Source organism: Pseudotabrizicola sp. 4114 (assembly GCF_031457365.1).
In the GTDB taxonomy this organism is placed as follows: domain Bacteria; phylum Pseudomonadota; class Alphaproteobacteria; order Rhodobacterales; family Rhodobacteraceae; genus Pseudotabrizicola.
Map to the genome: position 1 here is coordinate 1 of NZ_JAVDWP010000012.1, position 55,680 is coordinate 55,680.

General features: G+C 59.8%; 58 protein-coding genes and 4 pseudogenes (1 of these 62 only partly in view). 36 read left to right on the plus strand and 26 right to left on the minus strand.

Translation table 11 applies throughout. From position 1 onward, the window contains the following. Window positions 1-722 (minus strand): annotated as a pseudogene (locus J2X53_RS18845) (methylase); the annotation flags it as partial. Between the two features lie 176 nt (window positions 723-898). On the opposite strand from J2X53_RS18845, the gene J2X53_RS18850 reads away from it, so the two are divergent. Beyond that, on the plus strand, window positions 899-1,195 hold the full coding sequence (locus tag J2X53_RS18850; RefSeq protein WP_349039048.1) for a hypothetical protein: 297 nt from the start codon (window positions 899-901) through the stop codon (window positions 1,193-1,195). An 84-nt stretch (window positions 1,196-1,279) separates the two neighbouring features. Further along, complete coding sequence (locus J2X53_RS18855) at window positions 1,280-1,573, plus strand: hypothetical protein (protein WP_349039049.1); 294 nt, start codon at window positions 1,280-1,282, stop codon at window positions 1,571-1,573. On the opposite strand, the gene J2X53_RS18860 is transcribed toward J2X53_RS18855, so the two are convergent. The 11 genes from J2X53_RS18860 to J2X53_RS18910 all read right to left on the minus strand — a co-directional run bounded on the left by J2X53_RS18860 (window position 1,549) and on the right by J2X53_RS18910 (window position 8,385). Further along, complete coding sequence (locus J2X53_RS18860) at window positions 1,549-1,947, minus strand: DUF5615 family PIN-like protein (protein WP_349039050.1); 399 nt, start codon at window positions 1,945-1,947, stop codon at window positions 1,549-1,551. The genes J2X53_RS18855 and J2X53_RS18860 overlap by 25 nt on opposite strands. Window positions 1,948-1,950: 3 nt before the next feature. After that, the gene (locus J2X53_RS18865; protein WP_349039051.1) at window positions 1,951-2,556 is read right to left on the minus strand and encodes a DUF433 domain-containing protein; all 606 of its coding nucleotides are present in this window, start codon (window positions 2,554-2,556) and stop codon (window positions 1,951-1,953) included. 74 nt (window positions 2,557-2,630) lie between these two features. After that, complete coding sequence (locus tag J2X53_RS18870) at window positions 2,631-3,275, minus strand: hypothetical protein (protein WP_349039052.1); 645 nt, start codon at window positions 3,273-3,275, stop codon at window positions 2,631-2,633. Further along, window positions 3,268-3,687, minus strand: coding sequence for a hypothetical protein (locus tag J2X53_RS18875; RefSeq protein ID WP_349039053.1), 420 nt, complete (start codon window positions 3,685-3,687; stop codon window positions 3,268-3,270). Before J2X53_RS18875 ends, J2X53_RS18870 begins: the two co-directional genes overlap by 8 nt. Before the next feature lie 79 nt (window positions 3,688-3,766). Continuing rightward, window positions 3,767-3,961 carry a hypothetical protein gene (locus J2X53_RS18880; protein WP_349039054.1) on the minus strand — a complete coding sequence of 65 codons (195 nt, stop codon included), beginning with the start codon at window positions 3,959-3,961 and terminating at the stop codon, window positions 3,767-3,769. Window position 3,962: 1 nt separating this feature from the next. Then, window positions 3,963-4,340 carry a hypothetical protein gene (locus J2X53_RS18885; protein WP_349039055.1) on the minus strand — a complete coding sequence of 126 codons (378 nt, stop codon included), beginning with the start codon at window positions 4,338-4,340 and terminating at the stop codon, window positions 3,963-3,965. 10 nt (window positions 4,341-4,350) lie between these two features. Further along, the gene (locus J2X53_RS18890; protein WP_349039056.1) at window positions 4,351-4,842 is read right to left on the minus strand and encodes a DUF6878 family protein; all 492 of its coding nucleotides are present in this window, start codon (window positions 4,840-4,842) and stop codon (window positions 4,351-4,353) included. A 103-nt stretch (window positions 4,843-4,945) separates the two neighbouring features. Then, window positions 4,946-5,464, minus strand: a complete 519-nt coding sequence (locus J2X53_RS18895; RefSeq protein WP_349039117.1) for a DNA repair protein RadC — start codon at window positions 5,462-5,464, stop codon at window positions 4,946-4,948. A gap of 109 nt (window positions 5,465-5,573) precedes the next feature. After that, a complete protein-coding gene (radC, locus tag J2X53_RS18900) occupies window positions 5,574-6,014 on the minus strand; it encodes a DNA repair protein RadC (protein ID WP_349039057.1) in 441 nt (146 codons plus the stop codon). A gap of 128 nt (window positions 6,015-6,142) precedes the next feature. Continuing rightward, a complete protein-coding gene (locus tag J2X53_RS18905) occupies window positions 6,143-7,342 on the minus strand; it encodes a DUF932 domain-containing protein (RefSeq protein WP_349039058.1) in 1,200 nt (399 codons plus the stop codon). Between the two features lie 137 nt (window positions 7,343-7,479). After that, on the minus strand, window positions 7,480-8,385 hold the full coding sequence (locus J2X53_RS18910; RefSeq protein WP_349039059.1) for a hypothetical protein: 906 nt from the start codon (window positions 8,383-8,385) through the stop codon (window positions 7,480-7,482). Window positions 8,386-8,424: 39 nt separating this feature from the next. Here J2X53_RS18910 and J2X53_RS18915 point away from each other — a divergent pair, with 39 nt between their 5' ends. Then, complete coding sequence (locus J2X53_RS18915) at window positions 8,425-9,015, plus strand: hypothetical protein (protein ID WP_349039060.1); 591 nt, start codon at window positions 8,425-8,427, stop codon at window positions 9,013-9,015. Between the two features lie 9 nt (window positions 9,016-9,024). Here J2X53_RS18915 and J2X53_RS18920 read toward each other — a convergent pair whose 3' ends face one another. Next, the gene (locus J2X53_RS18920; protein ID WP_349039061.1) at window positions 9,025-9,483 is read right to left on the minus strand and encodes a single-stranded DNA-binding protein; all 459 of its coding nucleotides are present in this window, start codon (window positions 9,481-9,483) and stop codon (window positions 9,025-9,027) included. Window positions 9,484-9,927: 444 nt separating this feature from the next. Here J2X53_RS18920 and J2X53_RS18925 point away from each other — a divergent pair, with 444 nt between their 5' ends. Then, window positions 9,928-10,248 (plus strand): H-NS histone family protein, encoded by a 321-nt coding sequence (locus tag J2X53_RS18925; RefSeq protein ID WP_349039062.1) that lies wholly within the window; start codon window positions 9,928-9,930, stop codon window positions 10,246-10,248. 193 nt (window positions 10,249-10,441) lie between these two features. Here J2X53_RS18925 and J2X53_RS18930 read toward each other — a convergent pair whose 3' ends face one another. The 9 genes and pseudogenes from J2X53_RS18930 to J2X53_RS18970 all read right to left on the minus strand — a co-directional run. Then, the gene (locus tag J2X53_RS18930) at window positions 10,442-10,606 is read right to left on the minus strand and encodes a hypothetical protein (protein ID WP_165375273.1); all 165 of its coding nucleotides are present in this window, start codon (window positions 10,604-10,606) and stop codon (window positions 10,442-10,444) included. A gap of 391 nt (window positions 10,607-10,997) precedes the next feature. Next, on the minus strand, window positions 10,998-11,471 hold the full coding sequence (locus J2X53_RS18935) for a hypothetical protein (RefSeq protein ID WP_349039063.1): 474 nt from the start codon (window positions 11,469-11,471) through the stop codon (window positions 10,998-11,000). A gap of 99 nt (window positions 11,472-11,570) precedes the next feature. After that, a complete protein-coding gene (locus tag J2X53_RS18940; protein ID WP_349039064.1) occupies window positions 11,571-13,763 on the minus strand; it encodes a ParB N-terminal domain-containing protein in 2,193 nt (730 codons plus the stop codon). 186 nt (window positions 13,764-13,949) lie between these two features. Continuing rightward, a complete protein-coding gene (gene repC / locus J2X53_RS18945) occupies window positions 13,950-15,104 on the minus strand; it encodes a plasmid replication protein RepC (protein ID WP_349039065.1) in 1,155 nt (384 codons plus the stop codon). A 283-nt stretch (window positions 15,105-15,387) separates the two neighbouring features. Next, the gene (gene repB / locus J2X53_RS18950; RefSeq protein WP_349039066.1) at window positions 15,388-16,365 is read right to left on the minus strand and encodes a plasmid partitioning protein RepB; all 978 of its coding nucleotides are present in this window, start codon (window positions 16,363-16,365) and stop codon (window positions 15,388-15,390) included. A gap of 16 nt (window positions 16,366-16,381) precedes the next feature. After that, complete coding sequence (repA, locus tag J2X53_RS18955; RefSeq protein WP_349039067.1) at window positions 16,382-17,596, minus strand: plasmid partitioning protein RepA; 1,215 nt, start codon at window positions 17,594-17,596, stop codon at window positions 16,382-16,384. Between the two features lie 361 nt (window positions 17,597-17,957). After that, window positions 17,958-19,124 (minus strand): ATP-binding protein, encoded by a 1,167-nt coding sequence (locus tag J2X53_RS18960; protein WP_349039118.1) that lies wholly within the window; start codon window positions 19,122-19,124, stop codon window positions 17,958-17,960. A gap of 51 nt (window positions 19,125-19,175) precedes the next feature. Then, window positions 19,176-20,060 carry a recombinase family protein gene (locus tag J2X53_RS18965; protein WP_349039068.1) on the minus strand — a complete coding sequence of 295 codons (885 nt, stop codon included), beginning with the start codon at window positions 20,058-20,060 and terminating at the stop codon, window positions 19,176-19,178. Window positions 20,061-20,156: 96 nt separating this feature from the next. Further along, window positions 20,157-20,466 (minus strand): annotated as a pseudogene (locus J2X53_RS18970) (integrase core domain-containing protein); the annotation flags it as partial. A gap of 245 nt (window positions 20,467-20,711) precedes the next feature. On the opposite strand from J2X53_RS18970, the pseudogene J2X53_RS18975 reads away from it, so the two are divergent. Then, window positions 20,712-21,976 (plus strand): annotated as a pseudogene (locus J2X53_RS18975) (IS110 family transposase). Between the two features lie 216 nt (window positions 21,977-22,192). On the opposite strand, the pseudogene J2X53_RS18980 reads toward J2X53_RS18975, so the two are convergent. Beyond that, window positions 22,193-22,414 (minus strand): annotated as a pseudogene (locus J2X53_RS18980) (IS481 family transposase); the annotation flags it as partial. 21 nt (window positions 22,415-22,435) lie between these two features. On the opposite strand from J2X53_RS18980, the gene J2X53_RS18985 reads away from it, so the two are divergent. The 5 genes from J2X53_RS18985 to J2X53_RS19005 all read left to right on the plus strand — a co-directional run bounded on the left by J2X53_RS18985 (window position 22,436) and on the right by J2X53_RS19005 (window position 24,955). Then, window positions 22,436-22,666, plus strand: coding sequence for a hypothetical protein (locus J2X53_RS18985; protein WP_349039069.1), 231 nt, complete (start codon window positions 22,436-22,438; stop codon window positions 22,664-22,666). Then, a complete protein-coding gene (locus J2X53_RS18990) occupies window positions 22,659-22,943 on the plus strand; it encodes an ATP-binding cassette domain-containing protein (protein ID WP_349039070.1) in 285 nt (94 codons plus the stop codon). The genes J2X53_RS18985 and J2X53_RS18990 overlap by 8 nt, the downstream gene beginning before the upstream one ends. After that, window positions 22,852-23,349 carry an ATP-binding cassette domain-containing protein gene (locus tag J2X53_RS18995; protein ID WP_349039119.1) on the plus strand — a complete coding sequence of 166 codons (498 nt, stop codon included), beginning with the start codon at window positions 22,852-22,854 and terminating at the stop codon, window positions 23,347-23,349. Before J2X53_RS18990 ends, J2X53_RS18995 begins: the two co-directional genes overlap by 92 nt. A gap of 143 nt (window positions 23,350-23,492) precedes the next feature. Further along, entirely contained in the window at window positions 23,493-24,440 is a 948-nt protein-coding gene (locus J2X53_RS19000) for a helix-turn-helix domain-containing protein (protein WP_349039071.1), read from the plus strand. 107 nt (window positions 24,441-24,547) lie between these two features. Next, window positions 24,548-24,955, plus strand: a complete 408-nt coding sequence (locus J2X53_RS19005) for an amidase family protein (RefSeq protein ID WP_349039072.1) — start codon at window positions 24,548-24,550, stop codon at window positions 24,953-24,955. Window positions 24,956-25,011: 56 nt separating this feature from the next. Here J2X53_RS19005 and J2X53_RS19010 read toward each other — a convergent pair whose 3' ends face one another. Continuing rightward, window positions 25,012-25,965: an AEC family transporter gene (locus J2X53_RS19010; protein ID WP_349039073.1), complete on the minus strand. Its 954-nt coding sequence runs from the start codon at window positions 25,963-25,965 to the stop codon at window positions 25,012-25,014. A gap of 142 nt (window positions 25,966-26,107) precedes the next feature. Between J2X53_RS19010 and J2X53_RS19015 the strand changes: the two genes are divergently transcribed. After that, the gene (locus J2X53_RS19015) at window positions 26,108-27,004 is read left to right on the plus strand and encodes a LysR family transcriptional regulator (RefSeq protein ID WP_349039074.1); all 897 of its coding nucleotides are present in this window, start codon (window positions 26,108-26,110) and stop codon (window positions 27,002-27,004) included. Window positions 27,005-27,055: 51 nt separating this feature from the next. Beyond that, on the plus strand, window positions 27,056-28,375 hold the full coding sequence (locus tag J2X53_RS19020; protein ID WP_349039075.1) for a hypothetical protein: 1,320 nt from the start codon (window positions 27,056-27,058) through the stop codon (window positions 28,373-28,375). Between the two features lie 7 nt (window positions 28,376-28,382). On the opposite strand, the gene J2X53_RS19025 is transcribed toward J2X53_RS19020, so the two are convergent. Beyond that, window positions 28,383-29,801 carry a sigma 54-interacting transcriptional regulator gene (locus tag J2X53_RS19025; protein WP_349039076.1) on the minus strand — a complete coding sequence of 473 codons (1,419 nt, stop codon included), beginning with the start codon at window positions 29,799-29,801 and terminating at the stop codon, window positions 28,383-28,385. A gap of 242 nt (window positions 29,802-30,043) precedes the next feature. Between J2X53_RS19025 and J2X53_RS19030 the strand changes: the two genes are divergently transcribed. The 6 genes from J2X53_RS19030 to J2X53_RS19055 are packed head-to-tail and all read left to right on the plus strand — an operon-like array spanning window position 30,044 to window position 37,795. After that, window positions 30,044-31,651, plus strand: coding sequence for a carboxyl transferase domain-containing protein (locus J2X53_RS19030; RefSeq protein WP_349039077.1), 1,608 nt, complete (start codon window positions 30,044-30,046; stop codon window positions 31,649-31,651). 13 nt (window positions 31,652-31,664) lie between these two features. Then, window positions 31,665-33,665 carry an acetyl/propionyl/methylcrotonyl-CoA carboxylase subunit alpha gene (locus J2X53_RS19035; protein WP_349039078.1) on the plus strand — a complete coding sequence of 667 codons (2,001 nt, stop codon included), beginning with the start codon at window positions 31,665-31,667 and terminating at the stop codon, window positions 33,663-33,665. Between the two features lie 3 nt (window positions 33,666-33,668). Further along, entirely contained in the window at window positions 33,669-35,351 is a 1,683-nt protein-coding gene (locus J2X53_RS19040) for an AMP-binding protein (protein WP_349039079.1), read from the plus strand. Then, entirely contained in the window at window positions 35,344-36,201 is an 858-nt protein-coding gene (locus J2X53_RS19045) for a hydroxymethylglutaryl-CoA lyase (RefSeq protein WP_349039080.1), read from the plus strand. The genes J2X53_RS19040 and J2X53_RS19045 overlap by 8 nt, the downstream gene beginning before the upstream one ends. Further along, window positions 36,201-37,010, plus strand: a complete 810-nt coding sequence (locus J2X53_RS19050; protein ID WP_349039081.1) for a crotonase/enoyl-CoA hydratase family protein — start codon at window positions 36,201-36,203, stop codon at window positions 37,008-37,010. Before J2X53_RS19045 ends, J2X53_RS19050 begins: the two co-directional genes overlap by 1 nt. Then, the gene (locus J2X53_RS19055) at window positions 37,007-37,795 is read left to right on the plus strand and encodes a crotonase/enoyl-CoA hydratase family protein (RefSeq protein ID WP_349039082.1); all 789 of its coding nucleotides are present in this window, start codon (window positions 37,007-37,009) and stop codon (window positions 37,793-37,795) included. Before J2X53_RS19050 ends, J2X53_RS19055 begins: the two co-directional genes overlap by 4 nt. 83 nt (window positions 37,796-37,878) lie before the next feature. Here J2X53_RS19055 and J2X53_RS19060 read toward each other — a convergent pair whose 3' ends face one another. Next, window positions 37,879-39,285, minus strand: a complete 1,407-nt coding sequence (locus J2X53_RS19060; RefSeq protein WP_349039083.1) for an amidase — start codon at window positions 39,283-39,285, stop codon at window positions 37,879-37,881. A gap of 386 nt (window positions 39,286-39,671) precedes the next feature. On the opposite strand from J2X53_RS19060, the gene J2X53_RS19065 reads away from it, so the two are divergent. The 18 genes from J2X53_RS19065 to J2X53_RS19150 all read left to right on the plus strand — a co-directional run. Then, window positions 39,672-40,856: a substrate-binding domain-containing protein gene (locus J2X53_RS19065; protein ID WP_349039084.1), complete on the plus strand. Its 1,185-nt coding sequence runs from the start codon at window positions 39,672-39,674 to the stop codon at window positions 40,854-40,856. A gap of 10 nt (window positions 40,857-40,866) precedes the next feature. Next, the gene (locus J2X53_RS19070) at window positions 40,867-43,353 is read left to right on the plus strand and encodes an ATP-binding cassette domain-containing protein (protein WP_349039085.1); all 2,487 of its coding nucleotides are present in this window, start codon (window positions 40,867-40,869) and stop codon (window positions 43,351-43,353) included. Window positions 43,354-43,379: 26 nt separating this feature from the next. Then, a complete protein-coding gene (locus J2X53_RS19075; RefSeq protein WP_349039086.1) occupies window positions 43,380-44,348 on the plus strand; it encodes an ABC transporter permease in 969 nt (322 codons plus the stop codon). 60 nt (window positions 44,349-44,408) lie between these two features. Further along, on the plus strand, window positions 44,409-45,023 hold the full coding sequence (gene nthA / locus J2X53_RS19080; RefSeq protein ID WP_349039087.1) for a nitrile hydratase subunit alpha: 615 nt from the start codon (window positions 44,409-44,411) through the stop codon (window positions 45,021-45,023). Window positions 45,024-45,035: 12 nt separating this feature from the next. Next, window positions 45,036-45,347, plus strand: coding sequence for a hypothetical protein (locus J2X53_RS19085; RefSeq protein WP_349039088.1), 312 nt, complete (start codon window positions 45,036-45,038; stop codon window positions 45,345-45,347). Beyond that, window positions 45,347-45,703 (plus strand): SH3-like domain-containing protein, encoded by a 357-nt coding sequence (locus J2X53_RS19090; RefSeq protein ID WP_349039089.1) that lies wholly within the window; start codon window positions 45,347-45,349, stop codon window positions 45,701-45,703. The genes J2X53_RS19085 and J2X53_RS19090 overlap by 1 nt, the downstream gene beginning before the upstream one ends. Window positions 45,704-45,707: 4 nt before the next feature. After that, a complete protein-coding gene (locus tag J2X53_RS19095; RefSeq protein ID WP_349039090.1) occupies window positions 45,708-46,076 on the plus strand; it encodes a nitrile hydratase accessory protein in 369 nt (122 codons plus the stop codon). A 78-nt stretch (window positions 46,077-46,154) separates the two neighbouring features. Then, a complete protein-coding gene (locus tag J2X53_RS19100; RefSeq protein WP_349039091.1) occupies window positions 46,155-46,823 on the plus strand; it encodes an energy-coupling factor ABC transporter permease in 669 nt (222 codons plus the stop codon). A gap of 155 nt (window positions 46,824-46,978) precedes the next feature. Then, window positions 46,979-47,155 (plus strand): hypothetical protein, encoded by a 177-nt coding sequence (locus J2X53_RS19105; RefSeq protein ID WP_349039092.1) that lies wholly within the window; start codon window positions 46,979-46,981, stop codon window positions 47,153-47,155. A gap of 163 nt (window positions 47,156-47,318) precedes the next feature. After that, on the plus strand, window positions 47,319-48,197 hold the full coding sequence (locus J2X53_RS19110; RefSeq protein ID WP_349039093.1) for an NAD(P)-dependent oxidoreductase: 879 nt from the start codon (window positions 47,319-47,321) through the stop codon (window positions 48,195-48,197). 39 nt (window positions 48,198-48,236) lie between these two features. Further along, on the plus strand, window positions 48,237-48,644 hold the full coding sequence (locus J2X53_RS19115) for a carboxymuconolactone decarboxylase family protein (RefSeq protein ID WP_349039094.1): 408 nt from the start codon (window positions 48,237-48,239) through the stop codon (window positions 48,642-48,644). A 25-nt stretch (window positions 48,645-48,669) separates the two neighbouring features. After that, window positions 48,670-49,053 (plus strand): hypothetical protein, encoded by a 384-nt coding sequence (locus J2X53_RS19120; RefSeq protein WP_349039095.1) that lies wholly within the window; start codon window positions 48,670-48,672, stop codon window positions 49,051-49,053. A gap of 3 nt (window positions 49,054-49,056) precedes the next feature. Continuing rightward, the gene (locus J2X53_RS19125) at window positions 49,057-49,932 is read left to right on the plus strand and encodes an alpha/beta hydrolase (RefSeq protein ID WP_349039096.1); all 876 of its coding nucleotides are present in this window, start codon (window positions 49,057-49,059) and stop codon (window positions 49,930-49,932) included. A gap of 28 nt (window positions 49,933-49,960) precedes the next feature. Continuing rightward, the gene (locus J2X53_RS19130; RefSeq protein ID WP_349039097.1) at window positions 49,961-51,106 is read left to right on the plus strand and encodes an ABC transporter substrate-binding protein; all 1,146 of its coding nucleotides are present in this window, start codon (window positions 49,961-49,963) and stop codon (window positions 51,104-51,106) included. A gap of 74 nt (window positions 51,107-51,180) precedes the next feature. Further along, on the plus strand, window positions 51,181-52,719 hold the full coding sequence (locus J2X53_RS19135; RefSeq protein WP_349039098.1) for a sugar ABC transporter ATP-binding protein: 1,539 nt from the start codon (window positions 51,181-51,183) through the stop codon (window positions 52,717-52,719). A 14-nt stretch (window positions 52,720-52,733) separates the two neighbouring features. Further along, the gene (locus tag J2X53_RS19140; protein WP_349039099.1) at window positions 52,734-53,705 is read left to right on the plus strand and encodes an ABC transporter permease; all 972 of its coding nucleotides are present in this window, start codon (window positions 52,734-52,736) and stop codon (window positions 53,703-53,705) included. A 16-nt stretch (window positions 53,706-53,721) separates the two neighbouring features. After that, a complete protein-coding gene (locus J2X53_RS19145) occupies window positions 53,722-54,729 on the plus strand; it encodes an ABC transporter permease (RefSeq protein WP_349039100.1) in 1,008 nt (335 codons plus the stop codon). Window positions 54,730-54,741: 12 nt separating this feature from the next. Then, on the plus strand, window positions 54,742-55,680 hold the 5' portion of the coding sequence (locus J2X53_RS19150; RefSeq protein ID WP_349039101.1) for an NAD-dependent succinate-semialdehyde dehydrogenase. The gene runs 540 nt beyond the window's last position; 939 of the gene's 1,479 nt are visible here — the first part of the coding sequence; the start codon lies at window positions 54,742-54,744; its stop codon lies beyond the right edge, outside the window.

Sequence of the window (55,680 nt, forward strand, 5' to 3'; positions counted from 1 at the left end):
ACAAGCGCCGAGCGCAAGTGCCGCGCTGTCGCCTCAGACGTCCGACCATCGACATTGGCTACCACCGAGAAGGGCGGGTTCATCAGGATGACGCTCGGGCGAAAGCCCGCGTCCAGATAATCGTCGATCTGCGCGGCATCGAAGGTGGTGACGGGATGACCCGGAAAGAGAAGGCGCAGAAGATCGGCGCGGGTGTCGGCCAGCTCGTTTAGCGCGAGGCTGCCGCCCGCGATCTCGGCGAGGATCGCCAGCAGCCCGGTCCCGGCCGAAGGCTCCAGCACAAGATCGCGGCGCGTGATCTGCGCGGCGGCGAGCGCCGCGAGTCCCATGGGCAGGGGTGTCGAGAATTGCTGGAACCGCTCCATTTCTTCCGAGCGACGGGTGTGCGTGGGCAAAAGGCCCGCCACCTTGGCGAGGATGGGCAAGAGTGCTGCAGGCGAGCCGGCACGTGCCAAGAGCGCGCGGCCGAACTTCCGCAGGAAGAGGACAAGTGCCACCTCGCCTGCCTCATAGGCGAGCTTCCAGTTCCAGACACCATTGGTATCGGAGCCGCCAAAGGCGCGCTCCATCTCAACGCGCAGGCGCAAGGCGTCAATCTGAAAACCCTGCGCCAGATCCGGCTGCAGGGATTGCGCCACGATCACAATAGCGGCGGCGGTGTCGGGGCATTGCAGCGGGGCTACCAGCGGCAGCGCGGTTGCAACAGAAGTCTGAAACGTCATCGGGGATCTCCGGATTGGGACAAGGACAAACCGGCGGGGCACTCTCTCTGTCCCCCTTCGGCTTAGCCTTTTCCCACTCCCCTCTGCCTCTCAAACCCCGGAACTACGGATGCGCGGCTTGATTTTGTTCCTGTAACGTTCTATATGCAAACTCAACGCCACAAGGGAGATATCCCATGGAAGCCACGACCTTTGCTCTGCCCGCAACCCCGCGCCAGATCGCCTATGCGCGGTCCCTCGCCCTGCGGAACCAGACCCTCCTGCCTTGGGAAGTTCAACAAGACCGACGCAGCTTAAGCGCCTGGATAGACGCGCAGGCGCAGATGAAACCCCTCTCCGCGCTCGACAGCCTGCCGTCATCCAGGCAGGTCGCTTTTGCCGAGCGTCTCGCTCGCATCAAGCGCCGCGCTGTCCCGGATGAGTGCTTCCGCGACAAGGGCCTGATGTCGAAGTGGATCGACGGGAACAGGTGAAAACCAGTGAAAATGGGGCTTTATTGCTTGGTTGAGGGACATCGACTACATTAATGGAATAGAAATCCGCACAGAGTTGATGCCATGGCCTCGGTTGCCGCAAAGGTGATGTCGACAGTCAGCGCGCCCTACGGCGTGCCGGTGACGGCTGCGCAGCTTGCCGAGAAAATTGCCGATATCAAAAGTGCCGATTCCTACGATTGCAGTGTCTTCGCTTTCCTGTCCGAAGTGTCGACCAAACTGCAGCAATCGTTCATCGACGAGATGGGGGTCAGCAAGGACGCGGTCGCGGAAGTTGCAAGGAAGTTCTCCGATCTCGCCGGATACAAGCTATCGGTCGGGCAACGGCCCCTTCAATCAATTTCCGGCAGGCGATAGATCCGGCATTGGCCTGCAGAATCGACTTCTATAACCCGGTTGATCATGTGATCGGCCGGGGTCTCACTGGCACCTGCGGCCACGGTCTCCAAGAATGCTATTGCTGTCTGAAGCAGTTGCAAGCAACGATCCCGGGAAACACATGGCAGGATCAGAAGACCTGGATGAAGGTCTTCTCGACCGACCAGTCCACGGAAATCCCGGGCATTTTCGGTGACGATGATCCGGTCCTCTGCAATGGCGTTGCGGAGGACCACATGGTCAGGATCGCCACGCCTGCCGATATCGCGGGGATGTACGGCGGCATGTTGCCCTGTTTCGTTGAGCCGAGCCGCAACCTGTGGCGAGATGCATTCATCAATGAAGAACCGCATCACTCAGTGCCGGACAGGGGCATCCGGCACCCATGGCCGCCCCGACGGGCGCCCGCGCAGCGGGTGGGTTTTGGCGTAGGTCGAAGCGGCCAGGAAGGCCGCCTCCGGAATGTCGGGGTAGTCCTCGACGAGGTCCGCGACCGTATCGCCCCCTTCAAGGCGCCCAAGAACGGAATAGACCGTCAGGCGGGTGCCCCGAATGACTGGCGTTCCACCAAGAATATCGGCATCGGCAACAAGATGGGCATCACGCGCCGCGTGGTACGCCAGAGCGTTCCGGGTGCGTGTGCCTGCCATACCCTCAAGATTCAGGATTATGGTCTCGTTCAGACGCACTTCGGCGAGGCGAGCCTCGCCTACAAGACGACTACGGCTAACAATCGTCCAGATGCGCCGCTTTCGGGAGATGGGAAGATCCCGAAGCCATTCATCGTTGATCGCCGAGAGATAGGGAACAGCAGCCAGCGGCAATCTGCGAGTCAACCGACGCGTCAACACGTCAGTCACCTTTTCGGCATGCAGGATTCCCGACTCGACCGATTTCTCGATTAGCTTTGTCGACACGCCCGCAAGATGGGCTGCTTCGTTAATGGTGAGTTCTGCTGGCATAATGTTTCCCCGATCAGGAAAGATATATAGGCGACTTTGCTTGTCGACGCAAGGAGGGCGCTGCCGAGCGCCCGTCACCCAAAGCGCCGCCCTCCTTCGGTGAAGGTGTACTCATTGATAACAATCCCCTCCTCGACGACCTCGTCCGAGGTCAGATGGTCATATTCGGCCTCAAGCTGCCGATAGAGCCAGCGAGCAAGATCGCGCAGCGCCTCCACAACGGTCTCTTCACTGCCCGCAGTCGGTGGCTGACCCGTCGGGCTGTCGCGCGATACGTCGATGCTCATGCAATACTCGTGGTAGTACCGCCCGCGATGCGTCACATCGGCGCTGAGCTGATAGAAGTTCTGCCGCTGAGCGGCCTGCAGGCGGTCGGCAATGCCGTGCAGGGTCTGATCCTTCGGTGCGTAGGCGCGGATTTCGCGCGCGCAGCCATTGGCGTGTCCAACCGTCGCCTCGAAGGAAGCGCCGTCTCCCTGTGACGAAAACCCCGAAAACCAGATGCAGGGTTTCTGCCGGGTGCCGCCCCCCATCAGCCGAACAGAGCGGCGCTTCAGGCTGACCCCGAGGATGTCGCAGACGTGCTCGAAGTCATCATAGACCACATCCCACCAATCGTCGTGGAACGCAGCCCCGCGATACCATCTGCGGGCTTTCTCCTTGGCCGTATCTGAGAGTTCCGGGAACTGGAAGACGGTGGTGCAGATGATGTCAGGCATCTGGGTCCTCCCCGTTCAAAGCGTCGGCCAGCCATGTCTGGGTATTCACCCAGCAAATGACCTTTCGCGCTCCGAGGTCGATCAGATGTGCGCCACCGCCAAAGGCGTCCAACCGAGGACGAGAACATGTGTTGGAATGCTCGAAACCCCAGAGGCCAGACAGATCGAGCTCTTCCGCCAAGGGCAGGATGAACGCAGTCGCGGCCTCGACGTCGCCGCTTTCGTCGTCGTGGATCCACAGAACGCTGCTCTCCGGGCCGTCCTGAACCGACAAGTCAAAGCCGTGGAACTGCGGTTCCTCCGACTTATCATCTTCGTCGCGAAGGGCGACAAAGAAGTCGATCGCGCGCGCGGCCCTTTCGGGCGTGCCGACGTCGAGCAGACAGGAGAAGTGGGTAAAATAATCGGCCATTGGGCCCTCCAGATGCGAGGTCGTCCGGCCTCCGTGGCCGAGCGAGATGGGAATTTCGGATTGGTGGGTGAAGCGGGCGTCAGTCCGGCTGCACGCTCGGCTGGTCCTGAGCCGCCTGATGGGCGGTGAGGAGATCGCGGTAATATCGCTTGCGCGCCGCGCGCCAGCTGCGGACCGCCAGCGTGTCGGGATGCAATCGCCGGATTGCCGTGCGCAGAACCGTCAGGTTCGACGCGTCAGGCGGCACACATAGGTCTTGATAGGCCCGGCACATTTCAGCAGACCTCCACGACAGGCGGAGCCAGATGCGGATCGACGAGGGTTTCGATCCTCTCGGCGCGGCCCATCCACGGTTCAGGCCGAATAGGTTTCAACCACTCCGTGAAACTAGGGATGAACCCGAGGTCCTCCCGCACATGCTGCTCTCCGACCCAACGGATCGGAATGATCCGGCCGGTGGAGAGCGTGATCGTCGGGCCAAAGATTGCCTCCGAGAGCCAGATCCCAGCCGAATGATGAAACATCGCCCGGTGACGAAAATCTGCACAGTGGGCTTTTGAGCTATCAAACCAAGCGTGGATGGCCTGGTAATCATCAACGGTACCGCCCCATTTCTTCACCGAAGACAGGGCGTGGTGATATGGCTGTGCCATTGCTGCCCCCTCAAAATTCATGGGTGAAGAGTTCAGACGACGTGAATCGTTCGTTGAACTCGAGGTGGATGCTGCGCGCGGAAGCGTCGAAGCAGAATTCGCCATAGGCGCCGTCGTTGTTTTCCCAACCGCCGTGGGCATCGGCGAGAAAGTCATAGGCCAGCTGCTCGACAACATCCTCGAGCGACAGCTGGCGCATCTCGACCTCAGGATTGTCCCAGGTCAGCGCGGCGTAGGAGATTTCCACAGCGGGAAAGTCAACAGCCTTGTCGCCCGCCCATGCGCCAACGCTTTCAATCTGGCCGCTGTCCCCTTCGCCGTCGAAGGTCACGGTGACATGGGTGATCCCGGCGGCGCTCAAGCCGTCGAACAATCGGTCCCGGTTGGCGGGGCGCAGCGCGTCGATGCGTGCACTGCGCTCGGCCTCTTCGGCAAAGACCTGCGCGAAGTCGATGCTGGACGGCGGCATCGGGGCCGCAAGGGTGGGATCAACGTGCGTCATGGATATCTCCGGAAATGGGGGAAAGGGGCAAAGCCAGCGGGCGCGATTTCTCTCGCCCCGCACAGCTCGTAAGACCCCCCTTCCCTCCTCTCGCTCTGCGGCGTCATGCGGCGACCTGCAGCGCGCGGGCAGCAAAGGCGCGCCAAAGCGGATCAACCAGCCGCGCCTCCAGAAGGTCGGCACGCTGCCGCAGCCTTTGCGAAAGACCATGCTTTTTCCAGTCGGCGGCGCGGCTTACCTGCGCCCGCAACTGGCTGGCTTCAGTCACCACAGCCCGGGCCTCCGCGGCGCTGATCACCGGATGGCACCACGCCACAGCGCCGTCGGTTGCGGCGCCGGCCAAAACCAGACGGTCATCACGATCAAGGATGGCCAGCATTGGCGGCCGCGCATCGAAGGCAAACTGATCGGCAAAGACGATAGCACCTCGCATGGCCTCGGCGAGTGACGCGAAGCGGTCGAGCACCAGAGGTCGCGCGGTGCCAGACATCGCAGCCACCAGGCTGTGGTCGGGCGTGGTCAGGACAAAGGCCAAGCTGGTATCTGCAGCGGCGTTGACAAACATTGGCGGCAGCTGGTTCGGGAGTGCTGCAGTCGGTGCCGGAAACGAATGGTCAAACATGTCGGGATCTCCGACGGCGCGGGAAGCCATTCTCCCCACCTCAAACCGTCAAAGCCCAAACCGCCGCCCTCTTCCTCGAAAGGGCGGCAGGATTTGGTCATTGCAAGCGTCAGATCTTGCCCAAGGCCCGCAGGCTCACCTCGGACCCTGCCCCCACGATGATGTGGTCGTGCAGCGTCAGCCCGAGATACTTGCACCCCTTCTGGATCTCCCTGGTCATGCTGAGATCGGCCTCCGAGGGCGTCGGATCGCCCGAGGGGTGGTTGTGGATCAGGATCAAGGCGCTGGCGTTCAGCATCAGCGCTCGCTTGATCACCTCGCGCGGATAGACCGGGACATGGTCGACCGTGCCGGTCGAGAGAAGCTCATCGGAGATGATGCGGTTCTTGCGGTCGAGATAGAGGACGTGGAAGCGCTCGACCGGTCCGCGGACGCTGAACGCGCAATAGTCCATGAGCGCCTGCCAGCTGCCGATGACCGGGTTCTGGCTGAGGTAGCGGCCGAGGATGTCACGGGCCTCGAGGATGACGGTTTCTTCTTGGGGGGTCATGGGGGTCTCGCTGAATTGCGCACGCTGAAAGCACCTGCCCCTTCAGGGGCAAGGCCAGGGGCGAGCGAATAGAAGGGAAGGAAGACCGCCCGCCACGCGTGCGGGTGGTCGCTAGGTTGGGGTCCCCGTCAGCCGACCCGATCAAGGAGCTTCTTGGCCCGCCCTTCCATGTCGAGGCGGGCATCCTGCTGGGTTTTGTCCCGCGCCAAGCGCGTGATCCCCTGCACGAAGTCAAAGATGCTCTCAGGCGGCCGGCCCTCTTCCATCAGCACCTTTTCAATGATCTTGCCGGATTCAGCCTTGGAGAAGCCGCGCTTCCGCAGAAAGTCATCCCGATCCTCATCTGTGCGCGCGACGATCTGCTGCCGCGCGGCCTTGATGCCGTTCACGAACCCCTGCGGCGAGGAGTTGGCAAACCGTGTCAGTGCTGGTGCCGCTTCATGCGCAAAGCGCGAGGCGGCATATTTCGAGTGGCGGATCGTGATCTCCTGGAAATCCTCGACGCCCCAGAGGTTGCGGTTCTGACATACCGCCCGCAGGTAAAAGCTTGCCATGCCGAGGGTCTTGGCCCCCACCTCGGAGTTCCAGCAGTAAAAGCCCCGGAAGTAGAGATCGGGGGAGCCGTCGGGCAGCCGGCCCGCCTCGATCGGGTTGTGATCGTCGACCAGGAACAGGAAGACATCGCGGTCCGAGGCATAGAGCGTCGTCGTATCACGGTTGATCTCGACATCGGGGTTGTAGACCCCGGTCGACCAGTCGAGCACGCCCGGCACCTTCCAGCGCGTGTCGCCCGTGCCATTGCCCGCAATCCGTTGCACTGCCTCGACCAGCTCATGGTCATGGATGCGGCCATAGTCCGGGCCAGTCACCGCGCGCAATTCGGTGCGGCCGTCTTCGGTCTCGAAGGTCTTGACCTGCTCGCCCCGGTGGTTGGTCAGGCCGTATTGCAGGTTGATCCCCGCCAGCGGCGCGGGCAACTGCCGCAGGTAGGAGGCCGGAGCGCCAACGATGCTGGCAAGCTGGCCGAACGCCCAGTGCGTGGGTGCGACCGGTTCATGCGCTTTCGGCAGCATCAGGTGCAACCGCTCGGGGGTGTCGCGCGCCGCCTCGACCCGGATATCCGCCGTCTGCACCACCCGGCTGCGGCTGCGTTCCGACCGACCCTTCACATTGGCCCAGAGATCATCGAGCGACAGATACCGCTCGTCATCGGGCCGGTTGAACCATTCGGACGACACCCGCCCATTCCGCTCACCCCGGCTCACATCCACTTTCCAGCCACCAGTCCGCGTCGGTGCGACCGAATCCAGAACTTCCACAACACCCATCGGCTATCTCCCGTGACAGGCGCCGGGAGCCACTCTCCCAGCCCTCAACCCGTCACCGGAAAACCGGCACTCCTCTAACTCTTGGGTTCACAATGGCGAATTAGAGCAAAGCGGCAGTGTCCGAGGCCTGCGGGGGGTCATCGGTTTTGGCTGTACTGGACGTCGCCCAAGACACGTACGACGAGCAGGCTGGCCTTGTGCGCGGCGTAGGCCTGCTGGCGCGTGGATGGCGTCTTCGGGTCGTTATAGCGGACACCAGCGCCGCATTGGATGTCCGCAAGGAGGTGCTTGAGGTTCATGCCGGGGGCAGAGAAGGCAAGTGCGTCGTGCAACTCCATCAGGTCGTGAACCCGTTTGACCGGGACGTCCCCGACAAGCGTGATCAGGCCCTTCATGAACTTCTCGGTCATCTGAAGAGATGCCCATCTCGCGTGTCCCCAGTTCGGTGACTGACTGGTCATGTTCGCAACGGCGGCAGCCCAGTCATCCTCGGCGGCAGCGAACATAGGGTCAGCCTTGCGGAAACGGTCGAATGCCTTGCGAACGTCGAGGCCCACCACGAAAAGCCCATAGACCTCGTTCAGGTCATCATCCGAGAAATGCTGAAGGCGGGCCTCGGTGATGCCGGTAAGGGAGGCGCAAGCGTTGATGTCCAGAACCTTCGTCCCGATTCTGTTGCCAGTCTCCTTCGGCAACTCGCGCTTCACCCCAATAACCGCCATCCCGTAGATCAACGGAATTCTCATCTCCCAGATGTCCTCATCCGCGAGGACCGCGACCTTGGCCTTCTCAGAGAAATCGGTCTTGATCAGGTCGCCGTAGACCTCTTCGTACCAGCGGTGGATGCGGTCGGTGTATACGCTGCTGGCGACCAGTTCTTCAGGTGCACCGGGAGGGAGCTTCGCAATCGGAAGACTGATGCGGAACCTATTTCCGAACTCGATCACCGCCATGATGGGGCGCGAGTGTGGCGGTATTGCCTTCTCCTTGAGCGACTGGTCGATCTCGCGCAGGATGGGTGTAATGTCGTCAGGTATTTGCATGATGCGATGCTACCCACGGTGGTGGGAAAGGGAAACAGGATGCTGCCATTTTTCCGTCGAAAAGCCGAACCGAAACCGGGCGGTGACTGGTGGACTGACGCCTTCACGCACGAGCAACGCGCGACCATCGAAGGGGTCTTCGCGCCACTCGGCGGAGGCACGGCGGAAAGCCTTGCGCGGTCGACCAACCCCAACAGCCTCGGCACGCTGGCGGAATACCTGAAGAAGGAGCACCTGCGCCATCTGGGGTACAAGCTGCTAGATCGGGCGGACACGCTGGTGAACGAGAACGTCCCGGTTCTTGACCTGCACTTCTACTTTGCGGTCAGGGGTGGGTTCTATTACCGGTGGCGGGATCACGATCCATTCGCCTTGGACGAGGCAGTGACGAGTTTCCAGCGCCAGATCGGCCTCGGGGCTAATGTCGCCCGGTTCTTCCGCGACGACAAGAACTGGGGCTTCATCCCTGCCCACGCGGGCTACCGGCAGCTTCGCATCATCGAAGAGAAGCGCGGCAACTGGACCTTGGCGAGGGCGCTCTGCAAGCAAGCGAAAGCCGAGGGCTGGGCAGATGACTGGGACCACCACATCGGTAGGATCGACAAGAAACTGGCGGCGATTAAGACGTAAGGCTGAAGTTTAACAGACCCAGCGGGTTTCCCCGCCGGGCCCGAGGGAGAGACCCCGTTCTTTGCAGAACGGGATCTCGTCGTCGCGGTCGACCAGCTCGGGGTTTTCACTCTCGGCCGACTTCGGGCGGCTCAGGAAGTCGACCTTCTCGGCGATGATCTCGCAGCCGTAGCGATCGGTGCCGGTTGCGTCGGTCCACTTCGTGTAATGGATCCGACCGTGGACGAGGACCTTCATGCCTTTTTCGCAGTGCTCGGCGACCGTCTTGCCGAGACCATTGAAGCAGGTGATGCGGTGCCATTCAGTGTCCATGACCCGGTAGCCGTTCTCGTCGCGCATCACGCGACCTTCCGAGAGGCGGGGGCGCGAGGTGGCGAGGGTGAAGTTGGTGATCTTCGTGCCGCCCTGGGTGGTGCGGACTTCGGGGTTCTGACCGATGTTGCCGGCGAGGATGACGATGTTCTGCATTTTGTAGCTCCTGTTTTTCCTGTCCCTGGGACCGTCCCTTCGACAAGACCCGAAAGAAGCCTGTCGGCTGAGGCGTGCACGGCTGGGCCATCAGACCAGACGGAAACCCCCAAAGGTCCGGGGTGGAGCGGGCAGGCGCCGCGTTTCAAAAGAAACGCTAGCCAACACGGCCCGGACTGACGCGGGGTTGCGCGCCAGAGGCCGAACAGGCTTAGGGGATTGTCAGTCGAAGGGATGGCGCCGGGGATGGGAGCGACCTGGAGCCCTTGCAGAACGAAGACCTTCCTTGCCAATACAACAGGACTGAAGCCTTCGACCCGCACTGCAGCCCTGCGGTAGATCACCCAACCCCCCTGCCCTTCCACGCAGCCTTTGCCCGAAGGCGATTGCGATGCGTTGACGAGACGGCTATCCCGGATCGATCATTCAGGACACGAGGCACGCATGGCTGATTTCAATCTCGAGGCACTGTCGCTCAAAGAATTGCGGCAATTGCAAAAGGACCTCGCCAAAGCGATTTCCACTTATGAGGACCGTCATAAAGCCGAAGCCCGCGCCAAGCTGGACGTGATCGCCAAAGAGATGGGCTATTCCTTGGCTGACCTGATCGGCGGCGAGGTGAAACCCAGCCGTGCGCCCGCCGCCGCGAAATACCGCCATCCAGAAAACGCGGCCCTTACCTGGTCAGGCCGGGGGCGCAAACCGCTGTGGTTTGTCGCAGCCCTTGACGCAGGCAAATCGCCCGAGGACCTGGCAGTCAACTGATCGCCAGTACGTGGCACCCAGCATAGCACCGCGCTCAGGAGATAAGGCGCAGGCATGAGCGTTTCCATTTCTTGGATTTCGGGATGCCGACAGGACGTCGGTGCCTTGTGCTTGTTAGGCTCTTGAGGAGAGACAGGCGAAAGGCCCGGAGGCGCATCCGCGCCGTGCCCGGGCCTTCTTGACGACCGTGGGCTCATGCCCACGGGTCGATCTCAACAAGCACCTGAACCTCGTCGCCGTCGATTTCATCGGCGGGGACGGCACCAAAGGTCCCATCGCCTGCCTGGAAGACGACGATCGAAACCATGAGCGTGGCGGCGAGGGAGGCTGCGAAGGCGTGTGCATCTTTGCGGGACATCTGTTTTGGCTCCTGCTGGGAGGCGAGGGACCATCCCCCGCGCTGACAGGAACCCGCAGGACCAAAGACGGGCTGACATCACCGGGTGCGTTCGGGCTTGCCCGAATCCGGCCGGCGGCACGGGCTTGCCCCGTAGTCCGAGCCCTTGTGGCTTGATCTCGAAGACCGGCTTTGGGCCAAGGAAGGGACTGGCAAGCGGGGGTTGGTGCTTTGACGCTAAGGAGCCGAATTGTCCCGCTGATGCTCATCCCGCCAGCCTTGCAGACATGCTCGTGGTTGGCCGAGGCCTTACTGGGGATGGAGCCTTTGGTGCCCCGCGCAGATGCGCGGGACAGGTTGGTGCTGGATGAGAGGCCCGCGTACGGCGGGCCCCCTTGGTCTCTGGGAAGGCTCAGGCGGCGATATCCGCCTCCCCTGCCCCATCGTCGTCCTCGGAACCGACGGTCTCGATCCTCGCATTGCGATAGCCCTCCTTCGAGATCCAGAGCTCGGCCGCAGTGACCGATTCCGCCAGATGCAAAAGCTCAGTGTTGCCGCCAAAATCCAGAAGCACGCGGACCTGCCCCACCTTGGGTTCCTCGACCACCTCAAAGCTGAGCTGGCTGTCGGACGAATGACTGCGCATGATCGTGACGAGGATCACCCCGTCCGAGGAGAAGTTGCCTTCATGCAGCGTGAAGGACGCCGGAGCCGTCCAGGTCGGATAAGGCCGCGGCGGTTCCTTCTTCACCAGACGTCCAACACCGTTGGACCTTTCCCACGCCGCCAGCTTTTTGGTGAAGCGTGCAGGCGGTTTGGGACTGCCGTCGGTGTAACGAATGAGCGCGCCCAAGGGCGCTTGATCGATTATTGTGGTTGCGGACATGATTCCTCATCCTGAATGCGAGCATTCGCACCCATCATATTGATATTGTTGTGTTTTATGGTGAATGAGGGCGAGTTTCCCCGCCCTCGGGGGCTCAGATCACTCCGCAGCCATCATCGCGGTACTTTCCACGGGCAAATCGGCCATCAGGAAGGCGGGCAAGTCGATTTCCTCAATGATGTCCGAACCGCCCAAGGCTTCTTCGCTCAAAGCCTCCTGCCCTTCTGCGGCAACACTACCGTCCAGAGCGACAAGATCACTGCCCCGAAAAACCTCCGGCAGCCAACCGCTGCCCTTAAGCAGGCGCTCGGCTTCCGTGGCCATCTCGCCCTTCTTCAGATGGTCGAGCAGCTGCGCGGTGCCCTCCCCCTTCGCCTCACGCACGGCCTCAAGGATACGCGCCTTGGGAACCCGGCTCAGGTAGTTGTCCGCAGTCGGCTCCCAACCAGCAGCGACCATGTCGAGATCGACGGCTTGGGCCACGATCTCAGACTGCACCATCCGGCGGCTCAAGCCGCTGGCCGAGATGCCTGCGCCGTAAGGGTTGACCTTCTCATGGAGCGCGTTGATCCCGAAGCTCAGGCAATGCGCCAGCAGAGCCAATCGGCTGGCCTGATCGAGGGCCGAGAGATAGTCCCAAAGCACGGCATCGTCGCCAAGCGGCAGATCGGCCTCCCACGCAGAATGACGATCGTCCACGGCCTTGGCCACCGGACTTTCCTTCAGATCAGGCGCCTGAGCCGACATGTAGACGGGGCGCACAGAAGCCTCGAGGCAACTGCCCGAAGCCCCGGAACTGCGGAAGGTGTCATTAACGAGCTTCATCAGCAAAAGCGTCAGGGCGACGTCGGGCGAACGCCCAATCGCCTCGCGCAACGCAAGAGTGCGATGTGCGGTCAACTCCATCACCAGGCGCTCAGGCAAAGGCTTCAACGCACCATCATCCTCATCGTCCACGAGGCCCGAACTGAACGGCTGGCCCCCGGAAGTGATGACGGTGGCCGCAGATGAGCCCGCGGGAAGCTGATAGGCTGAGACACTGCCATCAGCCCCCTGCCCTTCCTTGTCCAGTTCATCGCCGCAGTTGGCCACGGTCTCTTCGCGAGGCTCATCCTCCGGCCGGACATAGCCGCGATAGACAGCAAGGTTGCCGTCCCGATCCAGCGACACGAATACGCCGGCGCGACCTACCTCGGCCGCATCGAAGATCAGCGGGCGCTGCTCAAAGGCTTCCATGGCAGCTTCCAACTCGCCAAATCGGGTGTCGATCTCCTCGGGGTATTCGTCTTGACCAGAGTATTCCTCTTCAAGTGCGCGATACTCGGCGAGCAACTTGGCGTGCTCTGCAGCTTCATCAGCGCTCAGCGGTGAGGGATCGCCAACCAGACGCCGCAGACCGTGGCTGTAGCCATAGGGCAGGTCGGTAGACACCTCGATCCACTTCCAACCCTCAGCAGCAATTGCCTGCGCCTCGGCTTGCAGCTTGTCCGCGACCAAACGGTCAAGCAGGGCAGGATCCTCCAACCAGCCGCCATCATCACCTTGAAAGAGATCGCGCAGAACAACTCCACCCGCTGCCTCATAGACATCAACACCTACAAACACCGCACGCCGATCCGAGGCCCGCACAGAGGTCTCAGTCAACATGCGCCGGATCGAGTAGGGCTCCTTGTTCCAGGAGTTCTTCACCGCATCCCAGACCTGCATCTGACGCACATAATCGGGGTTCACCGTGAAGGCCATCAGCTGTTCCAGCGTCATGCCATCCTCGGCGTAGACATCCAGAAGGGCAGGGGCCACGGATGCGAGCTTCAGCCGCTGCTTCACGATCTGCGGCGTCACAAAGAAGGCCGCCGCGATCGCCTCCTCACCCTGACCCTTCTCCCTCAAAGCAACAAAGGCGCGGAATTGATCGAGCGGGTGCAAGGCAACGCGCTGCATGTTTTCAGCCAAGGAGTCGTCCTCGGCCAGAATATCTGATGTCACATCACGCAACACACAAGGAACGGGCGCGGTCTTTGCGAGCCGTTTCTGTTTCACCAGCAATGTCAGGGCTTGGTACCGCCGACCGCCAGCCGGGATCTCGAACTTGCCGGTCTCAGTGCCATCGGCATCCAACACAGGCCGCACGCTCAGGCCTTGCAACAAACCACGGCGGGCGATGTCCTCGGCCAACTCCTCCACCGACACACCGGCCTTGATGCGCCGAACGTTGGACTGGCTCAGCACCAGTTTGTCAAAGGGGATGTCCCGTGAGGACGACAGGGTGATCTTCTGGGCAGCTTGGGCCATTAGCTTTTCTCCACGACGAGCGCCGGGAGCCACTCTCCCGATCTCACTTCCCGCCACCCTCAATCCAGCCATTCTCAAACTCTCCACTGCTCAACGCGTCAGCTTCATGTTTACCCCGGTATACATCGCGCACTTCTAGCCCTGCCATGCACGCACAACCAATGTTTACCCCGGTAAACATCCTAGTTAAGCGAAGGCTGCTGTTGGTTTGCCGGGCCGAACGAGGGAACGAAACATTCGGACGAGATCGAGGCCTTGTTTGAGGCGACGTTGAACAAGGGCAGTTAGATAGGCTTCTGGGTTGCGAATTCTGCCAAATGCTTCGACAAGACCAAGAACTGCCAACGCACAGCCGTGCTTCCCCAAATGTTTTTCCGCTTCCTGAAGTACCGCTCCTTGAAGGCCGATTGCAGGGGCAAGTCTTGTTGAAAGATCAATCAGTTCCTCCCAGCATCGGGGCTGTTTAAGGGCCATTTCTCTCGAGGTTTGGGCGAGGTCCATGCATTCATCGACTGTTATGTCAGTGCGATCTACGTTTTCGGACTTTTCTTCACGGGCAGGGTTGGTCACAGTTTCGCTCTCAGCCCTTTCAGATTCTAAATTATCTTTATACGAACTCTGAATATGCCGGTCATTTTGACCGTCGCTGACGGACAGGTGTGTTGTCGGTAAAGTTACGTTGCCCGCGAATTGAGGGATCATAACGGGGGCGGTTTCTTCAAGCTGAGACAGGATTTGCTGCAATTGATTGCTATCGAGCACTCTTCTAAGTGCGCGGTGTGCTTCTTGCTGAACGTCAGAAATATGATGTGGTGGGGTTTTGAACAAGGCATCTCTGATCAAGCAGCGAAGCACCTTAATCCTTACGGTCTCGTGGCGGCAGTCTTCTGCGAGGGCTTCTAGATGGCTCTGGATGTGGAACAAAGGTGCGAGATCGATGCCATAGGTTAGCAGCGCATCCTGGTGTTCGTTGCGAACTTGGTATCGCTTGCCGTTGGGACTTGTCCGGCGTTCAAGCAACCCGCAGTTTTGCAAGTGAGCAAGCCGACGACGAAGAGTGCGCTCGTCGATGCCATCGCAGCGATCAATCAAAACCCGGTTGGATGCAAAGACCACCATTTGGTCAGGTCGTGCTTGCGAGGGCAGGAGGGACAGCAAACCCCGCAAGACCGCAATGTCGCGATCACGAAGCTTCAGACGCTGGCGGCAGGTCTTTGCCAGATCTAGGATGTGCCAACGCTTGTCCTTGTCGGCTGCAAGGGTCGGCGCCTGAGGCTTTTGAGACGAAAAATTGGCGCGCCGTGCATGCCGAAGCATGGGCGTGGATTTGATCTGTTCCATGATTTATTCACGCGGAACGTCCAAGGCTGTCCGAATGAAAACCGTATTGCGCAGATTTCCGCAGGTGTTCTGGATCTTTTGTTCAGATAAAGGATAAAAGATATCAGATCACCGCGATGCGATGTTGCTTGCGATTCGGGCCTGCGCTAACTTGCTCTGGCTAGTGATGAGCATTCTCAGGGTTGGCGCCCTGTGTTTTGCGCGGGCCTTCCGGGTGGGTTCCATTCGGGAGGCCTATTCTTTTCCGACACTGCTCCTCTGTTGTTTTTGTTGCATCGCTTGCTCACTCCGGCTTGGCGGAAAGGGCGAGGAATTCTTCATGCAGCCGCGAGAACACAGTCTCGGCACTCCCATGCAGCCATGCAGTGAACGGGTCACCCTTAGAGGCGGCCTGAAAGCTCAGAGTGTCCTTCTGCAGAGCAACGGTGCCAATGGTCGAGCCATCCCGCGACTTGACCAACATGGAATTCCCCTGTTGGATTTTCCTACTTATGCTGTTCTTTCCAGCCTTCATCGCCATCTTCGACCATGCATCGAATCTCTGGTCAGACGACAGGCCCGCCGGAAATGGGGCAGGGTGCACGGCGATCGCATCGATTTTTTCATCGAGGAGGCGGGAAGCAAGTTCGTACCAGCGCTTCCACCCTATGGAGGGTGCCGCTCCGATGCGTTCGATTACTTCGCGTGGAATGGCCTCACGCACCTTGCGCATGTGAGACGTATGGCTTCGATTGACGTTCAGCGCGTCCTGCACAACCTTTGCATCATAGCCCGCTTCTTCGAGGTCTCCCGCAAAAAGAGCCTTTTCGATGAAGGAGGGATCCTTACGAAGATTGTTTTCCTGACCTTGAGCAAGGACGGCTTCCTCATCAGACAAGGTTCGGATGAGTGCTTTGACTGGTGTTCGTAACGCGCGAATGGCAGCAAGCCGCCGACGCCCGTAAACCACCTGATAGCGGCCGCTGAGCGTAGGATGGGGACGCAAGAGAATGGGAACCTGCTGTCCGTGCTTTGCAATGCTATCTCGCAACTCTGCTATATCGTCGTCGACATCGCCCAAACGATCCTTGAGGCCAGTGTCCTCGATCATCTCGGGGTCAATTTCTTGAACGGAGCGACTGCTTATGCTGCGCAGATCGTTACGAATTGCGGCAATCGGGCCCGCGCTTTGAAATACCTCGGGCATTTTCGCCGTACTACGGGGCAGGGCAGGGATCTCCGCGTCTTCAGGCCGTTGAGCCGGGGTAATACCTTCAAACATGTTCTTTCGGGCCATATCAGAGCCTCCCCCAAGCTTTGTGGATTTCTTGTTCCAGCTCACGCGCGACCGCGTTTACCGATTCCATTGATCGGTCGTAGGTGTTCCGGTTCATGCTGCCACGTCCGACCTCAAATAGGGTTTGATGTGTCAGGCCAGCATCCGAAACCGCGGTCGATTTCAGGAAGGTTTCGGTCATTACACGTTTGCCGAAATTCGCACGCAAGAGGCCGGCAACCTGTGCTTGGGGGCCATCGGAAGGCTCAAAGCGTGAGACTAGGTAGCGAAGGAAATCGTAGTCCAGGGTCATCCCCGCATCCCGGATAGTGTCGAGCAAGGATGATGTCATGGTCAGGAACTGCGCCAACGAGGCCACGTCGATGAAGTTGGGCACGACCGGGATGATGATCGAAGTAGACGCGACTAAAGAAGACAAAGTCAGAAAGCCGAGTTGTGGCGGACAATCAATGAAAACAAGGTCATAGTTCGCCTCGACCGACTGAATCGCCTCGCGCAGACGCAAGTAGAAAGGCGGCTCAGCACCACGGCGCAGCGCGTAGGGCGTTTCAGTTTCATACTCTGACAGAATTAGGCCGCCTGCAGCGATATCGAGGCCATGAAAGTAGGTTTTTCGGATGACCTCGCTCATCGGCAGCGGGTCGTCATAGCGGATTGCGTCGTAGATGGTCCCTTTGTGCGTGAAATCGATCTCTGGACGCAGGCCTGTCATCGAGGACAACGACGCTTGTGGGTCCATATCAACCACTAGGACACGGTAGCCATGAAGGGCATACCATTGGCTAAGATATGCCGCCGTTGTGGTCTTTGCGCTGCCGCCCTTAAACGAAACGCAGGAAATAATTTGAAGCGGTTCTTGTCCGACCCGTCCACGCAGGTAAAGCGACGGATCCCTCGTGTTGCGTGCGAGCGCAAGCCGGATCTGCCCTAAGTCCTCGGCGGAGTAGAACTTGCGGCCTCTCTCGTCCAAAGGGACGTCCGGGATCTTGTTTTCGGCATGCAGCTTTCGCAGGTGCCCGGGTGCGAGCCCCAAGAAGTCAGCGGCTTCGGTGGAGGAAAAGGTTCTAAGATGTTTCCTCGCGTCTGGCGAAAAATTTCGCTCGAGGTGCAAGCGAATAGACGCGTGCAGCGTAGATGCGTCGGTTTGAAGCTCGGCAAATACTCGCTCTGCTGACATACTGCCCTCATATTTTGTGCTGTCGCAACCGAGGTCCACGCAGCGCGCTCTTTTTGAGCTTTTTCTTTTGTAGCGCAGAAACCTGAAATTCTCACCCTTTCGCGCTACAGGTAGAAATGCGCCAAGTTTTTCCTTCGCGCAAGAAAATTCTACTGATAGACGCGGGTCAACTGCTGGGCGTGCAGCGTGATCGCGAGAACTGCAGTCTTAACCCACTGAAATAAATTAATTTAGCTTGAGGCGTCGATTTTTCGGGCCATCAATATCTTGTAGCCAGGTCTTTGGCGCCAAGGGTTGGGGGGAGATTTGTGAAAGTCTGTTTTCGGCCTGCTTTCGATTCGAAGTGCGTCGATGGCAAGGGTCAGTAACTTCGATTGCACCTCCGCTCCATGACCTGGGCTCAAGTTTGTCGGCATAGCTGCTCGACCGCTACATCAAGCGGCATGGCGCGCAAGCCGTCTCCGAGGGGAACCTCACGGTCTCCGGCAAAGACCAAGATGTGCCGATCAGCGTTGATGTCTTCGATGGCAAGGTGAAAGCCGCGCGAGACTTTGGGGGCAGTTGTGCGCTTGATCTCGATTGCCCAAATTTCCCCGCCGGGAAGGCGAAGTACAAGGTCAAGTTCTGCCCCAGCCGATGTCCTGTAGAAGAAGGTTTCCGTGCCAGCGGGTGCTGCGGCGATCAGGGTTTCTAGGCAAAACCCCTCCCAGCTGCCGCCGACCACCGGATGACCCAGCAAGCTTTCCAGCGAACCAAGGCCTAGCAGCGCATGCAGCAGGCCGGAGTCGCGGACATAGATCTTGGGTGATTTGACAAGGCGTTTGCCAACATTTTCATGCCAAGGCATCAGCCGCCTCACCAGCATGAGATCGACAAGCAGATCCAAGTATCGCCCAATCGTCTGGCCTGACACGCCCAACCCCTCAGCCAAAGCGGCCGCATTCAGCAAACCGCCTTGGGCATGGGCCAGCATCGTCCAGAAACGACGCAATGTGGTGGCTGGAATACGCGGGCCTAGGGCAGGGATGTCGCGTTCAAGATAGGTGCGCAGGAAGTCTTCGCGCCAAGCCAGGCTTGCCTGATCGGTGAGCGCCTGAAAGCTGTCAGGAAAACCACCGCGCAGCCAAAGATCGGTCAAACGGTCGTTGCCCACTTCTTCCAGAAGCAAGGGTGGCATCTCGATGTAGCGGACACGACCGGCAAGCGACTCTGCAGACTGTTGCAGAAGCACGTTTGACGCGGATCCCAGCAACAGGAACTGTCCTGTGCGCAGGCCCTTGCGTCGTCGCATGTCAATCTGTCCGCGCAGGCTTGAAAATAGGCCCGGCATCTGCTGGACCTCATCGAGGATAACCAGCGTTCCGGCCTGCTCGTCCAGATAAAGGTCCGGCTCGGCCAAGATTTGTCGATCTGCCGCCCGTTCGAGGTCAAGGTAGACTGAAGGGCGGTGTTCTGCAATTTCGAGTGCAAGAGTGGTCTTGCCAACTTGCCGAGGGCCCAAAAGGACGACCGCCGCTTGGCTCTCAAGTGCGGACAACACAATCTGATTGGTTCTGCGTTCGTACATACCTTGCAAATACTCCACCGTATGGATGATTTGCAAGGTTAAATTGGCCGTTCAAAGCAAACCAAGCTTTTCGGCGCGTTTCAAGAGCATCTTGACCGAAGAGGGCTGCCATCTGGTTCGACCTCGCGGTGTCCGTTCGCGCATCGTCTCCAGCCGGTCGCAGATAGCTTGAAGAGTCATCTTGGGATTTGCGCCTTTGATGCCCGCGACGATGGCGGGCAGGCGATCATCTTTGTCGGATGCGGTGGCGCGGGAAAGGATGGTTTCCGGCAGCAGGCCTTCGCGGACGAAGGTTTTGGTGCCACGGATCAGGCGGGGAAGGGACCAAGGCTGCGCCTCGCGCGGCAGGCCTGAATTGACGATGCGCAGCACGTCTTCCCAAGGCAGGTCCGGTCTCAGACGGCGGACCGCGGGCACCCATTGTTCGGCATTGGTGTTCAGCTTCTGGAAATGGCTGTCCACTCGCGCGGCCCTTGCCTTGCGGATGGCCACGGGATCGCCCGCCTTTAGCCCTGGGTTGCCGCCCACCCGCCCTTGTGCTTTCGCAGATCGCAGCCCGGCCTTGGTGCGCTCACGTATCAGTGCCCGTTCAAACTCTGCGGCTGCGCCCAGAACCTGCAAGGTGAACTTGCCCTGAGGCGACGCCGTATCTATCGGATCCTGCAGGGACCGGAAATGTGCGCCTTTCGCCTCCAACCGCTCAATGATCTCCAAGAGGTGAGAGAGTGAACGGGCCAAGCGGTCGATCCGAACCACGACGAGCGTATCGCCAACGTTCAACTGATCCAGCACACGCGCCAGAACTGGCCGGGAGCGACTGCCGCCAGATGCTTGCTCCTCCACGATTTCCATACAGCCCGCCGAGCGCAGCTCCTGGACCTGGGGCAGGGCGGTCTGATCTTCCGTGGAAATACGCGCATATCCTATAAGTGGCACGGGGCAGGGGCCTTTTTGTAAACGCGGATGTCAGAAGTAAACGACCATTTCGCTGCACTTGTTCGAATGACCGCAATGGCCGACGCCGGATAGGTTCTAGGTGTTTAGTCCCGGCATCTGGTGGATCGGGTTTAGGATGAATCTGTCAGGCTCAGATGTCCAGATCTTGCAGATGTATTCGTATGGGGTGAGGCCGCCGAGGGTCTTGAGTCTGCGCGCGAAGTTATAGGCCGCCATGAAGTCGGCGAGATGCGTTCGCAGCTGGTCATGACTGTCGTAATGGAAGCGCTTGACGGTGGCCTCCTTGATCGTGCGGTTCATCCGTTCGACCTGGACCGTTGGTCCATGGGTGGTTGGGCTTGGTCAGCCGGTGCTCAATCCCATTTGCCTCACAAATCATGTCGAAGCGCATCGGCCGGGAGTAGATGGTGTTCCGGTTCCGAGGCTGCTCTGCGAACTGAATACCGTAGCATGTTGGGAATAGCGCGCCGTTGAAGGTTATGGCCGCCTGCGCAGCCCCCAAATAGCGCAGCAGGCGGCCATAACCGGGCCTCGGGTCTCTATGGTGGTTTTGCGAACCACACCACAGAGGAGACCCGCCATGGCCAAGGTTGAGCATACTTCGGATGCCCGTGTTCTGATAGGCATCCGCTGCCCGGCAGCGCATGTGCATGCGCGAGAGGGGACATTTCCAAACACCGGCACGAGGTGCTGATTGCCGTTCCCGGGAAGACCCGTCGTCGGCGCCTGACGATCACCAACAGCACCGATGATTTCATGCGGCTCATCGCGATTTTGCGGGAATATGGCATGCCTGTCCGGATCTGCTTTGAATCCACCGGCAACTATCATCGGGTGCTGATGTATCATCTGGGTGTCGCCGGGTTCGACCTGAAGCTGGTGTCTTCGGTCGCTTTGGCCAGGAAGCGGGAGGCGCTGCACAACAGCTGGGACAAGAACGATCCTATGGATGCCCAAGTCATCCTGCACATGCTGCAGATCGGCGCGGTGCAGATCTTTCAGGACCCGATGGTGGCCGGCACGAATGACATTCAGAATTGTCCAAGACCCATGATGCCGTGTCGCGGTCCAAGACCGAGCTGTGGCACCGCATCCTGACGCACTACCTGCCGCTCTACTTTCCCGAAGCCGACCGGTTCCATCGCAGCTCACGCACCGATTGGTTCCTGGCCTTCCTCGAGAGGTTCCCTTCGCCACATATGATCTCAGCCCTGACCAAGGAGGAGTTCACCAAGGCGGCATGGGAAGTGGTCGGACGTAAGGTCGAGAAGTCTCTCCTGTTGTCAGATGTTTACGAGACAGCGAAGGTATCGACAGGGCTACCGGTGTCGCCGGATTCCGACGCCATCCGCATGTTCCGCCGGATGTTTGCCGAAGGCAGAAGTCTGATCCGCCAGCGCAATGCCATCGAGGATCGCGCCGTCGAACTTCTGTGCGACCGGCCGGATTATCAGCTGCTGCGCACGATTCCGGGGATCGGACCCATCAACGCGCTGACCATTCTGGCCGAGACTGGCGATCTGCGCCGCTTCCACCATCATCGGCAATTTCTGAAGTTCTGCGGCATGGATCTGGCAACCGTCCAGTCCGGCATGTTCCGCGGCCGGAGCAAGATCTCCAAATATGGCAATGCCCGTCTGCGCCGCACTTTGTGGCTGGCAGGGCAGACCGCGGTTCTGAAGAAGGCCAACAGCTTCCGCGACAAGTTCGAGCGTTACATCGCGCAAGATCGCCATAGCCCCGATCTGCGCCGCAAGGCCTACACTGCGATCGCCGCAAAGATGGCCCGCACCATTCACGCCGTGATCAAATCCGGCGAACCCTATCGTCCCTTCTTCGAAGGGACGAGCCCAGGCGGAAGGACCTCTCTCTCAAAGGGCCGTGGAGGCGCATGACGCGACCTCGTAGATAATGTTCGGGCCTTCCGCTTGGGATTTAGGATCTCGTCTTGAGGACGGTGAGGGCGGCAACCAGTCCGACCCTGTATTTGCAATGGAAGAGACCACTTCTTGACGGCGGAGCCCGCCTGGGCAACTATTCCAAAGGTATCCGGTCGCTCGGATGCCCCGTGATCTGACGACCTAAACCGCGTTTTGCTCCCGAGCTAGGACGTTATCAGTGAGAATGGTATGGACCTGATAGGGCACGGCTTCGAGCATGTGCTTCAGGAAATCCCAAGCGGTCTTTCTGTCAGCCGTTGCAACGAGTTGAGCGACGGCGAACTTTGCGGTCCGGTCAATGCCCACAAAGAGATAGAGCTTCCCCTCAGCGGTTTGCACCTCGGCAATGTCGATATGGAAGAAGCCGATGGGGTAGCGCTTGAACTTCTGACGCTGGATGAACCTGCTGCCGGTATGAGCGATGAGGAAACGCATGCCACCGCTGAACTTCTGCGCGAGCTGAACACCAATACCACGAGCATTGTGGTGGAGCATGACATGGCGTTCATCCGTGCCATCGCCCGCAAGGTGACGGTGTTCCATCAGGGCAGGATCCTGATGGAGGACGGGTTCGACGCAGTGATGCGCAACCAGAAGGTACGCGACGTTTATCTTGGCCGGAAGGCAGGAGAAAAGCATGTTTGAAGTCAGATCGCTTCATTCGGGATATGGCAATATCCCGATACTGAAAGGGCTGGACCTGACCATCGCCGACACCGAATTCGTCAGCATTTACGGCCACAACGGCATGGGCAAGACCACCTTGCTCAGGGCGCTGATCGGTCTCTTGCCGGTGAATTCGGGGAAACATCGTTTTCCGCGGCCGCGATATCACCAAGGCTCAGGCATATACTCGCGCAAAACTTGGCATCGGTTATGTTCCGCAGGGCAGGGCGATCATGCCGGCGCTCTCGGTGCTTAACAATCTGAAGTTTGCGGCGACGGCAATCGGACGAAATGACAAAGATGCCGCAGATCGCGTGCTGGAGGATTTCCCGCGGCTGAAAGCGTATCTTGGCCGCCCTGCCGGTGCACTCAGCGGCGGTGAACAGCAGCTTCTTGCGCTCGCGCGTGCACTGATGCAGAGGCCGCGCCTGATACTTCTCGATGAGCCGACTGACGGTATGCAACCTTCTATCATCAAGGAAATCATTGAAAAACTGCATCAGATTCGTCAACGCGACGCCCTGTCCGTACTGCTGGTCGAGCAGAATGCGGAGTTCGTCGCAGCCATTTCGGACCGCGTTCTTGCATTGCAAAAAGGTCAGTTTACCAGCGAGCAGACTGCTGCGGCTTTTCTGGCGTCTGCGGAAGAATCGCTGACCTGACCACCGCGACGCTACTTTTCTAACTGCTCAAAAAAATGTGCATCTGCTGACGCTGGGGCGATAGCGTTATTGCAGACCGGATAGCATCCGGCACAGTAAAATTTCGCAATGAATTTGTGTCGGTTTGATGATATCTCTTCGTTATGAAGATTCAAATCGACACGTCCACTGTAGAGCAGCGCGACAGATTCGAATTCTGGCGCGAGAGTGTTTGCAAGAGCTACGCTCAGGCTGACGCCACCTTTGAGGAAGGCGGAAGCTCCGATGCGCCGTTGTGTCGACTCTACAGCGCGCGCTTCGGACAAACCCTGCTGAGCAAGCTGGAAGCGCCCAGACACAATTGGTCGCGCGAGCGCCGCCACATATCCAAAGACGACAAAGAAATCTACATGGTCAGTCTGACAACAGACGGCCATGGAAGGCTGAGTCAATTCGGGCGGCAGGCGGTGCAAGCTCCGGGCAATATCGTCATTTACGATTCCTCGGCGCCGTTCTCTTACGGTATCAATGGACCAGTCTTCATTCTGAAGATTCCCAAGAAAGTGCTGGAAGCGCGGCTCGTTCGGGTGAGGGAACTGCTGGCTGTACCGTTCGAAACCTCTTCTCCGCTGTGCCGGATGCTGGCCGGAATGATGGTCGAAGCCAGCAGCATCGCCATCCCGGACGATCAGGAGATTGTCGCAGGCGGCAGGATTGCCAATTCGATGATCGACGTGCTGGTGTCGATGTGCGAGATTCTGCGCGATGATAATCCTCAGGTCATCGATACGGCCCGCCTGCAAAAGGTCATGCGCTTTGTCCGTGCAAATCTTCATGATCCGGACCTGTCACCTGATGCCATGTCCTCGGTTGCGGGTATGTCACTGCGCAGTCTGAACCGTGCCTTTGGTGAACTGGGAACAACGCCGATGAAGTGGGTCTGGACTGAACGGCTTGCTGCCAGTCAGCAGGCGCTTGAAACCGGGCGGGTGCGCTCGGTGACAGAGGCAACATTTTCATTTGGGTTCAAAGATTTAGCTCATTTCAGCCGTAGCTACAAAAAAGCCTATGGCAAATCTCCGCGCACCGCGCTCGGACGTTTCAGTCACTGATCCCGTCTGACGATTTGGCTCTGACAGGCAAGTCGTTTTACAGGCCGGGGCAAGCGCAATGCAGAAATCTTGCCAACCGGGTCATGACCCGATGAATCGGCGGCATCGTGACGCCGGGGCAGACCTTTGATTTCGTATCGACCCTTGGCGACGGGATGAAGGGCAAACGTATCGCCGTCTTGAAAGAGGGTTTTGCGCAGGATGGGAAAGACAGCGGCTTCCCCGCTGCTGACCCTGCTGTGGATGCCAAGGTCCGGGCCGCGATCAACGCCTTCCGTCAGCTTGGCGCCGAGGAGCGCGATGCCCCGATCCTCGACATTGTGGCCAACAGCCTTGACATGCTGCGCAACACTTGTGTTGCCGACCTGACGGGCCACCCCTCGCATTCATTGCCCTGTGGCAAGATCGACGGGTTGCCGGTGGGTCTGATGCTGACTGCACGTCACATGGATGACATGGTGCTGCTTCAGGCGGCTCGCGCCTTCGAGACGTTGGGCGACTGGCAGTCGATGTAACGACCGCAAAAGCCCGGCGACCCCGCAAGGTGGTCTCCGGGCTCGCTTCCACTATCTCAGCCAGCCAGCAACAGCAGCCATCCCGACAGGGTAAAGACCGCAACGATCGTGCTTGTGATGACAACCTTGCCCGTGATTGCAGCCTCGCGATGGTAGACCTCGGTCAGCATGAACGGCGTTGTCCCGGTCGGCAGAGCTGCCAGCAGCACCGCGGTATGCAGGAGCGGCGGGGGTAAGCCCAGAAGCGGTCCCGCCACAACCCAAGTGGCGGCAGGATGCACAAGCAGCTTGGCAGAGACCAGCGCGGGGACAAGCCAGCTTTGGCCTGACGGGCGCGGCACGGGCTTTTCGGCGAAGAACAGCCCAAGCGCAATCAGCGCGCAAGGCGAAGCTGCGGCCCCGAGCATCGTGAAAAATCCATCAACAGGTTCTGGCAGTTCCACTCCCAAAAAGAGGAAAAGGCAGCCGACCAACGGCGCCACGAGGATGGGGTTGGTCACGAGTGCCAGGGCAACACGCCTCAGAACCTGCAGGTGTCCTCCGCTTTGCGGTGCGCGGCTGGTCATGCTGAACTCGATCAGGATCAGTCCGATCGCACAAAGGACACAGACCGTCAGCACCGAGGCGATCAGCGTTGGCGCAAGGCCGCTGCTGCCCATGACGGTCAGAATGAGGGGAAAACCCATGAAACCGGTGTTGGCGCAGCTGGCGTTCAGTCCGTCGATAGCGGCATCGGCCAGACCTTTGCCCTGCATCGCGCGGCAGGCCAGCGTCGCCCCGAAAACCAAGGCACAGCCAAGGGCATATGCCAAAATGAATCCCGGCTGCCACATCTGATCAAGGCTGGAAGTGACCATGATCTCAAAAAGCAGTGCAGGCAGTGCCAGATACAATACGAAACGGCTGATCTCACGCGTGGCGGTGTGGCCAAGAGCACCGGATTTCCGGGCGATCCAGCCAACAGCAATAAGCGCAAAGATCGGCAGGACGATGGCAAGGTTGGCAAGCATCTGATGGATACACCAAGCAAAAGGAATGCCCAGCTAACGACGCAATTCAATACTATCAAATATCAATGAGTGGTAGATCTGATACCTGAAAGGTATCAGGCTAGACAGAAGAATTGCACACAGCCGCTCAGGACAAAAACAGATGGTCACGACGCTTTCTCAGTTGCGCTACTTCGTGGAACTGGCAAGGACCGGGCATTTCGGCCGGGCCGCAGAGCGGCTGAACATGGCGCAGCCGCCGCTGTCACGCCAGATTGCCGCGCTTGAGGATGATCTTGGCGCACCTCTGTTCTTACGCAATCCGCGCGGCGTGACTCTGACTGCCGCAGGGCAACAGTTCCTGACCGACACCGAACTGGTGTTACAGGGGCTGGAACGGGCGCAGCGAACTGCAAAGCTGGCACGCGATGGTCAGATCGGACAGTTGACACTGGGCTTTACCATGTGCGCCGCCTACAGCGTTGTGCCCGAGATCGCCCGCCGTTACCGGACGGCCTTTCCGCAGGTGCAGCTTCGCATGCGGGAGATGGTACCCCCTGCGCTTGAAGTGGCTATCGAAAACGGCCAGATCGATGTCGGCATCACCCTGCCGGGGTTTGATGCGCAGCGGCTTGACGCCCTGCGCCTGATCAGCGAACCGCTGTGTTTGGCTCTGCCCGGCAGCCATCCGCTTGCGGCTGCGCGCCGGATCAATCTGGATGCGCTGAGCGAAGATGATTTCGTGATCGTGCAACGCGACCAGTCGCCGTTTTTGCATGACATGGTACTGCATTTCTGCGCCAACGCGGGTTTCGTGCCCCGCATCGGGCTTGAAGTGTATCTTCAGCAGACCATCGTCAATCTTGTGGCAGAGGGGCTGGGCGTTGCGATGGTCCCGAACTCAATGCAGCGGTCAAGGGTTCAGGGGGTGCATTTCAAGAAACTGTCGAACGCGCCTCTCATCGAACAGTATTGCGTCTGGAGCCCGCTGAACGTGAATCCGTCGCGGCAGAGCTTTCTTGACGTAGCACGGCAGACGGCACAGGTGGTACGCGACTAACGCGGCCAGAACCGTGCGCATTCGTCATTCGCACAGGGAAAGGGGCAGGGGATGCAAAAGGCGGGTCCGTTCGGCAGGACCACTCCGCAGGCAAAAGCCGGGTTAAGCAACAGTCTTTCTGCACGAAAGCTGACGCTTATCGGATTGATGCTGCGATCCAATTTTGGTCTGGGACAGCAGCTTACCCAGACGCTTGCGGCAATCCCTGCCGCCCGGCTGGTCTATGCGCCGACTGTCACCGCCGATCTGATGCCGCATGTGGGCCTTGTGCGTCATGAAGACTCGGAGAGGCTGCTGCGCAGGTTGGGCGCGTTCACTCCAGCGGTCCTCGACCCTGGCGCGATTCCGACCGCTGAAAAAGGCCTTTACGGACATATCGCCGCGCAGCTGCCGCTTATCTTTCGTCAGCCCTCGGAGCGTGTCATCGCTGAACGCTATGCGGAAGCGATCGAGCCGTGGGGTTGGCTGGGAACTACGGTCGCGGCGGTCGCGGCGCGTTGTGCATGTCCGGCTGAAGACGCACAGCGCATCTTATTGAAATTACAGAGCGAGATTGTGCCTTCAGGCCTATTCGCGCGCGGTCTTTCAGAATGTCTGCGCCTTCAGGCCGGAGATGCAGGTCTGCTTGATGCGGGGATGGCGATAATTCTGGACAACTTGCCGCTGTTAGCCGAAGGGAAACTGGATCTGTTGGCCACACGCTCCGGTATGTCGCGTCCGGAGCTTGATGTCCGGCTTGGTCAGATCCGCCGTTTCGACCCAAAGCCCGGAAGCCGGTTTGACCAATCTTCAACCCGTTTTTGCTTTGGCCCCGACCTGGTCCTGCGCCATGAAAGGACAGGTTGGACGCTGGAACTTTGCGGCGAAACCCTGCCGCGTCTGACCTTGTCTGAGCATGCCGATGATCCTGCCGGGGTCCGCGAAGTGCGGTGGTGGATCGACGCCATCGAAAGTCGAAACCAAAAGCTGCTCACCGTCGCGCGGCTGATCACCCGCCACCAGCTCGCTTATTTGTCGGGCGCAGCTCCGGCGCCAGTCCCGCTGGCCGTGGGTCAGATTGCCGCCCGGACGGGTCTTCACATCAGCAGCGTGGGTCGCATCGCGGGCGCCACCACAGTACATTCACCGCGCGGGCTTTTGTCGCTCCGCGCTCTGATGCCAGGATCGTCCGGTGCAAGAAGCGACCTGTCTACGACTGCGCTGCGCCAGCGGTTGCGGGACCTGATAGCCGACGAAGTGAAGCCGCTTTCCGACGCCGCAATCGTGGCAGTGCTCGCGGCAGATGGCATCCACCTTTCGCGGCGCGCCATCGCCCAGCATCGCGCCGCTCTTGGTATCGGATCCTCCAGGGACCGTTCTCAAAGCGGTTAGCCAGCTCTCATATGCTGTATTCCCGGGCTTTGGCATAAAAAGTTGACCGAGGCATCTGCAACAGTTCGGCCGCACGGGTGCGGTCGCCGCCGGCCTGCACCATCGCCGCGCGCATCAGATCGCTTTCCAGCGCTGCCACCGCCTCGGCCATGCGTGGCAACAGGGCAGTGCCCCCGGCGAGAGTATCTCCGCGCCTGCCTGCTGCGGCCTTGGATTGCCGTGGCAAGAGGTCCCGCACTGTGGCCGCCTCTATGTCCTTGCCGCCCCCTTCCAGCACGAGACGTTCGATCATGTTGCGTAATTCCCGCACATTTCCCGGCCAGTCATGGCCTTGAAGCAGGTTGATCGCCGCCGCGCCGATGCTAATGCTGCTTAGTCCATCGCGCAGGACAATTTCCTCCAAAATATGCTCTGCCAGGGCGGCGATGTCGGCGAGCCTTTCCCGCAGCGGTGGAATGCGTATCGGATAGGCGTTCAGGCGGTAGGAGAGATCGGCCCTGAACTGCCCACTCTGGACCAGCGACTCCAGGTCGCGGCTGGTCGCACTGATAAGGCGCACATCCACCTTTACAACAGCATTGCCGCCCAAAGGCTCGATCTCGCGTTCCTGAAGCGCGCGCAATAGCTTGGACTGGATCGCCGCAGGCATGTCGGCGACCTCATCCAGAAGTAGGGTTCCGCCGTTTGCCAGTTGCATCTTTCCGATGCGCCCCTGCTTGCCAAGGCCGGTATAGGCCCCCGGTGCCGCACCGAAGAATTCGACCTCAAGCAACGCCTCGGGGATGGCGGCGACGTTGACCGCGACAAAGTTGCCGCCCGCCCGGTCCGACGCCGCATGTATTGCCTGAGCAAGGATTTCTTTGCCGGTTCCGGTTTCGCCGGTGATGACCACGGGCAGGCTGCTTAACGCGGCGGCGCGGGCCTGTCGCTTGACCTCCAGCGCCCCGGGTGTCGTACCGATGAACTGGCTGACGGAATAGCGCGCGCTGCGCCCGCCGTTACGCAGGCTGGATTCGGCCCTTGACAGCGCAGTGCTCAGCTTGCGCACTTTGTTCATCAAGGGCATGATTTCATTGAGGTTGTCATATAGTACAAAACCGAAGGCACCGATGATCCTGCGGTCATCGTCGAACAGTGGAAACCGCGAGACGATGCATCGGCGGTCGCTATACTCCATGAGGTCCAGCAGGATCGGGTGGCCCGTGTCCAGCACCCGTGGAATGAGACTGCGTGGGATCACTTCACTGATCGGCAGGCCTACAAGGTTGCGGTTTGCTGGAATTCCAAGAAATTTCTGATACTTGGCGTTGATCCAGACAATGCGCGCATCCTTGTCGGTGGCAATGCCGCCTTCTGCCAGCTCTTCGAAAATTTCAAAGAACGATGACTGTGCCCGGCTGCGCAAGTCACGGATGTCGGGTATCATTATGGCTGTCCATATATTGGATTATCCTGATGCCAGAAATACACATAAAAAAACAGAAAAGTAATAGCTGTTTCTATTATCTGGATTACAGACATTTTTCTATGAGTTTCCCCCGATCCATTTCGCGTAAGTGATTGATTCAAGTCACAAAATTTGCCGCGTACATTGGTAGCAGATTTGCTTGATATGGTTTGAGGCGTGTTCGATGGAGCGATCGCGCCAGAGAGATCATGGGGGGGAATATGGCTGTACTCAGGTCACAGCAGTCTTTGCTGTCGGAGCAATTCCGGGCGAACAAAGCAGCGCATCTTGCAGCAATGGAACCTGTCCGCGCGGCCGCCGTGCTGGCCGCGGATGGGGGTGATGAAACGGCCCGCAGCCGTCATGTGGCCCGGGGCAAGCTGTTGCCACGCGAGCGGGTGGCGCGGCTCCTCGATCCCGGTTCGCCATTTCTGGAGATCGGCGCACTGGCTGCGCATAATCTTTACGGGGGCGCGTCGCCCGCCGCAGGGATGATTGCCGGAATCGGTCGTGTCTCTGGACGCGAGGTCATGGTGATCTGTAATGATGCCACCGTGAAAGGCGGCACCTATTTCCCGATGACGGTGAAAAAGCATCTTCGCGCACAGGAAATCGCCGAGCAAAACCACCTTCCTTGCGTCTATCTGGTCGACAGTGGCGGCGCCAACCTGCCCAATCAGGACGAAGTGTTTCCTGACCGCGACCATTTCGGGCGCATCTTCTTCAATCAGGCAAATATGTCTTCCAAGGGGATCGCGCAGATCGCGGTCGTGATGGGCTCCTGCACGGCAGGCGGTGCCTATGTGCCGGCAATGTCGGATGTGACAATCATCGTTGCTGACCAAGGCACGATCTTTCTGGCGGGTCCGCCATTGGTCAAGGCCGCTACAGGTGAAGTCGTCAGTGCCGAGGATCTTGGCGGTGGCGATGTCCACACCCGCCTGTCCGGCGTCGCAGACTATCTGGCCAAGGATGACGCCCATGCCATCGCTCTGGCCCGGAATGCGGTCGCCAATCTGAACGGGCGCAAATCTGCGCCAGTCGTACTGACGACACCCGAGGCACCGCTGTATGACCCGGACGAAATTCTGGGCATAGTACCCGCCGATCTGCGCACCCCCTATGACATCCGCGAGCTTATCGCCCGCGTTGTTGATGGTTCGCGGCTGGACGAGTTCAAGGCCCGCTATGGCACGACGCTGGTTTGCGGTTTTGCGCATGTGTTGGGGATGCCTGTCGGCATCATTGCCAACAATGGTGTGTTGTTCTCCGAAGCTGCCGTCAAGGGCGCCCATTTCGTCGAACTGTGCAGCCAGCGGGGCATTCCACTGGTTTTCCTGCAAAACATCACCGGCTTTATGGTTGGCCGGAAGTACGAGACTGCCGGTATCGCCAAGGACGGGGCAAAGCTGGTGACTGCGGTTGCCACCACCTCGGTTCCAAAGATCACCATGCTGGTTGGCGGGTCTTTCGGAGCGGGAAACTACGGCATGTGCGGGCGGGCCTATTCACCAAGGTTCCTCTGGGCTTGGCCCAACAGCCGCATTTCCGTCATGGGTGGAGAGCAGGCGGCGTCTGTTCTGGCCACCGTCCGTCGCGACGCGATCGAGCGCAAAGGCGGCAGCTGGTCGTCGGAAGACGAAGCCGATTTCAAGGCACCGACCATCGCCATGTTCGACGAGCAGAGCCACCCGCTCTATGCCACGGCGCGGCTTTGGGACGATGGCATCATCGATCCGCGCTGCACGCGTGATATTCTGGGGCTTAGCCTGTCTGCCACACTGAACGCGCCGATCGAGCCGACGCGCTTCGGTGTGTTCCGGATGTAAGGGAGGACATTCCGTGTTTCAAAAAATCCTGATCGCGAACCGGGGCGAGATTGCCTGCCGGGTCATCGCGACGTGTCGCAAGCTGGGTGTCGCCACCGTCGCCGTGTATTCTGATGCGGATGCCGGCGCGCGCCATGTCGCTTTGGCGGATGAAGCTGTGCATATCGGCGGGTCAGCAGTGGCGCAAAGCTATCTGCGGGGAGATCGCCTGATCGAAGCGGCGCTCGCCACCGGGGCCGAAGCGATCCATCCCGGCTACGGCTTCCTGTCCGAGAACCCGGAATTTGTCGAGGCAGTGGAGGCGGCAGGGCTGGTGTTCATCGGTCCGCCAGCCAATGCCATCCGGGCCATGGGTCTGAAGGATGCCGCCAAAGCGCATATGATCACCGCCGGTGTACCCGTCGTTCCCGGGTATCACGGGGGCAATCAGGACGCGGGTTTTCTGTCCGAGCGTGCCGCCGAGATCGGCTATCCCGTTCTGATCAAGGCGCGGGCGGGCGGCGGTGGCAAGGGGATGCGGCTTGTCGAAAGCGCCGGCGACTTTGCGGCGGCGCTTGAAAGCGCAAGGCGCGAGGCAGACGCCAGCTTTGGAGATCCGGCCTGTCTGGTCGAGAAGTATATCCTGAAGCCGCGTCATATCGAAGTGCAGGTCTTTGCCGACAGCCATGGTAATGTGATCCATCTGTTCGAGCGGGACTGCTCGCTTCAGCGCCGCCATCAGAAGGTGATCGAAGAGGCCCCCGCGCCCGACATGCCGCCAGCCGTCCGCGCTGCGATGGGCCGCGCTGCGGTCGAGGCTGCGCGCTCCATCGGCTATGAGGGCGCGGGCACGATCGAGTTCATCGCAGACGGAGCATCGGGTCTGCGCGAGGACGGGTTCTGGTTCATGGAAATGAACACCCGGCTTCAGGTCGAGCATCCGGTCTCGGAGGCGATTACCGGTCTTGATTTCGTCGATCTGCAATTGCGCGTCGCAGCCGGAGAGCCTTTGCCGGTCACGCAGCAGGATCTGGCGATTGACGGCTGGGCGATGGAGGCGCGGCTGTATGCCGAAGACGTGCCAAAGGGCTTTCTGCCTGCAACCGGACGCCTGCGCCATCTGCGCTTTCCGGTTGCCACGGCCTTTGAAACGAGCGCGGTCCGTATCGACAGCGGTGTGGGCGAGGGCGACGAGATCACGCCCTTCTATGACCCGATGATCGCCAAGGTTATCGTTCATGCCCCGACACGGGAAGAGGCACTGAACCGCTTGTCCGTGGCATTGGCCGAATGTCAGATCGCGGGATCTGTCACCAATGTTGAATTTCTGGCGCGTCTGGCCGCTAACCCCGAATTCCGCGCAGGCCGGGTTGATACCGGTCTGATCGCGCGGCATCTGGACACATTGGCTGCGGCACCCGCTGCCGGGGATCTGGTGATTGCCCTTGCCATGTTGGCGGGGCACGGAATGCTTGATGGGCCCGCCAGCGCTGACCCCTGGGACACGCTGAAGGGCTGGCGTCAATGGACCCCCGCGCGACTGAGACTGGAGCTGGAAAGCGCAGAGACGCGCATTGACCGGCAAGTCGAAATGGCAGGACCGGGCCGGTTCGTTGTCCAGGGCGACAGTGGCACATTAGATCTGACAATCACCGTACTTGGCGGCGGCACCCATGCGGTGACATGGAATGGTCGCCGAATGACTTTCGGCATTGCACGGGGCCCGGGTGCGGTCACAGTCTTTCTTCAGGGGCAGACCAGTGATTTCGGCCTGCCCGATGATCTCGCCGGGTTTGAAGAAGGGGGTGCGGGCGGCAATGCTGTTATCGCACCGATGCCGGGCCTTGTGACGCAGGTCTACGCTGCATCGGGCGACCTTGTGCGCAAAGGCGATCCGCTCCTCGTGCTGGAAGCGATGAAGATGGAATACGTTCTGCGCGCGCCGCGCGACGGCGTGGTGCAAGAGGTCTTTGTGCCCGCAGGGACGCAGATTCAGGACGGCACCATTCTTATCCAGCTGACACCGGAGGAGTGACGCATGCTTAAGCAAGCCCTGACCTTCCCCGAAGTGGAACAAGCCTTCCGATGGGATATCCCGGAATTCTATAACATTGGTGTCGATATCTGCGACAAATGGGCCCTAATTGATCCGGACCGGCTGGCGATCATTGATGTTGACCCTGCCGGGCGGGCGCAGAATTTTAGTTTCGGCCAGTTTCGGTCAATGTCGAACCGGTTGGCGAATGCCTTGCGCCAGCGTGGGCTTGGACGGGCCGATGGCCAGCCGGGCGACCGGATTGGCATTCTGCTGCCGCAGCGGGTCGAAACCGCTGTGTCGCATGTCGCGGCGGCCAAGCTTGGCTGTATCTCGATCCCGTTGTTCACGCTGTTCGGGCCAGAGGCGCTTCTACACCGGCTGGGCAATTCGCGGGCGCGGGCGGTCATCACTGACAGGACAGGATTGGAAAAGCTGCTGCCACTGCTGGCAGCCCTGCCAGAGTTGCAGCATGTTTTCTGTGTCGATGGCCCCTCCGGACCGGCAGAGGGCTTTGCCGAAGTCTGTGCCGGTCAATCCGAAGATTTCACGCCGGTCAGGACCCGTGCCGAAGACCCGGCGCTGCTGATTTACACCTCGGGTACGACAGGCAACCCCAAGGGCGCGCTTCATGCCCATCGGGTGCTGCTAGGACATCTGCCGGGAGTCGAGATCAGCCACAACTTCCTGCCCCATGACGGTGACCGCTTCTGGACACCAGCTGACTGGGCGTGGATCGGCGGTCTGCTGGACGTACTGATGCCGGCACTGCACCACGGTATATCGGTCGTCGCCTGCCGGTTTGCAAAATTCACCCCTGAAGCGGCCTTTGACCTTATTCGCCGCCATGATATCCGGAATGCCTTTCTGCCACCAACCGCTCTGAAGATGATGAAGCTGATGCCTGAGGCCGAAAACCCTGGCATCAGGATGCGCTCGGTGGCGAGCGGCGGCGAAACACTGGGGACCGAGTTGATTGAATGGGGCAGAACTGTCCTTGGCGTCACAATCAACGAATTCTACGGCCAGACAGAATGCAACATGGTCGTGTCGTCGTGCGACGTGCTGGAGCCGGTTCTGCCCGGTGCAATGGGGCGGCAGGTGCCGGGACATGTGGTCGGTGTGATCGACCCCACTACGGGTGTTGCGGTGCAAGACGGGACGGAGGGGGCAATTGCCGTTCTGGCCCCGGACCCGGTGATGTTCCTCGAATACTGGGACAATCCGGCGGCGACCACCGAAAAGTTCATGACTGGTCCCGCCGGTCGCTGGCTGCTGACCGGCGATCGCGGCATCCGCGATGCCGATGGGCGCCTTCATTTTCTGGGACGGGATGACGATGTGATTGGCTCTGCGGGCTACCGGATTGGCCCGGCTGAGGTCGAGGATTGCCTGCTTTCCCATCCGGCGGTGCAGCTTGCAGGGGTCGTCGGCAAGCCTGATCCCATCCGGGGTGCGGTCGTCGCGGCCTATATTGTTCTGCGCGACGGCTATGCCGGATCACCGGAACTGGCTGATGAGATCGGCCACTTTGTCAAACAGCGGCTTGCCGCGCATGAGTATCCGCGCTGCGTGCGCTTTCTGGAAAGCATGCCAATGACCACCACGGGCAAGATCATAAGGCGCGAATTGCGCGATCTGGCCGAAGCCGAGGCGCGGTCCGAACGGGAAGCTGATCATGGATGATCACGTACTGATCTGGGAAATGGGGCCCCGCGACGGCCTTCAGAACGAAGCCGCGCAGATCCCGACCGAGCAGAAGGTCGCGCTTGTCAACAAGCTGAGCGCGACCGGACTACGCCGGATTGAGGTGACGAGCTTCGTCAGCCCCCGCTGGGTGCCGCAGATGGCAGATGCCGCGCAGGTTTTTGCGGCCATCAACCGGCGGCCCGGGGTGGTCTATTCTGCGCTGACCCCGAACATGCAGGGTTTCGAGGCGGCTTTGTCCAGCGGAGTGGGTGAGGTGGCGATCTTCGCCTCGGCTTCCGAGGCGTTCAGTAGCAAGAACATCAACTGCTCTATCACCGAAAGCATGGCCCGGTTCCAGCCGGTCCTTGGCCGCGCGCATGACATGAGAATGCCGGTGCGGGCTTACGTGTCCTGCGCCATAGATTGCCCGTATGACGGGCCGGTCGTTCCTGCCAACGTTGCAAAAGTGACGCGGCAGCTGCTGGACATGGGATGCTATGAAGTCAGCCTTGCCGACACCATCGGCAGCGGCCAGCCCGACCGGGTTCATTCCATGCTGGATGCAGTTCTGGATGTGGCAGAGGCGCGAACCCTTGCGCTGCATTTTCATGATACGCAGGGCCGAGCCATCGACAATGTTGCGGCGGGGCTGGAGCGGGGGATCCGCATCTTTGACGCCGCTGTCGGCGGTCTGGGCGGGTGCCCCTATGCGCCGGGAGCCAAGGGCAATGTCGCCACGGAAACCGTGGTGGACTGGCTGCACAGCCATGGACTTTCTACCGGCACAGACCTTGACCTTTTGCGCGAAGCGGGCCGTTTCGCCAATGATCTCAGGAAACCAACATGATGCAGACCTATAGTACCCTGCTTGTCGAAACTGATCCGGGTGGCATTGTCCATCTGACGTTGAACCGCCCGCAAAAGCGCAACGCGCTGTCTGCGACGATGATCGAGGAACTGACCGATTTTGCCCGCAGTGTCGGGTCCAGCCTCAGCACGCGGGCTGTGATCCTGTCGGGTGCGGGCGAGGTCTTTTGTGCGGGCGGCGACCTTGGCTGGATGCAGGCGCAGATTGCCGCGGACCGGGTCGGCCGGATGCGCGAGGCGCGCAAGCTGGCAGAGATGCTGGATGCGCTGAACCGGATGCCTGCCCCTCTGATCGGCTATGCCCATGGTGGTGTCTTTGGTGGTGGAATTGGCCTGCTTTGTGTCTGCGACCTGGCCTTGGCCGCCGACGATACCCGCTTTGGCCTGACGGAAACCGGGTTGGGGCTTATTCCGGCAACAATCGGGCCCTATGTCGTCGCCCGGATGGGCGAGGGATATGCCCGACGGATCTTCATGTCGTCGCGGATCTTTGCGGCACCCGAGGCGCGTGATCTGGGTATTATCGCCCGCAGTGTGCCGCGCGAGGCGCTTGCCGAAGCGGCCGCAACTGAGGCGCTCCCCTATCTGTCCGTCGCTCCGGGGGCTGTCGGTGCAGCCAAGGCACTGGCCCGCCGACTGGGGCCGGTCATTGACGACGCCGTTCTCGATGCGACCATCGAGGCGCTGGCCGACGTTTGGGAAACTGCCGAAGCGCGTGAGGGCATCAGTGCCTTTCTGGAAAAGCGGCCGCCCAAATGGAAAATGCAAGGCAACGGGGGCGCGGCATGAGCGTGGAGACCAGTTTTGAAAGCCCGGTTCTCGTTGACGTGCACGGGCAGGTGGCCGTCATCACGTTGAACCGCCCGGCCCGGCGCAACGCCATCGACGCCGCGACCTGCCGCGCACTTCGCGCGGCAATCGACAGGCTGGAGCAGGACGAATCCCTTGCTGTTGGAATACTTTGCGGTGCGGGTCCGGTCTTCTGCGCCGGAATGGATCTGCTGGCCTTTGCCAACGGTGAAGCCGAAGAAATTCTGTTCGGGCCGGGGCATTTCGCGGGGCTGGTCAGCCGGGAACGAAAGCGCCCGCTGATTGCCGCCGTTCAGGGTGCTGCGCTGGCAGGCGGGTTCGAACTGGCCTTGGCCTGCGACATGATCATCGCGGCACCGGGCAGCCAGTTTGGCCTGCCCGAAGCAAAGCGCGGTCTGATCGCCGGGGCGGGCGGTGCTTTCAGGCTGGGCCAACGTCTGCCGCCTGCCATTGCGCGCGAGATGGTGCTGACGGGGGATCCGGTTCCGGCCGAACGCGCGCTGCAACTTGGGTTGATCAACCGGATTGTTCCGGCAGAAGATGTGCTGAAAGAGGCGCTGGATCTTGCCGGGCGCATCGCCGCGAATGCCCCGCTGTCCCTTGCCTGTGGCCTGCAACTGGTCAACGCGGCTGCGGTACCGGACGAAAGCCGCCTGTGGGCAGAGAACGACCGTCTGTTGCGCGGCATCATCGCCTCGGCAGATGCGCAGGAAGGCGCGGCCGCCTTTGCCCAGAAACGCGCCCCCCAATGGCAGGGGCGCTGACGGCATGTCGCTGCCGGACAAATGAACGCTGCCTGCGGCCAGTCTTTAAGTCTCGCCACAGGCGATAAATGTGGTTCGTGATGTCAAACCGGATCAGCGGGGTGACGGCTGTGCCAGTCCGTCACGGTCTGGTAAGCATGTGCTGCGCGCACCAGAACAGCCTCGCCCAGACGGGGGCCGGCAAGTTGCATGCTCAGCGGCATCCCTGCCGCATCGAATCCGTTGGGCAGGGTGATGGTCGGAGTGCCGGCAAAGTCGAACGGGGCGGTAAAGCGCAGGATCGAGTTCAGGACACCGGGATCTTCGCCATACTGGCTCATTTTTGCCAGGCTCGGCAGGGGCATCGGCATGGTTGGGATGATCATGCAATCAATGCCCCGGAACATGGTTGCCAGACTTTCGGTGAACTTGAGCCGCAGGTGAAGACCGCGCGTGGTTTGCAGCCCCGTCGTGCGGTGGCCTTCCTCGATTAGTTGCACCAGATCGGGCCCATATTCGGCAGCGCGGGCCGGATAGGTTTCGGAATGCGCAATCGCGGTTTCGACAGAACACATCATGATCCAGGAGGCCACCAGGTCTTCGAAATCCGGGAAAGTGACATCAACGATGCGTGCGCCCAGGGATTCGAACACCGCAACGGCCGATTCGACGGCGCCTGCGACTTCGGGGTCGGTTCCCGAAAGCGCGTAGTTGCGGTCAAAGCCGATGCGCAGGTCACGGATGGATTTGCCAGTTTCGCCCAGATAGTCGGGCACTGGAGCGTCGATCGCCGTCGGATCGTTGGCATCCCAGCCTGCGATTGCCTGAAGAATGGCGGCGCAGTCGGCGGCTGACCGCGCTATAGGGCCAACGTGATCCAGTGAATCCGCCAGTGCAAAGACACCGTGCCTGCTGACACGGCCCCAGGTCGGTTTGATCCCCGTCAGGCCGCCTGCGGCCGAAGGAAAGCGGATCGACCCGCCGGTGTCGCTGCCGAGCGACCCGAAAGTCAGCCCTGCCGCAGTGGCCACGCCCGAACCGCTGGACGAAGATCCCACCCAATGCGCAGAACTCCATGGGTTCAGCGGCGCCGGGATCTTCGGGTGGTGGCTGGTATAGGCACCTTCGGTCATGGTCAGCTTGCCGAGTATGATCGCGCCTGCTGCTTCCAGCCGGTCGATGACAGTTGCATTGAAGGGTGCCATGAAATCAGCATGGATCGTCGTGCCCGCCGCCGTAGGGGCAAACGTGGTCTGGCAGAGATCCTTGACGGCAAACGGCACGCCATGAAGCGGGCCGCGCCAGATGCCACGATTCAGGTCCGCATCGGCCTTGGCGGCCTGTGACAAGGCGCGCTCCGTGCAGATGTGGACATAGCTCATGAAGTGGGGGTCAAGACCCGAGATCCGGTCCAGAATATCCTGTGTCACCTGCACCGAGGTCAGGACGCGCCGCCGGATCAGATCGCCGATCTCGACAAGGGTCTTGAAATGTAATGGAACGTCTTGCATCGATTTCTCCCTAGTTTTTTGGGAGGCTCTGTAGCTGTCCGCCAGGGCTGTCCCGTCGGCCCGGTGCGAGCCCTGTCCGAAGCATACTGCGACAGCGGGGCAGGCCGCTTGTCCGCTTCGGACAGAGCATTTGTTCCACAGTGCCATGCGCAGAACGGGTATCTCAGGGTCGACCGATCAGGTTATGGCGCGAACGCCCGCGAAAAAGCGTAGGGTCCGGTTGTTCAGGACCGAGTGTTTTCCAGATACCTGAAAGGCACCTCTCAGCCCAAAGTGCCGCTCAGGCGGTGTACGCGTACGGTTTTTCGTCGGTGCGAAGTCAGTTGCAGAAATGTGGCGGCTTCAGGAAGTCCTCCCGAAAGCAAGGCATTTCTGAACAAGTCACTTTGGCCGCCAAAGACAAGCAGCTTTCAGCACACACGGTAAGATCATTGTCAAATAACGGTCGAAAACGGCCATCGATGTTCAACAGTGAGGAAACCATGAAGACATATTTCAGGCCCCGGGGCCTTGCTCTCGCAATGCTGGCTGCCGGCCTTGCCCATCCATATGCCGCACTGGCGCAGGATCATGCGGTGATGAACCAACACGCCGACATCGCCACCATGTGCGGAGACAAGCCCGCCAAGGTGGGCCTTGTCGACGGCTTTGGCGGTGCAACATGGTTCCGTACCGCAGCCGCTGAATTCGCAGATGAAATGAAAAAGTGCCCGAACGTCGAGGCAGTCACCTATCTTGACGCAAACGGCAGTGCGCAAAGCTACAATAGCCATATCAATAACCTTGTCGCTCAAGGGGTGAACGTGATTGTGGCCTTCACCCATTTCGGCGATGCCTCAATCCCGGCTTACCGCGATGCCAAGGCGGCGGGCGTTACCATGGTTCCGTATTTCTCGCAGCTCGGTGGCGAGATCGGGCGCGATTATGATGCGATTGTCTATCAGGATCCGGTCGCCGTTGGCGGCATGTGGGCCGACTGGCTGGGCCAAAGTCTCGAAGGAAAGGGCAATGTGCTGTTCATGGGTGGGCCTGCCGGTGCGGCATCGTCCGAGAAATTCATGGAAGGCTTCAAAGCCGGCCTTGCTAAATTCCCTGAGATGACGCTGCTGGAAGACCAGTATATCGTCACCAACTGGAGCCCGGTCGATGCCCAGCAGGCCATTGCTGCGCTGATCGCCAAGTATCCCGAAATCGACGGCATCGCATCGGATTACGGTGTGACCACCATGGCCGCGATCAATGCCTTCAAGCAGGCGGGAGTTCCGGTTCCGGCACAAGCAACTCTGGCCAGCAGCAACGAACTGAACTGCCTTTACCTGTCAGATACTGATGCGGGCAAAGGCTGGAAATACTTCTCACTTGACGGCACCACTTCGCTTGTGCGTTTTGCCGCCCGCCGTGCGCTGTCGATCTATGAGGGCACCGAGAACAATGAGCCGCTGGCCGTTGTCTCTTATCCCTATGCAGACAGCGAAGCAGGCATCAAGCCGCTCTGCGACCCCGATCTGCCGCCGGATGCCGACATGTCGGGCCTTCTGGGTGCAGAGAAGCTGACCGAATTGCTGAAGTAAGAGCTCTGGCATGGCCGAGGAATTCAGACTTAGGGTCGAAGGAGTATCGAAGCGTTTCCCGGGTGTCTGGGCGCTTCGGGACGTGTCTTTCGACGTTCTGGCGGGCGAGGTTCATGGCCTTGTCGGCGAGAATGGTGCGGGCAAATCGACCCTTATGGGAATTGCGTCCGGGGCACTCGCCCCGGATGAGGGTGCCGTTTCTGTCAATGGTGTCGATGTCAGCGCCGACCCGGATCTGGTCCGGGCGCGGGGGCTGGCGATTGTCCGGCAGGAACCGGCGCTGATGCCGGACCTGTCAGTGGCCGAGAATATCTATCTTGGCGTCAGCGCCGAGCGTCGTCCACGCCCCGCCCAGATGAACGCGTGGGCACAGAATCTCTTGCGGCAGTGGGACCCTGAAATTGCCATTGATGCGGGGCAGCGCGTAGATCTGATGAATGCGCAGCAACGCTTCATCATCGAAATCGTCAAAGCGCTTGCAGGCGAACCGACGGTCCTGGTGCTGGACGAGCCGACCGAACATATGATGTCCGAAGACGTGGCACGTCTGTTTGACAGGATCCGGGCGCTCACACGCAAGGGTGTTGGTGTCGTCTATATCTCACATCGCATCCGTGAGGTCCGGTCTATCGCGGATCGGGTGACTGTGCTGCGCGAAGGTCAGTCGCAGGGCAGCCATGCGATGGAAAGCCTCACAGAGAAGGACATCGTTGCCCTGATCGTTGGCAAGGCGGTGGACCATGAATTCCCGAAAAAAGAGGTTCAACGCACGATCCAACAGCCCCGGCTGCAGGTTACCGGTCTGTCGGGCGAGGGTTTTTCGGACGTCTCGCTGTCCATCCAGCCGGGAGAGATCCTTGGGCTGGCGGGGATGGACGGGCAGGGCAAGCGGGAGTTCGTCGCCGGGCTGGTGGGTCTGACCACCTCCCGGGGCAATGTCACTCTGGATGGCGTGACGATCGGCACCGGCAACACCGCCCAAACGGCGGCGCAAGGGATCCAGTATCTTTCGGGATCGCGGCACCGCGACGGCATGTTCGGCGATCTTTCGGTGCGCGAAAACTTCTCGTATCGCTCACTCCTCAGCGTCGCGCGCGGCGGAATCGTCAGCCGTGAGGCCGAAAGTGCAGCCGCCGGGGCCGCTGTCCGCAGCTATGACATCAAAACCCCAGGTGTCGAGACGCGGATCGGTTCGCTTTCGGGTGGCAACCAGCAGAAGGTACTGATCGCAGGCATCCTTGCGTCGGATCCCAAGGTCGTCATCATCGACGAGCCGACGCAAGGTGTCGACATTGGTGCGCGGGTCTTCATCTATCAGGCTATCGCCGAGGCCGCCCGCAGCGGCATCTCTTTTATCATCGTGTCATCTGACGCAGGGGAACTGGCCGGAATATGCCACCGCGTTGCAGTGTTCTCAAGCGGGCACGTGGTCAGCGAACTCGGCGGCGACGAGGTTTCTGAAAGCGCCATCATTTCCGCAGTGCTGACATCCGGGTCAGCCCGAAAGCAGCAAGATGGCGCGGCGCGCCTTGGCGATCAGTTGGTGAAGTGGTTCGCAGGCAACTGGGCACCTTTGGTGACGGTGACTGGAATTATTCTGGCGCTTGGATTCTATGCCGGGATCAGCAATGAATTTTACCTGACTCCGCGCAGTATCGGCGGTATGCTGACGCTGGTCGCAGCACTGGCGATGGTGGCCTGTGGCCAGCAAGTGCTGATGCTGATCGGCGGAATCGACCTGTCCGTTGGCCCTTTGATGGGGCTGACGTCGGTGGTGATGTCCTTCTTCTTCGTCAAGGACATGCCCGTCGAGACGCAGCTTGTGGGCTGGCTGTTGCTGCTTGCGGTGGCAGTGATGGTCGGCGTTCTGAACTGGGCGCTGGTTGATCCGCTGGGGATGCATCCGATGATGGCGACGCTGGCCACCTTCATGTTGCTGCAATCAGTCTCATTGGTCCTGAGGCCGACGCCGATGGGAATGATTGACTTCGACTTTCTCGACACGGTGAACACCCGCTGGGCGTTTCTACCAGTTGCGGCGCTGCTTGCCCTGGTCCTGGCGCTGGTTATGGATGCGCTGTTGTTCCGCAGCGGTCTTGGGATCAAGCTGCGGGGCTTCGGATCCCGCGCTGATGCAGCACGGGTGGCCGGGATCAATCCGCGGATGATGCGTCTGCTTGCTTATGTCGGCTGCTCGACTCTGTCGGTGGCTGCCGGGGTTTTGATGATTGGTCAGGTCGGTATCGGCGACGCTATGAGCGGCAATGACTACACACTTGCCTCGATTGCAGCGGCTGTTGTCGGCGGGGCCAGCCTGTTTGGCGGTCGCGGGTCGTTTGTCGGGGCATTCCTCGGCGCGTTGCTGATAACTCAGGTCAATGTGGTGACAACCTTTCTTAACCTGACCGACGGTTGGAGATCGGTTCTTCTGGGGGTGATGATCGTCGTCGCAGTCGCCGCCTATTCGCGGGCCCGCAAGATGGTGGTCGCAGCATGAGCATGGCAAATCAGGTGGGAAGTCCCATGAAGGTGCGTAAAAACCTCCCTGCCGTCGGCGAGTTTGGCTGGATATGGATCGCTTTCGTGCTGTTGGTCGGGGCGTGCGCCGTGCTCGCGCCCAGTGCCATCGGTCTGGCATCGGTCTATTCAATGTTGCCCTTCGCCGCCGTTCTGGTGCTGTTGGCTGTGGGGCAGACACTGGTTGTCCAGCAGCGCGGCCTTGATATGTCAGTCGCGGCCATTGTCACGCTGGCAGGGCTTCTGGTGGCGAAATTCACAGCCATGACCGGCAGCCCCCTTGCGGGGGTCGTGCTGACCTGTGGCGTCTGCGGTGCCGCAGGCATCCTCAACGGCCTTCTGGTCGCGCGGATCGGCATAAGCCCGATCGTCGCCACACTTGCCACAGGTGCGATGTTTTTTGGCGTAGCCCGCATCTTGTCGGGCGGCAGTGCCATGGCGATTTCCCCGTCCCTTCAGGCCCTGTCTCAGGCGCGGCTGCTGGGCGTGCCGGTTCTCTTTTACGTCGCGGTCGTTCTGGTCGTGTCCGTCAGCCTGATCCTGCGCATGACCATTGTGGGGAGAAGGTTCATCGCGGTCGGATCGAACATCGCCACGGCCCGGGCACAAGGCACGCGAACCGCGCTCTATCAGGTCGGCAGCTACGGGGTCGCAGGAGTCTGCTACGCCATTGCCGGTATCGCACTGGCGGGGTTCATTGGCTATGCGACCCCTACGGCAGGCAGCAGCTATCTGCTGCCCAGTATCGCTGCGGTCGTGGTCGGTGGTACGCCTTTCACCGGCGGCAAAGGCAGCGTGGTTGCCACCGCTGGTGCGGCCCTGTTCATGACACTGCTGGACCAGATGGTGCTTTCTCTGGGCGCAGGCCCCGCCATGCAGCTGTTTGCTCAGGCCATTGCCATCATCATTGCCGTCTCTATCCGCCGCCTTCCCGAAGTTGCGAAACTGATGGGTGGCAAAAAGCGGCTGACCTGAGGATGGGCGGGAATGCCCGCCCGCTGAACCGACCATAATATCTGACAGTGAGAGGATGACATGACAACGGATCACGATCACCACCATGACCACAGCCATCGCAGCACGGACGTTTCCTTGCGTGTGAAGGCGATCGAGTCGCTGCTGGTAGAAAAAAAGCTGCTTGACGTCGAGGCGGTCGATAAGCTGATCGACCTCTACGAACATAAGATCGGCCCGCGCAATGGTGCGCGTGTTGTTGCCAAAGCCTGGACCGACCCGGAATACAAGGCGCGACTGCTCAAGGACGGCACCTCTGCCATTGCCGAACTGGGCTATTCCGGGGTTCAAGGCGAGGACATGGTTGTGCTCGAGAACACGCCGGATGTGCACAATATGGTCGTCTGCACGCTCTGCTCCTGTTATCCGTGGCCGACGCTGGGCCTGCCGCCGAACTGGTACAAAGCGGCGCCTTACCGTTCGCGCGCGGTAATCGATCCGCGTGGCGTGCTGGAAGAATTCGGCACCGCTATTTCGTCCGATGTCGAAGTCCGCGTCTGGGACAGCAATGCGGAGCTGCGCTATCTGGTCCTGCCAATGCGTCCCGCTGGCACTGAAGGCATGTCCGAAGAGCAACTGGTCGAACTGGTCACGCGCGACAGCATGATCGGCGTCGGCTTCCCCGTGCAGCCATAAAGGAGCATCAGCATGAACGGAATCGCAGATCTTGGCGGTCGGCACGGAATGGGGCCGATCAAATTCGAAGAGAACGAGCCGATCTTCCACGCCGAATGGGAACGGCGGATGTTCGCGATGTTCATTCTGGCCTTCGCGGGCGGGCATTTCAACATCGACCAGTTCCGCTATGGCATGGAACAGATGGCACCGGCCGAATACCTGACCTCGGACTATTATCAGCACTGGATGCATTCTCTGGAAATCTGGTGCCGGGCCAACGGTACCTTTGCCGAAGGTGAAGTGGAGCGCCGTATGGCCGAACTGGCGAAGGAGGCCGCGTAATGCTGACAATGTTCCCTGCAGAAGGTGTTGAAGAGCTGGTGCGGACCGGCGGCTCGTGCCGGGTCGCGGTCGAGATGCCATGTGGCTTCAAGCCCGGGGACCGGGTGCGCGCCGTCAACATCAACCCCGTCACCCATACCCGCCTGCCACAATATGTGCGCGGCAAATGCGGCGTGGTCGTCGAGGATCGCGGTGTCTTCGTGTTCCCCGATACCAACTCATTGTTGAAGGGCGAAAAGCCCCAGCATGTGTACAGCGTGGTCTTCACCGCCGCCGACCTCTGGGGACCCGACGCCAATCCCAAGGATTCCCTCTATATCGACCTTTGGGAAGACTACATCGTTGCAGCGGAGTAGCGCCATGCAGAACACGTATAAGCAGATCGAAGGCCTTCCGCTTGAGGGTGAAGACCCTGTCTTCAGCGCCCCATGGGAGGCCAAGGCTTTCGCCATCACGGTAAAGCTGAGCGAGCTTGGTCATTTCACCTGGGCTGAATGGGTGGAGACTTTCGCAGCAGAGGTCCGTCATGCCGAGTCGCATAAGGATTTTGACGCGGGGCATGATGATGGCAGCGCCTATTACCACACTTGGCTGATCGCGCTTGAAAAGCTGCTGGAGGCCAAAAGCCTTGTCTCCGATGCGGAACTGGACAGCCGCCACCAGCATCTGATCGACAATCCGGTGCCGCATGACCATGTGGCGCGCCGTGAGCCGGTCTGCGTCGCCTGAAACACCAACGCCGGTGCATTTGGCGCCTGCGTCTCCCATCAACTCATCCCGCCCCAATGGGGTAACAAGGAGGCTGGAATGCATATCGAACCTGGTCTGGTCGATGCGTCGAAGATCGTGCTGAGCTACGCGACTGCTGCCACGGCTGTTGCGGCCGGTGTGTTTCACATGCGCAAGGACATCACCCAAAGCGGAGGGACGATGTTTGTCGCGCGCAGCATCGTTGCTATGATCGCGGTGATCATCTTCTTCGAGGTGTTGCCGCACTTTCCTGTCGGCGTCTCAGAGGTTCACCTCATCCTCGGCTCTTCCCTGCTGCTGATGCTGGGCACCGGGCCTGCGGCCGTAGGGCTTGGCCTTGGCTTGCTGATCCAGGGCGTGTTTGTCTCGCCATTCGACCTGCCGCAATACGGCATGAACCTGACCACTCTGCTGGCACCGTTGTTCGTCATTCACGCCATCGCAAGCAAATCGCTTGCCGGACGCGGCTACACATCGCTGGGCTATGCCGAGGTGTTCAAGCTGTCGCTGGTCTATCAGGGCGGCATCGTGGCATGGGTCGCCTTCTGGGCGATTTATGGACAAGGCGTCGGGGCTGCGAACATTCAGGCGATTGCCGCGTTTGGCGCATCCTATATGTTGGTCGTGCTGATCGAACCACTGGCCGATCTGGCCCTGTTGTTTGTGGCTAAAAAACTGAAATCAGGGGCCCTTCGTCGGCTCCTCAACCCGATGGTCTATGCCTGATACGGCAAACTTTTGCCAGTTATGCACTGTCAGGCGCCCGATCTCCCTCGGGCGCCTTTGCTTTTTGGTCCTATCCGACCTCAGGTGGCGGTGCCGATCGAGCTGAGAAGAGCACGCGGTTCCGGCCACCTTGAAAGCTATAGTGAGCGTCCGGCATGACGCTTGGCGCTTCCGGTGGTCTGGCTTCAACACATCCGTCTGGTGTTTTTTTCGGGGTCAATAATACCACCCTGAGACCATTCTGGAACATCACACAACTGCCTGAAGCTGCCGCATTTCGAGCGCGAGTTTCACATGTGCCTGGCAATCTGCGCGTGATCAAAAAAGACTGAAGACCCGTGACGTACCGTTTTTGCGCTGTCCTTCGATCTGACTTTGTTCTGCCCGAGAGCAATGCAACCGCCCTTGCGCTTGCCACACCTAAAACAGATTCCAAATACAAAATGATTGACAGTTTGTAATACAATGTTTTAGTCATACAGCAGGGAGGACATCATGACTGAATTCAATCGCATCGCATTTATCGGCCTGGGCCAGATGGGCTTGCCCATGGCCAGGAACCTTGCGGCCGGCGGTTTCGCCGTGATCGGCTTTGATGCCTTTGAGCCGGCGCGTCAGGCTGCGGGGGATGGTGGTATCAAGGTCGCGTCAAGCCTGAACGAAGCACTCGCAGATGCTGACTGCATCATCACAATGCTGCCGAACGGCAAAATCGTGCAGGATGCGCTTCTGGGTGGCGAGGCTTTCCTTGAGGCGCAACCCGGGGCTGTCTTGCTGGAAATGAGTTCCTCTGCGCCGACCGATACACGGGTTTTGGCTGGCAGGGTCTCTGCACACCTGCGGGTTGTTGATGCTCCGGTTTCCGGCGGCGTCAAGCGGGCAATCAACGGTTCTCTGACCATCATGGTCGGGGGGGATACCGACGCAGTGACTCAGGTCATGCCGGTTCTGAACTGCCTCGCATCAGGCGTATTCACCTGCGGCCCGGTCGGTGCAGGCCATGCCATGAAGTCGATCAACAATTTCGTGTCGGGTGCGGGGGTCATCGCCGCAGTTGAAGCCGTTGCGCTGGGAACAGCCTTCGGCCTGTCGGCTGATACAATCATTGACGTCCTGAATGCATCGTCGGGCAAGAACAACGCGACCGACGTGAAGATGAAGCAGTTCGTCCTGAGCGGCACGTTCGCGTCCGGTTTCGCTCTTGGTCTCATGGCCAAGGATATCGGCATTGCAGCCGAACTTGCCGACAATCTTGGACTGAACCTTGCCGGACTGAAGCAGACGTCAGCTGTCTGGAATGAAGCGGCCGAAGCGATCGGGAAAAGTGCCGACCACACCCGCATTTCTGAATTTCTCACGAAATTATCTGCCTGAGCCGCTCTTGCGGTTACCAACTATGAAGGGATCAACTCGATGACCACCACAGAAGATGGCGGCGAGCGCGAACGCAGCGAGGCGTTTGAACGCGGCCTCAAAACCCGCCGTGAAGTGCTGGGTGACGCGTATGTAGATGCATCGCTGAACAAAGCGACGGACTTCAGCTGGCCCATGCAGCAACTTGTCACCGAATACTGCTGGGATGAGATCTGGAACCGTCCAGGCCTGTCGCGCCGCGAACGCTCGATCCTGAATCTCGGGATGATTTCTGCCCTGAACCGGCAGCATGAGTTGCGCACACATGTTCGCGGTGCGCTGAACAACGGCCTGACCAAGGATGAGATTGCTGAGGTTTTCCTGCAGGTCGCCATCTACTGTGGCGTTCCCGCAGCTATCGACAGCTTCCGCAGCGCCCAGCAAGTGCTGGACGAGATGGCAGGCTGAACCAACACTTTCGAGGGAGGACAAAATGGGACTTGATTGCAAGGCCTTCGCAGAGTTGGCGAGAGGCGATTTCGAATTCACGCGTGAAACGCGTTACCTGACCGGCATCATCAAGCTGGAATTCGGTGGCGGCATTGTCTGGGCGCTGAATTTTCACAATGGCGTGCTGACCCTGGTCGAGGACGGTGTCGCCGTCTCGGACTCGGATTGCAAAATCGTCGTTGGGGGCCGGTCGGATCAGTGGGAAAGCCTGCTCGAAGACAAGCCGCTGCCCTTCTACCAGTGTCTCCAGTCTGCAGCGGTGAAGCATCAGATGAAGCTGTCTGACACCAACGAAACATTTGCTTATCTGCCGGCGCTGAACCGCATGACCACGCTTCTGCGCCAACTCAAGAACGGGAGGGCCTGAGCCATGACAAAGCATGATCCGATCACAGGGCGTTACGTTTATCTGACCGTCGAAGGCATCGAATACCGCGTTTACTATGAAGAGGCGGGGCAGGGGATTCCATTGATCGTGGGCCACACCGCCGGATCCGATGGTCGACAGTACCGCCATCTGCTCTGCGACGAAGAGGTCACCAGAAACTACCGCGTCATCGCGTTCGACCTGCCGTATCACGGCAAATCGCTGCCGCCTTACGGCGTGCGGTGGTGGGAACAGGAATACAACATGACGAAGGCGCGGATGATCGCCTTCCCGAACGCGCTTTCTGACGCCCTCGGACTGGATCGTCCGGTCTATATGGGGTCGTCGATGGGCGGGCACCTGGCCTGTGACCTGGCATCGACCTGCCCTGAACGGTACCGCGCGACGATCGCCGTTGAAGGCGCTCTGCGCTCGGCTGTCGAGTATGTGGATGTCGGCATGGCCGGCATTCGCAAGGAATTCGACAATCCTAACGTCAACCGCACATCTATCGGCGCGGCGATGATGCTGAACATCTCGCCCTATTCCCCTGAAGAGAACGTGCGTGAGATCCAATGGGAATATGCCTGCGGCGGTCCCGGCATCTTTGCGGGTGACCTGTTGTACTACTATTACGAGCACAACATGTCAGACGACGAGGCCCGCGCCATCGATACGTCGAAGTGCATGCTCTACCTGCTGACCGGCGAATACGACCCGAACACATCGCCAAAGGAAACGCAGGCGCTCGCAGACTTGGTTCCCGGCGCAAAATTCTGGCCGATGAAGCAGTTGGGGCATTTCCCGGTCACCGAAGACTACACGAAGTTCCGTCAATACCTGCTGCCGATCCTTGAGGAGATCAAGGCGAACTCGTGACTGCAATCAACCAAGGGAGGAGCTAAGAATGAACTATTCTAATGTTGTCAGGACGCTTGCTTCCGCAGGGGCTTTCACCCTTGCGGCTGGCGGCGTCTTTGCTGAAGGCATTGCCGATCTTCCTGCCAGTGAGCAGGCATATTACGGGATGGTCGACCCCCAAACTCCGCTGGGCGCTTCGCCGCTTGCCGACTTCGCGGCCAAGAACCCGCCGCCGTGGAAGATTGGCTATGCGTCATCCTATGCCGGCAGTACCTGGCGCAAGGCGGCTCTGGACGAAGTAATGAACACGCTTTTGCCCGCCGCGAAAGAAGCTGGTCTGGTATCGGAAGTGGTTGTCACCGAATCCGATCTGAAAGACGCCGTTCAAATTCAGCAGATGCGTCAGATGGTCGATGACGGTGTCGATGCGATCATCATCTGCTGCGCGAACGTCACAGCCCTGAACCCGACAATCGAATACGCCCACTCCCGCGGTGTGCCGGTATTTTCGTTCTCTGGCTATGTAACGTCGCCCTACGCCATCAACGTGGCTGCAAACCATATGCAGGGTGGCTACGACATGGGCAAATGGCTGGCCGAAGAGATGGGTGCCAAGGGTAATGTTGTGCTTGTGTCGGGGATCCCCGGCTTTGCGTCTTCCGACAGCTTTGATCTGGGTGCCAAGAAGGCTTTGGAAGAATACCCTGAGATCTCGGTCATCGGCGAAATCGCCGGCAAATGGACAGACCAGGTCGCGCAGACAGAACTGCAGAAGTTCCTTGCGACCAACCCACAGCAGGTTGACGGCGTCCTGACCCAATCCGCGCAAGAGAATGGTGTGCTGAACGCCATGCTGCAGTCGGGCCGCGATATGGTTCCTATCACCTTGGGTGGCGAAGCTTCGGCCGCATGCTACTGGCGCAAGAACCCGGACTGGATCTCGTCGTCCTTCCACATCTGGCCACCGGCGCGTGAAATGGGTCAGGCCTGGGATGTGATGCTGCGCACTTTGGGTGGTGAGGGTCCGAAGGTTCAGACCATGCTGCGTCCGGTCTTGCCGTACACGATCGAAGATGTGAACGCCGCTCTTCCTGAAGACTGCGATCTGAACTCGACTGACTGGATCCAGCCGACCGCTGATCAGTGGTGGCCTGCCGATATTGCAAAGCAATACTTCAACAACCCGAAGTGAAGCTCTTTTGAACGGCGGAGTCCGGTCCCTGCGACCGGGCTCCGGTCTATCAGCGCGGGTAGAAGGAAGAATTGATGACTGGACCCATATCCATTCAGGTTCGCGGCTTGTCCAAGCGGTTTGGCGAAACTCATGCTCTGACGGACTGCGATTTCGATGCCTATCCGGGTGAGGTACATGCCATTGTCGGCGAGAATGGCAGCGGCAAAAGCACCCTGGCAAAGATCCTTTCCGGCGTCCTGATTCCCGATGCGGGTTCGGTCGAGGTGTTCGGCCGTCCGGTAAAATCCCCGATTGCGGCGCGCGAACGTGGTGTCGCCACGATATTCCAGGAAGTTCTCGTCGCGGATGAGGCCAATGTCATCGACAATCTTTATGTCGGTTCAGAGGGGCTGTTGTCCAATGGCAAAAGCCATGCTGAAAAGGTCCGTGAAGCGGACGAAATCCTGCGCCGTTGTGTGGGCCATCCCGTGGATCTTCGTGCGAAGGTCGGAACGCTGCCCCTGAACGTCAAGCAGTGGATCGTGATTGCCCGCGCAATCCTGCGCCAGCCCAAGGTTTTGATTCTCGACGAATCTTCTGCTGCACTTGACCTTGGAGCGACGACCCGCCTGCATGCAGAGATTGAACGGCTTCGCGACCAGGGTTGCACGATCCTGATCGTGACACACCGGATTGCAGAACTGGTAAGGATCGCAGATCGCGCAACCATTCTGCGTGACGGCAAGGCGGTGGGTGTTCTGGAGACGAGCGAGATCACCGAGGCGCGGCTGCTGGAGCTGATGACACAGGCAGGTCGCACCCTTGCTGCTGCTCCGGTGGTCTTCAGTGACCCGGGTTTTGCAACTGCAGCTCCTGTTATCACGGCAACCCAGCTTCGGCTCTTTCCTGAGTCCGCCGCCTTTGATTTCCGATTGCAGCCCGGGATGATCGTCGGCCTTGCCGGTCTGGACGGTCAGGGGCAGGATCGGTTCGCCCGCACACTGGCGGGCATTGCCGCCCCGGCATCGGGCGAGGTCATCTGTCTTGACGAAACTGGGCAACCTAAGCCGCTTTCGGGGCTCGACGACGCCTATGACCTGCATGTCTCGTGGGTGTCGGGGGACAGAAAACGGGAAGGCATCTTTCCGCAGCGCAGCATCTTTGAGAACTTTGCGATGGGAATATACCGTCGTAACCTTGGGCTTCTGGGCAAGGTGGACAGGCACCTCGGGCAGCAGCTTTTCACAAAGGAAGTTGACAGGCTGAAGATCAAGACGGGGCCGATCAGCAACCGCATTACATCGCTGTCCGGGGGCAACCAGCAAAAGGTGCTTATTTCGCGGGCCTTTGCGGATGATCCGCGCGTGATCGTGCTGAATGATCCTGCCCGGGGCGTTGATCTGGGCACCAAACGTGACCTTTACCGCGAATTGCAGGCCTTTGCCCGCAACGGCGGATCGGTTGTCTACCTGTCGTCCGAGATCGAAGAGTTCCTGGGTTTTGCACATCGCGTCGATGTCTTTGTCAACGGATCAATCTTCCGGTCGCTGGAGGGTGCCATGATTGCGGAAGAAGCCATGCTGGCCGCCATGTTCGGGCAACCGCCCGGCACACATATCGAAATCGCTTGAACCGAGGAACCCACATGCGCATATCAAACACGCTTCGAGGCCTTGGCTCGCTGACTGTTCCCACCGTCCTGTTCGTCGTTCTCCTGCTGGTCGCAGCTGTTCAGGCCCCCCGGCTATACAGTGTCTCCGGGATTGCGAACGCTATTCTCGTCGCGGCACCGCTGATCCTTGCAACACTCAGCCTGACCCCCATCGTCATGGCGGGCCGGGGTGCGGTTGATCTCTCTGTCGGGCCGCTGATCGGCTTTCTGAACGTGACGCTGATTACGTGGCTGTCGGGAAACGGGATCACCAATCCCATCGTTTTCTGCCTCTGGGCTTTGCTTGCCGGTGCCGCGTTTCAGTGCATTCAGGCGCTGGTCGTAATTTACGTGCGGATCGCGCCGATCATCGTAGCCCTGTCTGGTTATCTGATCCTGACGGGCGTCAATCTCATGATCATGAGCCGTCCCGGTGGGGTTGCCCCTGACTGGATGTACAGCTGGGCGGGCGGTGGTGAACCACAGATCTTTTCGCCGATCCTGTTGCTGGTTCTCGCTGCCCTCTGCCTGTGGGGTCTTGTGACGCGGACCGGCTTTCACCGCCAGCTGCGTCTTGTCGGTGCAGATGAGCGCATGGCCTATACGGCAGGGGTGCGCGTCGATCTGATCCGCCTTCTGGCCTATGCCCTGGGCGGGGTTTTCGCGGGTTTTGCGGCGCTCAGCTATACCGCGCTTATATCGTCCGGCGACCCTACACAGGGTTCGACCTATACGTTGCAGGCAGTAACGGCACTTGTGCTTGGCGGTGCCAGTCTGGCGGGGGGCAGGGGCGGAGCGACAGGGGCGGTGCTTGGTGCACTGAACATGTTCCTGATCTCGTATCTTCTGGGATCTTTCAACTTTGGCTCACTTTCGGGGTTCATAACCGCTTTGGCCTATGGCGCCATTCTGGCGGCATCGCTTCTGATCAGTGTTTTTTCCACCCCGTCCAACCGCACCGCTTGAAGAGGCCAACATCATCATGACAAACCCGCAAAGTGCGTCTCAGGCTTCCGGCTTCAGATTGCCGATAGACCGGTCCATTCTCATCGGCGCAGGTCTGTTGGCGCTTCTGATTTTACTGGGTGGCTTTCTCGTGCCGGGCTTCATCTCGGTTCAGAACTTGCGGTCCATTCTGCTGCTGGCGGCCTTCCTTGGCATCGCCTCCCTTGGGCAAACCCTGTGTGCGTTGTTGGGAGCACTTGACCTCTCGATCCCCTTCGTTATCGGATCGGCGAACATTCTGTTGCCAAGCTTGCTGCTGTCAGGACTTCCGCCCGCTTTGGCTATCGTAGTGGTCATCGCCTTGGGGGCGCTGGTTGGCAGTCTGAACGGTTCCCTGAGCTTCCGGCTGCAAGGTCAGGCTTTGATCATGTCGCTCGCCATTGGCTTTGCGACGGTCGGGGCAACACAGATCTATACTTCCATCGGGTCTGACTTTGGCGGCAATGTGTTTGCCGAAATTCCGGGGTGGTTGCGCAATCTTGCGGCGTTTAATGGCAAAACATTTGGCATCCCGATGCCGCCGGTCGTGTTCATCTGGGCCATCATCGCGGCCATAGTGGTCTGGATCATGCGCAACACCTGGTTTGGGCTTGGCATCTACGCCCTTGGTGGGAGCCGGACGGCGGCACAGCGTCTGAGGATTTCTGAGTTCAGGACCTGGGTGACCGTCCATGCCATATCCGGTGCAATGTCCGCTGTGGCCGGACTGCTTCTGCTGGGGTTCTCGGGCGGCGGATTTGTGGGCGTCGGAGACCCATATCTGTTCACGACTGTCGCGGCGGTTGTAATTGGCGGAACATCCCTTTTGGGCGGTGCCGGGGGTTATGGCGCGACCGTTCTGGGTGTGCTTGTGCTGACGGTCCTGACCTCGTTGTTGGTTGGTCTTGGCCTGAGCTTTGCATCTCAGCAAGCATTCGTCGGGGCTTTGATTATTCCGATGGTGGCTGTTTACGCCCGCGCCCCGCACATACGCAATCAAATCTGAAAGGTCGGTCTGATGATCGCTTCCACTCTTCTGAAACGTCTCGCGGATCCAGGGCTTGTGCGCGAAGAGGCGTTGCTGGCCGGTGCCTGGGTTGATGCCAGGTCCGGTGCGCGGATCACGGTTCGCAATCCTTCAAACGGTGAGGTTCTGGCCGAAGTTGCCGACATGTCGCTGGAGGAAATCCGCGAGGCGATCACCGCCGCAGACGTTGCACAAAAGCTCTGGGCTGAAACAACCGGCAAGGAACGCGCGATTGTCATGCGCCGTTGGTATGATCTTGTCATGGCCAATCTGGAAGATCTGGCCACTATCCTGACCTCTGAAATGGGCAAACCGATTTCCGAAGCCCGCGGCGAGATTGCCTATGGTGCCGGCTATATCGAATGGTTCGGCGAAGAGGCCAAGCGGATCTATGGCGATACCATCCCCGGTCACCAGCGTGACAAGCGCATCATCGTTCTGAAACAGCCTGTCGGTGTTGTGGCGGCAATTACGCCCTGGAACTTCCCTTCTGCCATGGTCGCGCGCAAGTTCGCACCTGCGCTCGCTGCCGGCTGTTCGATGGTGTTCAAACCTGCCGCTGAAACCCCGCTATCGGCCTTGGCGCTTGCCACTTTAGCCGAACGCGCAGGTCTGCCCAAAGGGTTGCTGAGCGTGCTTCCGACCTCGAATGCGCGCGCCTTCGGCGAGGAGGTGTGCACCAATCCGGTCGTCAAGAAGCTGACCTTCACCGGATCGACCGAGGTTGGCCGCGTTCTGATGGCGCAGGGTGCAAGGAAGATTCTGAAACTCAGCCTGGAGTTGGGTGGCAACGCGCCGTTCATCGTTTTTGACGATGCCGATCTGGACGCCGCCATTGAAGGCGCGTTGATTTCAAAATTCCGCAACAACGGTCAGACCTGTGTTTGCGCGAACCGCATATACGCCCAGGCGGGTATCTATGACCGCTTC

Coding starts and splice junctions, on each gene's coding strand:
- J2X53_RS18850 (WP_349039048.1), top strand. CDS start 899: ATGGAAGCCACGACCTTTGCTCTGCCCGCAACCCCGCGCCAGATCGCC.
- J2X53_RS18855 (WP_349039049.1), top strand. CDS start 1,280: ATGGCCTCGGTTGCCGCAAAGGTGATGTCGACAGTCAGCGCGCCCTAC.
- J2X53_RS18860 (WP_349039050.1), bottom strand. CDS start 1,947: ATGCGGTTCTTCATTGATGAATGCATCTCGCCACAGGTTGCGGCTCGG.
- J2X53_RS18865 (WP_349039051.1), bottom strand. CDS start 2,556: ATGCCAGCAGAACTCACCATTAACGAAGCAGCCCATCTTGCGGGCGTG.
- J2X53_RS18870 (WP_349039052.1), bottom strand. CDS start 3,275: ATGCCTGACATCATCTGCACCACCGTCTTCCAGTTCCCGGAACTCTCA.
- J2X53_RS18875 (WP_349039053.1), bottom strand. CDS start 3,687: ATGGCCGATTATTTTACCCACTTCTCCTGTCTGCTCGACGTCGGCACG.
- J2X53_RS18880 (WP_349039054.1), bottom strand. CDS start 3,961: ATGTGCCGGGCCTATCAAGACCTATGTGTGCCGCCTGACGCGTCGAAC.
- J2X53_RS18885 (WP_349039055.1), bottom strand. CDS start 4,340: ATGGCACAGCCATATCACCACGCCCTGTCTTCGGTGAAGAAATGGGGC.
- J2X53_RS18890 (WP_349039056.1), bottom strand. CDS start 4,842: ATGACGCACGTTGATCCCACCCTTGCGGCCCCGATGCCGCCGTCCAGC.
- J2X53_RS18895 (WP_349039117.1), bottom strand. CDS start 5,464: ATGTTTGACCATTCGTTTCCGGCACCGACTGCAGCACTCCCGAACCAG.
- radC (WP_349039057.1), bottom strand. CDS start 6,014: ATGACCCCCCAAGAAGAAACCGTCATCCTCGAGGCCCGTGACATCCTC.
- J2X53_RS18905 (WP_349039058.1), bottom strand. CDS start 7,342: ATGGGTGTTGTGGAAGTTCTGGATTCGGTCGCACCGACGCGGACTGGT.
- J2X53_RS18910 (WP_349039059.1), bottom strand. CDS start 8,385: ATGCAAATACCTGACGACATTACACCCATCCTGCGCGAGATCGACCAG.
- J2X53_RS18915 (WP_349039060.1), top strand. CDS start 8,425: ATGCTGCCATTTTTCCGTCGAAAAGCCGAACCGAAACCGGGCGGTGAC.
- J2X53_RS18920 (WP_349039061.1), bottom strand. CDS start 9,483: ATGCAGAACATCGTCATCCTCGCCGGCAACATCGGTCAGAACCCCGAA.
- J2X53_RS18925 (WP_349039062.1), top strand. CDS start 9,928: ATGGCTGATTTCAATCTCGAGGCACTGTCGCTCAAAGAATTGCGGCAA.
- J2X53_RS18930 (WP_165375273.1), bottom strand. CDS start 10,606: ATGTCCCGCAAAGATGCACACGCCTTCGCAGCCTCCCTCGCCGCCACG.
- J2X53_RS18935 (WP_349039063.1), bottom strand. CDS start 11,471: ATGTCCGCAACCACAATAATCGATCAAGCGCCCTTGGGCGCGCTCATT.
- J2X53_RS18940 (WP_349039064.1), bottom strand. CDS start 13,763: ATGGCCCAAGCTGCCCAGAAGATCACCCTGTCGTCCTCACGGGACATC.
- repC (WP_349039065.1), bottom strand. CDS start 15,104: ATGGAACAGATCAAATCCACGCCCATGCTTCGGCATGCACGGCGCGCC.
- repB (WP_349039066.1), bottom strand. CDS start 16,365: ATGTTTGAAGGTATTACCCCGGCTCAACGGCCTGAAGACGCGGAGATC.
- J2X53_RS18960 (WP_349039118.1), bottom strand. CDS start 19,124: ATGTACGAACGCAGAACCAATCAGATTGTGTTGTCCGCACTTGAGAGC.
- J2X53_RS18985 (WP_349039069.1), top strand. CDS start 22,436: ATGAGCGATGAGGAAACGCATGCCACCGCTGAACTTCTGCGCGAGCTG.
- J2X53_RS18990 (WP_349039070.1), top strand. CDS start 22,659: ATGTTTGAAGTCAGATCGCTTCATTCGGGATATGGCAATATCCCGATA.
- J2X53_RS19000 (WP_349039071.1), top strand. CDS start 23,493: ATGAAGATTCAAATCGACACGTCCACTGTAGAGCAGCGCGACAGATTC.
- J2X53_RS19010 (WP_349039073.1), bottom strand. CDS start 25,965: ATGCTTGCCAACCTTGCCATCGTCCTGCCGATCTTTGCGCTTATTGCT.
- J2X53_RS19015 (WP_349039074.1), top strand. CDS start 26,108: ATGGTCACGACGCTTTCTCAGTTGCGCTACTTCGTGGAACTGGCAAGG.
- J2X53_RS19020 (WP_349039075.1), top strand. CDS start 27,056: ATGCAAAAGGCGGGTCCGTTCGGCAGGACCACTCCGCAGGCAAAAGCC.
- J2X53_RS19025 (WP_349039076.1), bottom strand. CDS start 29,801: ATGATACCCGACATCCGTGACTTGCGCAGCCGGGCACAGTCATCGTTC.
- J2X53_RS19030 (WP_349039077.1), top strand. CDS start 30,044: ATGGCTGTACTCAGGTCACAGCAGTCTTTGCTGTCGGAGCAATTCCGG.
- J2X53_RS19040 (WP_349039079.1), top strand. CDS start 33,669: ATGCTTAAGCAAGCCCTGACCTTCCCCGAAGTGGAACAAGCCTTCCGA.
- J2X53_RS19045 (WP_349039080.1), top strand. CDS start 35,344: ATGGATGATCACGTACTGATCTGGGAAATGGGGCCCCGCGACGGCCTT.
- J2X53_RS19050 (WP_349039081.1), top strand. CDS start 36,201: ATGCAGACCTATAGTACCCTGCTTGTCGAAACTGATCCGGGTGGCATT.
- J2X53_RS19055 (WP_349039082.1), top strand. CDS start 37,007: ATGAGCGTGGAGACCAGTTTTGAAAGCCCGGTTCTCGTTGACGTGCAC.
- J2X53_RS19060 (WP_349039083.1), bottom strand. CDS start 39,285: ATGCAAGACGTTCCATTACATTTCAAGACCCTTGTCGAGATCGGCGAT.
- J2X53_RS19070 (WP_349039085.1), top strand. CDS start 40,867: ATGGCCGAGGAATTCAGACTTAGGGTCGAAGGAGTATCGAAGCGTTTC.
- J2X53_RS19075 (WP_349039086.1), top strand. CDS start 43,380: ATGAAGGTGCGTAAAAACCTCCCTGCCGTCGGCGAGTTTGGCTGGATA.
- nthA (WP_349039087.1), top strand. CDS start 44,409: ATGACAACGGATCACGATCACCACCATGACCACAGCCATCGCAGCACG.
- J2X53_RS19085 (WP_349039088.1), top strand. CDS start 45,036: ATGAACGGAATCGCAGATCTTGGCGGTCGGCACGGAATGGGGCCGATC.
- J2X53_RS19090 (WP_349039089.1), top strand. CDS start 45,347: ATGCTGACAATGTTCCCTGCAGAAGGTGTTGAAGAGCTGGTGCGGACC.
- J2X53_RS19095 (WP_349039090.1), top strand. CDS start 45,708: ATGCAGAACACGTATAAGCAGATCGAAGGCCTTCCGCTTGAGGGTGAA.
- J2X53_RS19100 (WP_349039091.1), top strand. CDS start 46,155: ATGCATATCGAACCTGGTCTGGTCGATGCGTCGAAGATCGTGCTGAGC.
- J2X53_RS19105 (WP_349039092.1), top strand. CDS start 46,979: ATGACGCTTGGCGCTTCCGGTGGTCTGGCTTCAACACATCCGTCTGGT.
- J2X53_RS19110 (WP_349039093.1), top strand. CDS start 47,319: ATGACTGAATTCAATCGCATCGCATTTATCGGCCTGGGCCAGATGGGC.
- J2X53_RS19115 (WP_349039094.1), top strand. CDS start 48,237: ATGACCACCACAGAAGATGGCGGCGAGCGCGAACGCAGCGAGGCGTTT.
- J2X53_RS19120 (WP_349039095.1), top strand. CDS start 48,670: ATGGGACTTGATTGCAAGGCCTTCGCAGAGTTGGCGAGAGGCGATTTC.
- J2X53_RS19125 (WP_349039096.1), top strand. CDS start 49,057: ATGACAAAGCATGATCCGATCACAGGGCGTTACGTTTATCTGACCGTC.
- J2X53_RS19130 (WP_349039097.1), top strand. CDS start 49,961: ATGAACTATTCTAATGTTGTCAGGACGCTTGCTTCCGCAGGGGCTTTC.
- J2X53_RS19135 (WP_349039098.1), top strand. CDS start 51,181: ATGACTGGACCCATATCCATTCAGGTTCGCGGCTTGTCCAAGCGGTTT.
- J2X53_RS19140 (WP_349039099.1), top strand. CDS start 52,734: ATGCGCATATCAAACACGCTTCGAGGCCTTGGCTCGCTGACTGTTCCC.
- J2X53_RS19145 (WP_349039100.1), top strand. CDS start 53,722: ATGACAAACCCGCAAAGTGCGTCTCAGGCTTCCGGCTTCAGATTGCCG.